Origin of the sequence: Enterococcus sp. E5-37 (assembly GCF_035726925.1) — a bacterium.
Taxonomy (GTDB): Bacteria; Bacillota; Bacilli; order Lactobacillales; family Enterococcaceae; genus Enterococcus_B; species Enterococcus_B faecium.
In genome coordinates this window covers 57,672-115,342 of the sequence record NZ_JAPMLG010000009.1, presented here as the reverse complement: position 1 = coordinate 115,342, position 57,671 = coordinate 57,672, and the positions used below count along the sequence as shown (strand labels likewise).

The window sequence follows — 57,671 nt, the reverse complement described above, 5'->3', positions numbered from 1 at the left end:
GACGCATTCTTTTTGATAATAGATTTGATTTGGATCTTTTGCGATATCGACATAAAGCGGACTCCAGCCAGCTGGATATTCTTCAATAAAATTACTTGCTGTCCAGCCAATATCTGATTTTACTTCGTCTCCCTCGATAAACATCGCTGGTAGCCCTGATGTATGTCCTACAAAGATACGAATTTTTGCTTTACCAGCTGGACAAGTCAGCCATTTTCCACATGGATGTTTTTGTCCATTAATTTCTACATACCCAACTCCTTGGATCGTCACTTTAAACATGGAAGGTTGATCAAGAAAGTAATATCTCTTAAACTTGACGTTCCGATGGCAATCATCCATGTACCAGTACGCTGGCCAGTCAAAACCTCGTTCTTCCCGTTGGAAATTTTGTAGCAGTCCATGGCGGATCTCAAAGTCTCCAGGATACCAAAGCCATCTATCTTTATGTTTTTCATTTGTCATTTTACACGACCTCCATCAAATTTATTTTGTTGTCAATTGTTCTTTTATTTCTTCATCTACTCTTATCACTGTCTTTCTATTCGTCCTGTGTACTACTAGAAGGCTAATAAGCGCGCTAATCAACAGCAAGATACTGCCATTGACGAAAACAGCAAGTGTTTTACTCCCAAGAGAAGCAAAAGAGAGAAAGAGCAAACCATATGGTGCAATGAAAGTACCTAAATTAGCGCCAACCAATAAGATTGAAGTATTGAAACTCTCCGCGTACTTGGGCGCTTGGATACTTACTTGGTTGAATAAGTAAGGAATGAATAACGAAAAAGAAATTCCTGTTAGGATCGCACCAAACCCAATCACATACAGGTTTATCACAGTGGCAATCAATACAAAGCCGATTCCCATCAGTAGTAAAGAAAGTGTAAGCATATAGCGATGTGCTTTTGTCTGAAGCCAGCCAAAACAAACTCCGGCAGCCATACTTGCCAATTGCATGATTGTTAAGATATTCGCTGCATTAGTTTCGTTTCCTAGAGAATAAGTCGTCAGGACTGTGGCTAATTTAATCGATACAGCATTATATACCACGATGACCAGCAAGAGAAAAATACCATAACTAATCATTTTAGGATTCGTTTTGATTACTTGTCTTGTTGGGGCTGTGCCATGTGATTGAAGTTCAGTTGTTTCAGGTGTAGGAACAAACAAAACAAACAAGACAAGAATAGGTAAGCTGATGGCGTAGACTAAAAAGGTATATTGCCAACCGAACTGTACTAGCTGTCCTGCAACAAATGTCATTAAAGCTGCACCAAATCCTTGAAATGCACTTTGAAAACCAATCATAGAGGCTCGTTCATCTCCGTGATAAAAGGCAGCAATCATGCTGACTGCCAAAGAATTGATCAATCCAAAGCCAATACCTAGTCCAGCTCTTGAAGCTAAGACAATACTGTAACTTTGTGAGAAGAGGGGGAGGATACCACAAATCGATGCAATCACTAATCCGATGATCACAGTTTGTTTTTGTCCGATTTTCCTAGCAATAAAACTACTAATCAAAACAAAAATAGTGACCATAAAAGAGGGAGCAGTCGTTAATAATTCAACAGCAGATAAAGAACGCGTGGCATAAGTAGCTGACATACTGGGAATTGCAGACGTGACTGCACCAGCAGAAGTCAAAATAAGAGAGACTGACAGCAGAGAAAATTTCATCATCTTTTTATTCATAAGCATGTTCCTTTCATTTTTGTAAGCGCTTATCAAGAAATATAGTATGAAGTGGTTATTCTCTCAATAGCGGAATCACAGGAAGTTCATGTCCCAACCATAGAAAGTCTTTATGAAACCAAAAATAGCTTTGCATATAATAGCAGTACAGCGTGAACTAATAAGCGAAAGAAACCACTTACAAAAAGGAGGGAGTCAATTGGAACTAGCTGAATTAGACATTTTTTTTGCGTAACGAAGAATCAATCGAAACTCTGCAGCGTGAACAAGGAATGAATATCAATGATTTAAACTTAGCTTACCATCTTCAGACACCGCCAAAAATCCACCGAGGGGATCTATTTCAACAGGGAAATATTCATATCAGTAAACACCGTCGATATGCGGAAGTTCCCGAGCATACACATGATTTTGTTGAAATCAATTATATGTATAGCGGTACATGTTTATAAATTATTAATGGAGAAAGGATAGAGATGGAAGAAAGTGACGTGGTGATCATTGATAAAGAAGCTACTCAAAGAATCGAATACACAGGGCAAGAGGATATTTTAATCAACATCTTATTAAAAGAAGAAACCTTATCTACAGAGATATTGAATCATTTGGCAAGCACAAATAATCTACTTTCTTCTTTTTTGATCAATGCATCAAAAGAAAAAGGGGAACATACACAATTCATTCATTTTCGCGGCGGAAAAACAAGTCGTTTGACGCATTTGATTGAAAATATGCTGTTGATTTATTTTGATACATACAGTCATAAGATCCGTTCGTTAAATCTCTATACATCACTATTACTGATCGAATTGACTCATTTATTAGAACAACAAAGCTTTTCATCAGCAGATGGATGCGCAGAAAATGAGATGCTTAGAGTATTAGATTATATCGATAAGCATTTTACTTCTTGTACGTTAAAAGAAACAGCAGCTCATTTTGGCTACAATCCGGTCTATCTTAGTAATAAATTGAAAATGTATTTTGATGCTTCCTTTCAAGAACTGGTTCTAAAGAAAAAATTCGACTTTGCGTTGGAACTGATTCAAGAAACGAGTTTTTCGTTGGAAGAAATCGCTAATCGTATCGGATATAAACAAACGACTTCTTTATTCAAATTATTCAAGAAGTATTCAACATGTACTCCCAATGAATGGAGAAATAAACATTAAGAAGATTGCAGCGAATTTTTTTGGATTTATTTTCAGTTCTAAACTTTTGGTTGTATTATCAGGGGATATAGGTGTAAACATTTGTCATTTATCTGTTATGCGTATTCAGGAATTCGTTTCCATCAAAAATTATAATAACAACTATTATAATTAACATGTTGATAAAATGAATAAACAAGACTATACTTTTCATGAAAGTAACAAATAGTTATGAAAAGGAGCTGTTTATTCATGAAAAAAACAAGTCGTAAAGTAGTAATCGTCGGTACAGGTTTTGTTGGAACAAGTATCGCTTATGCAATGATCAACCAAGGAATCTCTAATGAATTAGTATTGATCGATGTGAATCAAGAAAAAGCAGAAGGGGAAGCATTGGACCTTTTAGATGGTATGGCTTGGGGCGATGAAAATGTGGCTGTATGGTCAGGTGGCTATGAAGAATGTAAAGATGCTGATATCGTTGTTATCACAGCTGGTATCAACCAAAAACCTGGTCAATCTCGTTTAGATTTAGTTAAAACAAATGCGTCAATCATGCGCCAAATCGTAAAAGAAATCATGGGATCAGGATTCGACGGTATTATCGTTGTTGCTTCAAACCCAGTAGATATTTTGACATATATCGCTTGGAACGAATCTGGTCTGCCAACATCACGTGTTATCGGTACTGGAACAACATTGGATACAACTCGTTTCCGTAAAGAAATCGCATTGAAATTAAAAGTTGACCCACGCAGCGTCCACGGCTATATCTTAGGTGAACATGGTGATTCAGAAGTTGCTGCATGGTCACATACAACTGTCGGTGGTAAACCAGTGTTTGAAATTGTAGAAAAAGACCATCGTATTGCCCAAGATGAATTAGATGTGATTGCTGATAAAGTCCGTAATGCTGCTTATGAGATCATTGATCGTAAAAAAGCAACTTACTATGGTATTGGTATGAGTACTGCACGTATCGTAAAAGCTATCTTGAATAACGAACAAGCTGTATTGCCTGTATCTGCTTATTTAACTGGTGAATACGACGAAAAAGATATCTTTACAGGTGTGCCATCAATCGTTGACGAAAATGGTGTTCGTGAAGTTGTTGAATTATCAATCAACGAAGAAGAAAAAGCAATGTTCAGCAAATCAACAAGTGCTTTAAGAGAAGTATTGAACACTGTATTATAAGAAACAATGAATATGAACTAAAAATCCTAAAACTGCTTAACAGCTGAAATAGCTGTTAAGCAGTTTTTTATTGATATCTAATAGGTAAGCAAATAAACAGAATGGTTAAAATTAATCGGTCCGAAAATGTATCCGTACATATGAACATATGAAATTTAATCTGTTGATTACAATAAGCGAATCGTTATCAATGTTTATCTGTGGTTAATTAAAAAATCCTTCCGCAACGGCAAATACAATGATTCATATCTAATTCGTTCATATTTGATTAACTGAATAAAGAAACTGGTTTTTATCATTCAATTAAACGACAAAAAAAGTAAGAAAAACTGCAAAATTTTTTTATAATTTTGCATAAGCAGATTTTGATGGAAAAATGACGATTTTTGATAAAAAACCGTTCGAGAGAGGTTTATCATTTTTTAAATCTACTTTGTATAATATATATTATGTAAACTAAAATATATAAAAAACCAGTCCACTAGTTCTAAACCACTATTTCCTACTATCCACTCTTTTGTATTCCTTTTAAATCAATTATTTCAAAATTAATCCATTTATTGCGGTTTGTCGTAAATAATTGGTTATCTTGGACTTTAGCGAATCGAAATCCAATGAACTAGTGGTAATCATTATGATAAAATCAACAGCTTCTTGACGAGAAAAAGCAACTGGACAATTATTCAATTGAAGAAACAACAACATGGCAACAAGAGCAGTTCGTTTATTGCCATTATGAAAAGGATGTTTTTTAGCTAAATTAATTGCTAAAATCGCCGCTTTTTCATAGACTTCGGGATAGAGTTCTTGATTAAATACTGCTTGCGAAGGCTGTTTGACGGCCATATCTAATGCATTTGCATCTTTTACACCGATCATTTCGCCTGGCGAGTGACGTAAAATAACTTTCGCGTTGATTTTAATGATTTCTTTAGACGAAAGATACCTCATAAATCAACCAAATCTTTTAACGCGTCTTCATATTGATTCATGATCGAATCAACTAATGAATCAATATCAGGTTCTTCTTGTGCTTTGATCATTCGTACAGAACCATCAGATTGAAAAACATAACTGATTGCGTCACCTGTCTGCACACCCATAAATTCTTTTACTTCTGGTGGGATAGTTGTTACATCGCTATTGCCAGATTTTCTAATTTTATACTTTTTCATTTTTTTCATATTTCGCCACCCTCTATACCATTCTCATTCTATAGTAAGTACATTATATCCAAGTATATACTTTTAATCAATGTATATACTTTTATTTTGCTTTTTCTTACGAAAAAATGACAAAGAAAAAAAGTTTGTGACATGACTTTTGTCACAAACTCTCGTATTCTTAACCAAAATATTGATGAAATACTTGTGTAATAACTGGTAGAAAATAAATAATGATCATAGCCGCTACCACCATCAACAATTGTTTTCGCTGTTTCTTTCGCTTTAGCATGCTTGTCGTTTTATGAAAAAAATAAGTAGCGCTTTTAGCTCCTGCAGTCAAAGTCGATAAAATCAACGTTGGTGAATATGCTGTTTGATTGTGCGTCAATGACAACAACTTCGTCCCGTAATCAGGATACTTTAGAAATGCTTGGTACACAGCCACAATCGTAATTGCTCCCATAAGATAATTTAAAAATGAATGCACTTTTTTCAAATAAAAAAAACTCCTTGCTATCTATATAAAATCAGCCTACCCCAACATTTTTGCTTGATTGACTGATATTTTTTAGTTTTATTGGTATTTATATTCTTACTTTTCGGAATAAATATTCCGCTATTTCATTGTTTTCATTTACTCTACTTCGTTTTCATTATTTTTTCTTGATGTTTCTTTGTTTCCATCAACTGCTTTTGTTCCACTGTTTTCGATCCAAGGAAAAGAAAAACCGATTGTCATATCTTCTTTTAATACTAAAACTGCATCGAATTTCCCTTTTTTACCAGTAAAACCTTTGACAACTTTACTTGTCTTTCCTTTTGAAAGCAAATCTCTGAGATTCGTTTTAGTCAGCTTCTTTTTAGCTACTGTTGGCCACAATTTGAAGTCGCATTCCGGATTCAAGCATGTAGCGATTTTAGGATAAAGCATGACTATCCCCTTTTTACATTTTGGACATCTTCCTAATTGATCGTTTTTCTTCTCCATCGCTTTTATCTGTCGTGTCCCGCTAATCTCATCTGAAAAGTCTACCTTGTCGATTTGATTAGGAACTTCTGCTAATAAATGTAGGATGAATTTTTTGATATTCTCTAAAAAAACAGATGGTGTCCCCTCTTGTTTACCAATTTTTCTCAAGTACCCTTCCCAGCGCGCAGTCATTTCTGCGCTCGTCAGTAATGGTTCATTGGCTACTGCCTTACAAAGAGTGATTCCTTTTGGCGTAACAGTTATTTCGTTTTTATTGACTTCGATGTAATGCTTCTGCTTAAGATTTTCAATGATATTGGCTCGTGTAGCTTCTGTCCCTATTCCTTCTACTTCTTTGAGAATTTCTTGCGCTTCATCATTATCCAGCGTTTTTCCCGCAGTTTTCATTGCTGTGATCAACGTTCCTTCGGTATAGGGTTTTGGAGGTTGTGTTTCTTTCTCCATACTTTTCAGTTCTACTTCTGCTTCTTCATTTTCTACGATAGGAGGAAGAGTCTGAGCTTCTTTCTTTTTTGACTTAATGCGTAAGATTTCCTGCCAACCTTGCTGTAATGGGATCTTTCCGATGCTTTTTAACTTTAATTGCTGTACGCCCGTCATTACGGTCGTCTCTTCGTAGATATAATCTGCAGCAAACATAGCCACAGTAGTGCGCAAAACTTGCAAATAGATTGCTTGCTGTAATTTGGAAAGCTTCGCAAAGCGTGCAGGAGTCGGAATCGTCTTTGTCGGAATAATTGCATGATGTTCTTGAACTTTTTTCGCATCGACATACCGTTTCTTTGCTTTGATCTCAATTGTCTGTACTTCTTCTATTCCTAAAAATTTTTTATAATTTTGCAGATGTTTAACCAGATACTGATGCTCATTTTCTGTAATGTAAAAGGAATCCGTTCTTGGATAGCTTAGAAACTTGCTTTCGTACAATCCTTGAGCAGCATCAAGTGTAGCTTTGGCACTTGCTTTCATTAGCTGATTCATCTTTGTCTGCAAACTAGATAGCGAAAATAAACGTGGACTATGCAACCTCTTTTCCTTTTTCGTAACTTCAAGAATCCGTCCGTTTTGCTTACCTAAATGCGCTCCAAATTTTTCTATTTCCTTCGTTAACTCTTCTTGGGTTTTAAATGATTTTTTTGGTACGATTTTTCCAGAAAACTGCCCTTTGTTTGTCGTAATTAAACCTTCTCCTTCAAAGTACGTTTCTTTTTTGAAGTGTTTGATTTCTTCTTGCAGCTGATAAATCATATAGAGTGTCGGTGTTTGTACACGACCAAGAGAAAAACTGCCATCAATCCCTTTTCGTTGAAGTAGCAAGCTATATAATGGACTTCCATTCATTCCAATCAGCCAATCAGCGTTCTGCCTTGCTTGCGCTTCTTTATATTTTGGAAAATAGTTCTTCCCAGGTTGAAGATTCTTAAAACCATCATAGATTGCTTCTTTTTCAAGAGAATTGATCCATAAACGTAAATAGTTCTTTTCCTTAGAAAATGCGTTTGCTTGTCGAATAATCGACCACGCGATGGCTTCACCTTCTCGATCACCATCTGTTGCAATAATGATGGTATCAGCTGACTGTAACTCTCGTTTTACGATCGAAAATTGTGTACGTTTGTCCCTTGGAACTTCGTAACGGAAGGTTTCTGGGAAAATAGGCAAATTTTCTAACGACCATTTTGCCCAACGCTCTTCATAAGCTCCTGGAGCAACCATATCTACCAAATGTCCAAAACCATAAGTGATGGTTACTTCACCAGCAAACAAAGGATCGCTGATTTCATAATACCCTTCATGTCGCTTTCGCTGTTGGAAGGTTTCGGCATAGGCTTTTGCTTGTGAAGGTTTTTCAGCTAGTATCACCGTCTTCATCTTCTGACCTCCGTTACTTGATTTTTGCGGACTTCTCTATTATGGAACATATTTTCGCATCTGGCAATAAGAAAAAGATACCGTATAGTCGAAAAATAGGCACAAAAAACACCAGGCAAACAAACGATGTTCCGTTTGCTGCATGATGTTTCCAAAAAATATTCATTTTTAGCTGTCACTCTTGGTTGATCTGCCAGTTGATGCCAAATCGATCAGTTACCATCCCATACAATTGAGCCCACGGAACAACATCCAGCGGCATCTCAATCTTTCCGCCCTCAGCTAAGCTTTCAAATAGACGCTTCGTTTCTTCTTCATTTCTTGTCTGAATGACTAAAGAAACATTATTTCCAACAACCAATTCAGGACCGATTCCTTCTGGCGTATCTGCAAACATGACTAATGTATCATAAATGTTCAACTGTGCATTCGTGATTAGATTTTTTGCTTCTTCTGGCAAGTTCATTTGTTCTATTCCAGGCATTTCACCGTATGTGGTGATACCTGATGCTTCAGTCTCAAAAACTTTTTCATAAAAAGCGATGGCTTCACGCGACTCATTTTTGAAGTTCAGATAGATATCCAATGTAAACAGCTCCTCTCTTGGTTAAATCTACCATAAGAAAGCGCTTTTTACAAGTAGATCGTTGGATTGATTCATGCCAAAGACCTTGTCGCAACTTCTTTTTGATCTTTTTTATAATCATTTATTCAAAAAATCTGTAATAGCGGATTGATTCATTTGATTATCAATCTCAAGAATACTTCCAGCATAATCACTTTGCCCATAATTCCACGAACCGTCTACTGGCACACTTAACCGATCAATGCCACCAGCTCCCCGTGCAATCGAAAAGAGGTTTTTCGTCAAGAACCAAGCAGTGACATCTGTGGATGTATACCCTAAAGCTTTACCAGCTGCATAAGGTGCACAAATCAGATTCAATGGATTCTTCAACTGGCTAAAGATAGCGTTCATTACTTGCTGTTGGCGTCTGACACGGCCAAAGTCTCCTTGTTCATCCATTCGGAAACGTGCATATTGCAAAAGAATATGTCCATCCATCTTCTGGATCCCTTTTTTAATATCTACACCATCCAGATTCAGATCTTTTTCTGCATCGATCTTCACTCCATTCATGAATAAGGCATCGATTACTTTTTCAAACGATTTGAAATCGACTTTCGCATAGTATTGACAATTGATTCCAAAATTTTCTACTAAGGTTTGACGCACTAGATCGGCTCCTCCGTATGCATAAGCTGAATTGATCTTATTTTGTCCTACCCCTGGGATCGTAACGAAGCTGTCACGCATAAAAGAAATCAGTTTCGGCTTATGGGAAGGACCATCCAACTGTAAGACCATGATCGTATCGGCTCGCCCGGCATCTTCTCCGCGTGTATCACTCCCAAGGATCAAAATATTATGCGCACCATTTGTCGCTTTTTGCCCATGAAAGGTTTCTGAAGTCGCTGCCTCTAAGCTTGTGTCATGTTCAGCTATATATTTACCAATAAAAAATGAGATTCCTGAATAAAGGATCAAAACAAGCAAAATCGATAGAATGATTTTTTTCCACGATCGCTTTCTTCGAGGTTTCAACGGTTTGTTCTTCTTTTGCCGATTGAAAAATTTTTTATTTTTTTTTTGTTCTTCTGCTCTTGGTGCATTTCTATATATCTGTTGTTCGTGTTGGTTCAAATGTTCAAATGAGTGCTGCTCTCTTTCATAAATACGGGTAGCATCTTCCTCATTTTCCATACGCGTTCGTTTTCTTTCTCTTCTAGCAAAAATACTCCCCGTATCCCGCTTCAGAGGTTTCGCCTTCTTATGGATGTCCTTATAGCGATCCATCCGACTCATTGTGGTTCCTCCTCGTTTCTTACTGATAAATAAAGGATACGATAACCAATCGACAAAAGCCTATCATTTTTTGATAATTTAATAAAAAATAACGAAATAAATGCTTCGATACATAAAGGATTACTTTTCTTGAGACCGTTTATGCGAGAATAAAAAATCTTTATCTATTATCCTTCTTTAATCAAACAGCTTTTCAATCACATGGATCGGCATCTTTTCCTTTGTCCATAATTCAAACGCGATTGCTCCTTGGTAGATCAACATGCCAAGTCCATTGTATCCTTTTGCTCCTACTTTTTTTGCTTCTTTTAATAAACGTGTTTCTCTAGGTGCATAAATCAAATCAAAAACCGCTAGATTCTCATGCATCATGTTTATATCTAAGAGCGGTGACTGATTGATTTTCTTTCCCATCCCGATATCTGTTGCATTGACTAGAAGGCAGCTTTCTTTCAAGTCTTTTCTTAATTGATCCGTATCGGCAAAATCACAAACTTTTATCTCACAAGAAGTTTGATAGCTAAGTCGTTCAAATGTTTCTTTTACTTGAGCGAATGTTTGGTTGTTTCGTTTATAAACTACGATTTCCTTAGCGCCGTCTAACGCTGCTTGAACAGTGACTGCCTTTGCTGCCCCTCCAGCGCCCAGTAGAGTCATTTTTTTCTTTTTGATTGAAATCCCAGCTTCTTGCACGGATTGCATGAAGCCCGCACCATCGGTATTATAGCCAATCAAACGACCCTTTTCGTGCACGATCGTATTCACTGCTCCGATCAATTGTGCTTCCCGGCTTACCTCATCCAGATAAGGAATAACCGCTGTTTTATTTGGCATCGAAAGGTTTACACCTAACATATCAAAAGTTCGAATACTTTCGACTGCTTGCTTCAAATTCATTAAATTTACTTTGAAAGCTAGATACACCGCATCGATGTCGTTTGCTTCAAAAGCAGTATTGTGCATCAATGGAGATAAACTGTGAGAAGCTGGATCAGCAAAGAGCCCAGCTAATTTGGTTTGTCCAGAAATCATCTTATTCCTCCTTTGTTCTTACTTCAATAAAAAAGCCACTTAGCGTTTGATACGAAAAAGTACGAAACGTCTAGGTGGCAAAGTAGCAAATTCTTTTCTCTTCGTTCACTTGTTAGAGCAAAGAATATTCTATTTAATTGTTAAAAATCATTGACTACGTGATCCTACAAAACACCCAAATATGTTCAATTGTTTATTGTTTTAAGTATAGGATGAATTAAAGGAAGATGTCAATGAGTTTTCAAGTCCTTCTACTGAAAGGGATTTTTCTGTCGAAATCAATCCACTACTTCTTCAAAGAACTGCAAAAGGTCGCCCATTGTCAAATGTTGCTTTTCTTTTTCAGAAAGATCCTGAACGATTTTCCCTTTTTGGAGTACGATCAGACGATTTCCGTATTTCAAGGCGTCTTCCATTCGATGCGTGATCATAAGACAAGTCAATTTTTGTTCATTGATCCGCTGATTTGTTAATCGCATTAATGCTTTAGCTGTTTTAGGATCTAAAGCTGCAGTATGTTCATCTAATAATAGTAACTCAGGAGCTGTGATCGTCGCCATCAGCAAGCTTAATGCTTGGCGTTGACCACCAGATAATTCACCCGCTGGAGTATCCAAGTGTTGCTCTAGGCCATTACCGACTTCTTGACATAGTCTAAAAAAATCTTCTTTTTGATTTTTCAAGTTACGTAAACGGAATTTCCGCTTTTGTCCTCTTTTTTGTGCAAGTAGCAGATTTTCTGCTACAGTCATCCGGGGAGCCGTTCCCATCTTAGGATCTTGGAAAACCCGAGAAAGGAATCGTGCTCTTTTTTCTTCTGAATCTTTTGTGATCAGCTGATCTTTAAAAGAGATCGATCCTTGACTGAGTTGAAGCGTACCAGCGATCGTATTGAACAGTGTGCTTTTTCCAGCACCATTCCCGCCAAGGACAGTGATGAAGTCCCCTTCTCTGATTGTAAGGTTAATTTCATCCAATAGTACTTTCTCTTCATTCATTCCATTGTTTACGACTTTTCTGCCATTTTTGATTGTCAATATATCTGTCATTACTATGCCTCCTTCTCAAAACCCGTTTTTAAGTTCAGTGCTTTCTTCAATTGTGGGATCATCAGACAGATAGCTAAGATGATAGCGGAGAACAACTTCAGATAAGTCGTGTCAAACCCGAGTTTGATCACTACTAAGATTAATAACTGATAGATGATACTACCGACAACGATAGCAATCAATCTTTCTGCTAGCGTCAATTCTTGGAAGATCACTTCACCGATGATGATGGAAGCAAGACCGATGACGATCACGCCAATCCCTTTATTTACATCTGCATATCCGTCATTCTGGGCAATCAGCGCACCGGATAATGCAATGACACCGTTCGACAAAGTCAAACCTAAAATTTTCATACGATCGGTTTTTATCCCTAACGACCGAGCCATCGTTTCATTGTCTCCTGTCGCAATATAGCCTTGACCTAAATCTGTATTGAAGAAGAATAGCAGTACAGCAATCAAGATGCCCAAAGAGATGAAGCCAAGAAGGACTGTGTCAAAGTAATCAGGTAACCCAAAGCGATGGAAGCTGTCTTGTAGAATCGGATGATTCAATAAAGAAAGATTTGGTGTTCGCATCACAAACAAAATAACTGAGTTCAATCCTGACATCACTAAAATCCCTGCTAAAATAACCGGTATCTTTCCTTTTGTATAAAGTAACCCCGTAACGAGTCCTGCTATCATGCCAGCACCTACGCCTAATAATGTAGCTACAATCGGCGCTACCCCATGAGTAATAGCTGTCACACAGACAGCAGCACCTAATGGGAAGGACCCTTCTGTCGTCATATCAGGAAAGTCTAAGATCCGATAAGTCATGAAAATCCCTAATCCTAATATTGCCCAAAGCATGCCTTGTGAAATAGCTGATACGATCATTTGTCATCCTCCTTAGATGTTTCTTGCTGCGAGTCATCTGTAATGATTTTGGCTTTTTCCTTCATCGATTGGGGAACAATGATTCCTAAGCGATCAGCTTGAGATTGATTGATCACTGTATCCCCTTGATCAAATGTATAAACAGGCGTCGTTTCCGGTTTTTCTTTTCCACTCGCAAGTTCTGCTGCCATCTTACCGCTTTGAAGCCCTAATTGATATTGATTGATCCCGATTGTTGCTAGTCCACCTTGTTCCACCATTGTATCCACAGATGGAATGACGGGGATATTTGCTTTGTTTGCTTCTTTTACCACTGTTTGCATCGCATTGGCAATGGTATTATCTAATGGAACATAGATAAAATCGACTTGTCGGCTCATCACTTGAACCGTTTGTGCAATCTCATTAGTGGAAGGCACCGCATATTTTACTGATTCTAACCCTTCTTTTTTTGCAGCTTCTTCTGCTTGTGCTACTTGGTATTTTGAATTATCCTCTGAAGAAGCATACAAGATTCCGACTTTTTTTGCATTTGGCAACAAATCAGAAGCAAGCTTGATTTGTGAAGCAACAGGCGGCTGATCAGAAACACCTGTTACATTACCACCAGGTTTCTCTAAAGAAGCGACTAATCCAGCCCCCACAGGATCCGTTACAGCACCTAACACAACTGGGATCGATGAAGTCGTGTTTGCTAATGATTGAGCGGCAGGTGTTGCGATTCCAATCAAGACATCTGGATCAGATTGTACTAGCTGTTGACTCATTGTGGCTAGCTTGCTCTGATCGGCTTGTCCATTTTGAAATTTGATCTCAAGATTTTCTCCTTCTTTTAATCCTTCTTCTTTCAGACCATCTTTGATTCCTCGATAAATCTCATCTAATGCCGGATGGCTCACGTATTGCAGTACCCCAACAACTGTTGTTTTTTTTGTCTGGTTCGTCGAAGTACTTTCTTTTTCGCCTGAGGCTTTTCCATAAATAAATGCGCCTGCTAAATAAACTAAAATAATTACTACAACTGTTATTAATCGTTTGTTTTTCATTTTTTTCCTCCTGCAAAGTCAATCTTTTTATTTATTATAATTAGGCAAGTATCCAGTCTACAAAAAAAGACAATGGCCAAAGCGGTCATTGTCTTTACACAAAAAACCGCATAGATTCTAATCTATGCGGCAGTCAATGTTCATGTCTAGCATAGATACAAGCTTTAGAAATGCACTCTAAAAAGTTGTATCTATGGGAAAGTTTCACCATTAATACAACTTATCTACGCCAGCTGCGCCAATTTTTTTTGTTTTCTGCTGAAATACGTTTTGATAAGTTCATTACAGGTCACCCTTTCCTTAAGAATTGATTTAAGTCTAATCGAATTTTTGAATTTCGTCAACTATATTTTTTAATTTTTTATTTGTTATTTTGAAGATCAAACATCACTTGTTCTGATAATTAAAAATAGCGCTATATAGACTCACCGTTTCATCGCGCCAATGTCTCAATTAGCAATCTCGGAATTTTGGGAAGTTACTCCCGTTCTATCCAATTCTTCTTCTAATTGTTTGATATTGGCTAACGGAAGTCGATTCAGTTCAGGGATCAACTCCTTATCAAAATCAGTTATTCCTCCCTTACCCGCAGTTATCCGATTTGCTTCTTTTCCTCCATCAAAGAAAATAAATGTCACTTCATCCGTTCGTATGTTATATTTTTGTTCCAGTTCATGTACATCATAAACGATCGGATAATAAAAGATCGGTCGATTCAATTCTTCCATAAGCTCAGGATCATTAAAAACATCAAGCATGTCCTGATAGGTTTTCCCGTTCGGTTTGCTGAACATCACCGATATCGCCCGGCTTTGTCTGATTTTCTGATCAGCTTTGCTGTAATCAAAAGGTTTCAATTTGCTGGTTGGTATGGACGAATAAACGAGACTATTTACTTGCTCTTCTCGGATTTTTTCCGGCAATAAAAACATTGCAACTGTTAACAGCAATGATAAGATGAGCAGAAACACAAGACGTCGAAAATACTTACTTGGATTTTCTGCGAATGACACTGAGAAATGTTCATTCATTTCTTGTACTCTCGATTTAACTACTTCCCAAATAACAAACACCTTCTTTTCTACTTTTTCTCCTATTTTTTATTATACCTAAAAATTTGGATTTCAACGATAGAAACACTGTTTTTTATGTAATTAGTCCAAGATTTTTCTAGACTTTTGCTTTACTATTCGGCCAAATTGGTTTTTCTTCTTTTTTTCGTTATAATGAATATACTTATGAAAAGAAATGAGGAATGAACCATGTCCTTTGATGGTGTATTTACCCACGCGATGGTCAACGAATTGCGTGAAACGTTACTATCTGGCCGGATCTCGAAAATCCATCAGCCTTATGAAAATGAAATCGTGCTGGTGATTCGTTCACGCGGCAAAAACCATCGATTATTATTATCTGCGCACCCAAGTTATGCTCGTGTACAGATTACCCAAATCGATTATCAGAATCCTGATAATCCGCCTAACTTCGTGATGATGCTTCGAAAATATTTGGATGGCGCTATTTTAGAAGAAATCGAACAAATCGAAAATGATCGAGTGATCCATTTCCACTTTGCTAAACGAAACGAGTTGGGCGATCTACAAAATATCATATTGATCGTTGAATTAATGGGACGTCATAGTACGATCGTCTTAGTTAATCGAGAAACTGGAAAAATACTGGATGCGATCAAACATATTGGAAGCTCTCAAAACACTTATCGTTCTTTGCTTCCCGGTGTAGAATATGTTGCTCCGCCAAAACAAGAGGTCTTGAACCCGTTTAACTCCGAGAAAGAAAAAATCTTTCAGCGGCTTTCCCAAACTGAACTAGAGCCAAAGGCAATCCAACGTCAGTTTCAGGGAATCGGTTTCGATACCGCTCAAGAGCTGACCAAAAGATTACTGGAACGTCCTAATGAAAAGATGGTTGTATGGGACGAATTTTTCTCAGCCATCAGCCATCAGCCTATTCCTACTTTTTACGAAACGGAAAATAAAGATTTTTTCACACCGATTGCTTATCAGGTATTGTCCGAACAGGCATCTGCTGTAACAGCTTATCCAACACTCAGTCAATTATTAGATAGCTATTATCACGAAAAAGCAGAGAAAGATCGGGCAAAACAACAAGGCGGAGAACTGATTCGAAAAATCGAAAATGAACTAAAACGAAATAAAAATAAATTGAAAAAACGTGAACAAACACTCAAAGAATCCGAAAACGCTGAGAATTACCGTAGAGATGGCGAACTACTTACTACTTTTCTGACACAAGTACCACGCGGCGCAAAAGAAGTTGTTTTACCTAATTATTATGAAGAAGATCGGCCAATCAAAATAGCACTAGATCCGGCATTGACACCAAATCAAAATGCACAGAAATATTTCCATCGTTACCAAAAGCTGAAGAACGCTGTTAAGCTGATTGGCGAACAAATCCAAGAAGCCAAAGATGAAATCCAATATCTTGAATCTGTCTTATCTCAACTGGAAATTGCCGGCCCAATGGATATCGAAGCAATCAAAGAAGAATTGACTTCAGAAGGATACCTGAAAAAGAAGAACTTAAAAAAACAAAAACGTAAGAAACCATCTCAACCTGATCAATACTTTTCTTCTGATGGAACGCTCATTCTTGTTGGTAAAAACAATCTTCAAAATGACCAGCTGACAATGAAGACAGCTAAAAAAACCGACTATTGGCTTCATGCAAAAAATATACCCGGTTCGCACGTCATCATTAAAAGTGACAAGCCTTCAGATGAAACAATTACAGAAGCTGCCGAGTTAGCTGCCTATTTTTCAAAATACCGATACTCTGCCCAAGTGCCGGTTGATCTTGTACAGGTAAAGCATATCCGAAAACCAAATGGCGCCAAGCCTGGTTATGTTATTTATGAAAACCAAAAGACGATTATCGTGACACCAGAAGAAGAAAAAATTACAGCTATGAAACAAAACAGGTAATCAATGAGTGTTTCTAGAATCATATTTGCGTACTTTCCCACAACAGCAATTAGTTATAAATTGTTTGCTACAAAAAGAGGAGTTGTGACAAAATTCTGTCACAACCCCTCTTTTTTGATCAACGGTGTTCAATAAACAGCGTTCTCATCTGCTTTTCTTAGCTCTGCTGGTCCAGTAACCGAGTAAGCTCTTTGATAAATCTTTGAGCGATTTCACTGAGCGGACGTTTCGCCGAATAAATGATATAAAATTCATTTAGTTCGCCTTCTGCCAAAGGGATTAACCGCAAATGCTCGCGAATCCCTCCAATCACAATACCAGATCCTGAAGCGTAAGCATCAGTTTCAAGAACGATATTCATCAAAGTACCTCGATCACTCGTATAAATCACTGTTTCTTGATCTGGGATCTCGATAAGGTCTTCATAAAAATACGGGAAATTATTTCCATCCTGTGTAAAACGAACTTGAGGATAAGATAACAATTCTTCTTTGGTGATCTCTGCGTGTGTATCTAGCGGATGTCCTTGCCTTAAAAAAATATGCGTTTTGAATTTTCCAATGCTTCGGCCACTTAGCTCTCCTTGTTGTAAATATCTTCTGATACCAGCTTGATTATGCTCATTCATATAAATAATACCGATCTCACTGTGCTGCTCTTTGACTTCTTCGATCACTCTCGCCGTTGTCGTCTCCATGATCCGGAATTGTTTGATCTCGTCTTTGAATTCCTCGAGTAGCTGTGCGGTCAAAGGACCTAAGAAATCATAATGCTGGGCAGCGATCGAAAAATTGTCTCTCTTTTCACCCGTTAGATAGTGAGTTTCTAATGTATCAAGCTGGACCAATATTTTCTCGGCACGATTTAAGAAGTCTTGCCCTTCTTCTGTTAAATATGCCCCTCGATTCGTTCGAGTAAACAGCGTGATCCCTAACTCGGTTTCTAATTCTTTGATACCAGCTGAAAGACTTGGCTGGGAGACAAACATTTTCTTTGCCGCTTCTCTGAAACTACCATTGTTTGCTACAGCGACCACATATTTCATCTGCTGAATATTCATTGCTCAAACTCCTCGAAATAATAAATTTCTCTTCCATTTAAGGGTTGAATTGGTCGGTTGTTCGGTCGAGCATACTGACCATCGAAGGGGAGAAGAAACTCTTGGTTCAGTTTTCCTACATGATCCATTACAAACCATTGGATTGGCCCGCTAGTAGGCGGAGTTGTCAATGAGCCAATATAATGGAAATGGCTTTTCTGCTCCGGAAAGAACACATCCGGATTTACCCAATGCTCATGTTTTTCTAAGTTCCAACTTTCCCCATTTTCTTGATTATACAGCCAACCTTCCTGTTCCATTAGCTGGTACATGACACCCACGACTAGATTCTCTTTTTTGCTGTTCATATGAACAAAATGAAATTCAATATCTTCCTGTTTTCCGTTGATGATATGTTCAGAAGGTAAGTGGAAATGAATATCTGTCAAATAATAGCGTTCTTTCTTGAACTCTACATAACTGAGTTGGTCAAAAGGTACTAAATGAATCGTGTTTTTGAATTCCTTGTCAGTAAACCGTTGCTTTTGATAATGAAAGGAAAGCGTGTCTCCTTCTATTTTGGTTTCTTCCCCCTTGGTCAAATGAATAGGCGACTGCAATGGAAATTCCGCACCTCTCGCAAACCAATCACATAAACTCGCCCAATTTTCCGGACCTTTGTCTCCAGAATAGCCCCATTCGACATCCATATTCTTTTTCAACTATACTTCCTCCTGCATCTCATATCGTTTTTATCTTTCTTCTTTCTTCACAATCGTTGAGACGGTTTCTAAAAACGCCTCTTTTCCATAAAATTCCTGATTCAATAGTTCCGGAAATATCTCTTTAAAGAAATATTGAACAGAAGGCCGATGTTCAAAGCTTTTAATCGTAGTCACTGCCTCAATGAACATCTCCTTATAAACTTTTTCCGGGTTATTTTTGATGATTTCATCAAAAGATTCATAAAGAAGGTCAACCTTATCTGAAATGGCTAACAGTTCTCCTTCTACGGTTTCATCTTTTCCTTCAAACAACCGACGGCGATAAACTTCTTGGAACTCAGCTGGGATTTCTTGGTTGATGAATTCATCCGTCATCTTTTCTTCAACTGTTTGCAGCATCCCTCTTAATTCTTTGCTTGCGTATTTCACCGGCGTTTTGATATCACCAATAAATCGCTCTGTGTAGTCATGATTCAATGATTTTTCATAGAGCAGTTTCCAATCGATCGGTTGTCCATTCGCTTCTTCAATGTCTCCTAGAACTTGCGCAATAGATGCTACACGATACGAATGTGCTGCAACTGTATGTTCTGTATATTTAAAAAATCCAGGTGCTCTTGTGATCGTCTCTAAATTGTTCAATCCTAAAATAAATTCATTCAATCCCATAAAAGTTACCTCCCTTTGAGATTTCTTTTTCCGAATATCATATCATTAAATAACTGATATTCGCAACATTTCTGCTCTTTACCATTTTTGAAACAGCTCCCTTACCAAAAAATAGAGAAAATCTATATATAATAGAAAAAAGAGAATAGATTATTCTCTTCTGTCTTAGAAAAATGAATTTTAAAAAAATCAAAAACTGATCACGATAGAAGTTTCTTTTCATACCTGATGAAAAGATGCTTCTCGCAATCAGTTTTTGGATTTTTGCTATTTCAATTGATGATTCTGGAGACACAAATCGGATTTCTCTATCTTCATCAAGCGCGCTTAAATCTGCCAATTTTCAGGATCTTTTTTCCATTCTTTTAGCAGAGTTAATTCTTGCTCATCGATATAACGATCTTCTAAAGCTGCTTCAATCAATACAGAATAATTGGTCAATGTAATAAGAGGAATTTCAGCTTTTTCGAAATTTGCTTTTCCTTTTGGCAACTCATACGTAAAGATAGCCGCAACACCAAGGATATCCGCACCTTCTCTTTTTGCTGCTTCAGCTGCTTCCAAGACACTTCCGCCTGTAGAAATCAGATCCTCAATCACAACCATCTTCTGACCTTCAACTATACGTCCTTCGATTTGGTTACCTTTCCCATGATCTTTCGCCTTACTTCGAATATAGACCATTGGCAAATCCAGTATTTCCGCTACCCATGCGGCATGAGGGATTCCTGCTGTTGCAGTTCCAGCAATCACTTGTACTTCAGGGTAAGCTTCTTTGATTTTGCTTGCTAAGCCTTTTGCGATCTCTTTTCGGACTTTTGGATAGCTCATCGTGATTCGGTTATCACAGTAAATTGGGCTTTTGATTCCACTTGCCCATGTAAAAGGATTACTTGGATTTAAAAATACTGCTTCAATTTCTAATAAGTCTTTTGCGATACTTTGTTCAACATTCATTTTAGGTTAGCTCCATTCTGTTTGAATCGTTTGATATGCTTTATAAGGATTAGTTGACTGAGTGATTGGTCGACCTATAACGATAAAAGTTGAGCCGATCTCTTTTGCCTGAGAAGGTGTGACTACTCTTGTCTGATCTCCTGCGACTGTTCCTTCTGGTCTTATACCCGGAGTTAAGCAAACAAATTCGTCTCCTGCCATTTCTTTGATCGCTTCTACTTCCCAAGCAGAAGAAACCACACCATCTAATCCTGCTTTTTTGGCACAGCTAGCATAATGGATCACACTTTTTTCTAAAGAAACTTCGATTAGTTGATCGGCATGCATTTCTTCTTCACTTGTAGAAGTAAGCTGAGTGATAGCTAGAAGTAGCGGACGTTTTCCACCTTCTGGAGTCCCCTCTTCTAATCCTCGCATTGCCGCCTCCATCATACGAATACCGCCAGCGGCATGAACACAGGTGAGATCAACACCAAGCTTTGCCAATCCCCGCATTGCTTTTTCGACCGTATTCGGAATATCGTGAAGTTTCAGATCTAAAAATACATTATGACCAGCCTCTTTTAGATAACGTACGATTTCAGGTCCTTCTTGGTAGAACAATTCCATTCCGATTTTCACAAACAATTTTTCTTCTTTCGGGAAAAATCGAAGAAAGTCTTCTACCTCTTGCCTAGTTGAAAAATCTAATGCAATAATTGGTCGTTGGTCTAGTTGATTCATCGTTCACGTTCCTCTCTCACTTCTTTGATTAATCTTTCCAGTGACTCAATACCTAGTTCGCTCATTCGCACTGGGAGCTCTTTGATTAGTTTAGGACAGATATAGGGATCGGTGAAATTCGCAGTCCCTATAGCTACAGCGCTTGCTCCAGCCATAAACATCTCAAGAACATCGTCCACTGTCTGCACGCCACCCATCCCAATGATTGGAAGACTGGATATACTTGCCACTTGATGAATCAAACGGATAGCGACAGGCTTGATCGCTGGTCCGGATAGTCCACCTGTTTGATTGGCTAAAATCGGTTTTCTTGTCTTAAGGTCAATCCGCATACCAAGTAGTGTATTGATCATTGTAAATCCATCTGCCCCTCCAGCTTCGATTGCCTGAGCGATTGGAACGATGTCTGTCACATTTGGGGATAGTTTGACATAGACAGGAACAGAAGCAACTTTCTTTACTGCTTGTGTTAATTGAAAAGCAACATCTGGATCTGTTCCAAAAGCGATTCCGCCATGCTTGACATTTGGACAGGAAATATTCAGCTCGATTGCTTTCACATTTGGCGCTTCGCCGATTTTGCTACAAACTTCTACATAGTCTTCTTCACAAGCACCAGCAACATTTGCGATGATGGGTAACTCATTGTACTCCTCTAATTCTGGAAGAAGTTTATTCATAACAACGTCTAGACCAGGATTTTGTAAACCAATCGCATTCAACATGCCAGATGGTGTTTCCGCCACTCTCGGTGTGGGATTGCCAAAGCGAGCATTTGGAGTCGTTGCCTTGACCATGATCGAACCAAGCTGATTCAAATCATAGTATTTTCCGTATTCTTTGCCAAAACCGAAACAGCCGCTTGCCGGCATGATAGGATTTTTTAATTCTAGGCCAGGAAGTTTGACTGCTAAAGGATTCTCATTCATATAATTACCTCTCCTATTTTAAAAATCGGTCCTTCGTCACAAACTTTCACACTTTTTGTTCCTGTTTCATCTTCCGGCGTATGACAAACGCAAGCATAGCAAGCCCCTATCCCACATGCCATGCGGGATTCTAATGATAACTGGACATTTTGATGCGAAGAAAACAGCTGTTCCACTGTCTTCAATAACCCGTTTGAACCACATGCAAAAACAGCTGTAGGTTCCGTCTTCGTTCCTAACAATAAATTACCGACATTTCCGTGCATACCGTATGTTCCATCGTCAGTAGCGATTCTTGTTTCTCCTAGACGATTAAATTCTTTTTCATAATAAACGACTTCATGTGTGGCAAAACCTAAAAAATGCGTTGGCTTAATTCCTTTTTCGACTAACTGTTTTGATAACTCATATAGAGGAGGGACACCGATTCCTCCACCGATTATAAATACTTCGTCTCCTGTATGAAGATTGGACAAATCAAAACCATTGCCTAAAGGACCCATGACATCTAAATGGTCTCCGGCAGAAAGAGTAGAGAAGACTCTAGTCCCCTCACCTTCCACCCGATAAATGATACGGCAAGTATTTGTTTCGTGGTCGATATGATTCAAGCTAATCGGTCGGCGTAATAGCAAGTCTGCACGCGGCACGAGAATATGCAAGAACTGTCCTGGTTGCTGCATTTCTTTTACTAGATCACCTTTCAATGTCATTTCAAAAATCTTTGGTGCCAGCTGTTTTTGCTGAACGATTTCCATCATTTCTTGTTTCATCTGTCCCCTCCTGCAACGGTTTTTCGTCTTTTTGTCTTAACATGTGCTCGCCGTTAAATAGGGTTAGTTGAAAAAGCACGGGATTCCATCACTCGAACGATCGCATCTGCTGTGTCTAAAGAAGTAAACAATGGAATACCATGTTCAACTGCTTCTCTTCGGATGATGAAACCGTCTTTAGAAGCATTTCCCCGATCTTTATCAATCGTATTGACAACCACTTGTGTTTTACCATCTCTTATTAAGTCGACTACATTTTTTTCTGCTGCTTCCTCAGAAATTTTCGCTACTGTTTCAACGACCAGACCATTTTTTTCGAAATAAGCAGCTGTATGTTTCGTTCCTATCAGACTATAGCCAATTTCTGTAAAACGTTTAGCTAATTCTAGAGCTTCTTCTTTTGTTTCGTCCGCAATCGTAAATAATACGGCTCCATATTCAGGCAAGTGTAATCCAGAAGCTTCGAATGCCTTGTACAAAGCTTTGTCTAATTGTCTGTCAGATCCCATTACTTCTCCAGTCGATTTCATTTCAGGCCCTAAGTAAGTATCAACTTTCTGCAATTTCGTAAAAGAAAAGACAGGTGCTTTAACATGAACTTCTTTTGTTTCTGGATAAAGTCCGTTTTCATAACCAAGTGTCTTTAGTTTCTCTCCCAAAATAGCTTTCGTCGCAATTTGTGCCATTGGAATTCCTGTCACCTTACTTAAGAATGGAACAGTCCGACTTGCTCGAGGATTGACTTCGATCACATAAACCTCATTTTCATGGATGACAAACTGGATATTCATCATCCCGACACAATTCAAACCTAATGCTAAGCGGATCGTGTAATCTTCGATCGTTTTCTTGATCGATTCAGATAATGTTTGAGGTGGATACACAGCCATTGAATCCCCTGAATGGACACCAGCACGCTCAATATGCTCCATGATCCCTGGGATGAGTACTGTTTCACCGTCACAAATCGCATCCACTTCGCATTCACCGCCAAGCAAGTAACGGTCCACTAGTACTGGATGTTCTGGAGATGCTTTCACGGCATGTTCCATGTAATCTTCTAAATCTCTCTGATTTTCAACGATTTCCATCGCACGTCCGCCTAATACATAGCTTGGACGAACAAGAACTGGATAACCAATTCTCGAAGCGATAACCACGGCTTCTTCTTTACTTGTAGCAGTATCCCCTAAAGGTTGAGAAATATCCAACTCTTTCAGCGCTTGCTCGAATAAATCACGATTTTCCGCACGATCCAAGTCTTCGATCGTTGTCCCTAAGATTTTTACACCAGCAGCAGTCAAAGGTTCGGCTAAGTTGATTGCTGTCTGACCACCAAATTGAACGATTACTCCTATCGGCTGTTCTAGCTCGATCACATTCATCACATCTTCGAAGGTCAATGGCTCAAAATATAATTTATCCGAAATAGAAAAGTCAGTCGAAACTGTTTCAGGATTGCTGTTCATGATGATTGCTTCGTATCCTGCCTGCTGGATTGCTTTGACAGAATGCACAGTCGCATAGTCAAATTCAACCCCTTGTCCGATACGGATAGGACCAGATCCCAGTACTAGAACTGAGTGCTTTTCTGATCGTGAACTTTCATTTTCATATTCATAGGAACTATAAAAATAAGGTGTTTTTGATTCGAATTCCGCTGCACAAGTGTCAACCATCTTATATACAGGAATCAAATCATTTTCTTTTCTCATCTGGCGAACGGCTTCTTCGTTTATTTCCCACAGCTCCGCCACTTTTTTGTCTGTAAAACCGTTTTGTTTCGCTGTTTTCAATATCTTGTCATCCAACGGCTGCTGTTTCAACTGCTGTTCGATTTCTACGATATGCAACAGTTTATCTAAAAAGAATAAATCGATTTTTGTCAAATCCGCTAATTCTTCTATGGTGTACCCTCTTCTAATAGCTTCAGCTACATAAAACAGGCGATCATCTTGTGCTCGAACCACTTTTTGGATTAGGTCATCGTCCGTGATGTCTGCCAACTCAGGAAGTTCGATATGGTGTGTACCGATTTCTAAAGAACGCACAGCTTTCAATAAAGACTCTTCGATATTCCGACCGATAGCCATCACTTCACCAGTTGCTTTCATCTGCGTGCCTAAAAGCCGTTCTCCGTTTTCAAACTTATCAAACGGCCAGCGAGGAATTTTAGCTACAACATAATCTAATGAAGGTTCAAATTCTGCAAAAGTCGTTCCTGTAACAGGATTTTTCATTTCGTCTAATGTTAATCCAAGCGCTATTTTAGCAGCTAGCTTAGCGATCGGATAGCCAGTCGCCTTACTTGCTAACGCAGATGAACGAGAAACACGCGGATTGACTTCAATCACATAATAATTAAAACTATGTGGATCAAGAGCGAGTTGGACGTTACAGCCTCCCTCGATCTTAAGTGCTCGAATAATCGAAAGAGAAGCATCACGAAGCATTTGATATTCATGGTCAGACAATGTTTGACTAGGGGCAAATACGATAGAATCACCTGTATGGATACCCACTGGGTCAAAATTTTCCATATTGCAGACAACGATTGCATTATCAGCCGAATCTCTCATCACTTCATATTCAATTTCTTTAAAACCTGCAATACTTCTTTCAATCAAACATTGGGTAGCGGGGGAAAGACTTAATCCATTTTCTGATACGATACGTAATTCTTCTTCATTTTCACACATACCTCCACCAGTTCCGCCTAAAGTAAAGGCTGGACGAACGATGACAGGATAGCCGATTTTATTTGCAAAATCTACAGCTTCTTCTACTGTATTGACGATTTCAGACTCGGGGATTGGCTGATTCAATTCTTTCATCAACTGTTTGAATAGATCACGATCTTCTGCTTGATCGATCGCAGAAAGCTTTGTTCCTAGAAGTTCTATGTTCAATTCTTCTAAAATACCTGATGCTGCCAGCTCCATTGCCATATTGAGGCCTGTCTGTCCGCCTAAAGTTGGAAGGAGAGCATCTGGACGCTCTTTTCGAAGAATCCTTGATACAAATTCAAGTGTAATTGGTTCGATATATACTTGATCTGCCACTTCTTTATCCGTCATGATCGTCGCAGGATTAGAATTTACTAAAACCACTTCATATCCTTCTTCTTTTAAGGCAAGGCAGGCTTGTGTTCCTGCGTAGTCAAATTCTGCGGCTTGACCAATGATGATCGGACCAGATCCAATCACCATAATTTTCTTGATATCTGTACGTTTCGGCATCTGTTTACTGCTCCTTTCCTGCGTCCATCATTTCCATAAATTCATCAAATAAATGCAGTGCATCATGCGGACCAGGGGCAGCATCTGGATGAAACTGCACACTGAAAGCGGGATAATCTCTGTGTTTGACTCCTTCTACTGTTCCGTCATTTACTTCTACATGAGTTACGATGAGTTTTTCTGGATCAATCGTGGCTTCATCGACTGCATAGCCATGATTTTGAGAAGTAAAATCAATTCTTCCGGTCGCTACTTCTCGTACCGGGTGATTTAATCCTCGATGTCCGAATTTCATTTTATAGGTATCTGCACCGTTGGCTAAAGCAAATAACTGGTGACCGAGACAAATACCAAAAATCGGTACTTTTCCTTGGATTTTTTTGATCATTTCGATTGCTTCTGGCACATCTTTTGGATCACCAGGTCCATTCGTCAGCATGACTCCGTCTGGTGATAGCGCTAAAATCGTCTCGGCATCTGTGTTATAGGGGAGTACTGTGAGGTTACAGTTTCTTTTACTCAATTCTCGTAAAATACTATGTTTCAAGCCGAAGTCAATGACGATGACTTTCCGACCTGTTCCTGGACTTGGATAAGGTTTGTTAGTTGAGACTTGCTGCACTTGATTGGTTGCTAGAACGGTTGCTTTCAGCTGATCAAATGCATGTTCGAAGGAATCTCCAGCATCAACGATACTAGCTTTCATCGTTCCGACTTCACGGATTTTGCGAGTAAGGGCGCGCGTATCGATACCTGATATTCCAGGAATTCCTTTTTGTTTCAAAAATGAATCTAGCGTCATTTGGTTTCGCCAGTTTGAAGCTACACGTGCATGTTCTTTTACTACTACTCCTTTGCATGTTGGAGAAATCGATTCATAATCATCTCTATTTACCCCATAATTACCCACCATAGGATAGGTAAATGTAATGATTTGACCGTTAAAACTTTGATCAGTGATAGTTTCTTGATAACCAGTCATACTTGTTGTAAAAACGATTTCTCCGAAGACACTAGCATCTGCACCAAAAGCCTTTCCTTCGAAAACTGTTCCATCTTCTAATATAAGCAAACGTTCCATACTTTTATTCTCCCTTCTGCCACACAAGTTTTCCGTTGACAAAAGTCATTTGTGTTTCGCCTTTTACTTTCCAGCCGATAAAAGGTGTATTCTCCCCTTTTGATAAAAAGTCTTCTTTATCGATCGTGCAAGTTTGTGTAATATCAAAAACTGCTACATCAGCGGGGGCACCAACCGTTAGCGTTCCTGCATTCAAACCAAAAATCTCAGCCGGTTTAACTGCCAACCAATTGATCACTTGTTCCAACGTGAATCGACCAGTTTCTACAAAATGAGTATAGATCAGTTGAAACGCTGTTTCGCTTCCTACGATACCAAATGGTGATTTCATGAAACTTTGGCTTTTTTCTTCTAATCCATGGGGGGCATGGTCTGTAGCGATGCAATCGATCGTACCGTCAAGCAAGCCTTCGATCAAAGCTTCTCTGTCCTCCCGTCCTCTTAGCGGCGGGTTCATTTTCCAAAAACCGAAATCTTCGGGAATATCTTCGTCGATCAAAATAAGATGATGGGGTGAAACTTCTGCTGTTACGTGGATTCCTGCTTTTTTTGCGTCTCTGATTACACGGACACTTTCTTTAGTAGAAACATGGCAAACATGGTAATGAACACCAGTTGCTTCAGCTAGCAACAGATCTCTAGCAATTTGAGAAGACTCGGTTACGCTTAAGATCCCGGGAAGACCAAGTTCTTCTGCCTTCTTGCCAGCGTGCATAACGCCGCCAAATAATAAAGATTCATCTTCTGTATGGGCTACTAGTGCTTTATTGTTTTTTGCAGCTTCTTTCATAGCCAGGTACATCGTCCCAGCTGTTTGGACACCTACACCGTCATTTGTGAAAGCAAAAGCACCTTCTTCAATCAGTGCTTCTTGATCAACTAATTTCTCACTTCGCAGATTTTCTGTGATTGGCGCATACTGCAATACCTTCACAACTGCATCTTTTCTAATGATGTCATATACTTGTCTCAGCTTTTCTGCCGTATCAGGCACAGGATTTAAATTCGGCATCGCGCATACAGTAGTGAAACCGCCACGAGCAGCTGAGCGAGTTCCAGCTTCGATCGTCTCCTTGTATGTAAATCCTGGCTCTCTCAAATGAACATGGACGTCCACTAAACCAGGTGTGATCAATTGTCCCTTTGCATCAAACACTTCATCAAATTCGGCTTCTGAGAATCCTGTACCGATTGCTTTGATTCGCCCATCTTCTATCCAAATTTCTGCTGGTGTCGTCATATTTTTTCGTGTATTGATCTGACCGTTTTTAATGAGTGTTTTCATTTTTTCATCCTCCTATAATTACGCTTTTCCATTTAGCACTGCTTCTAAGATTGCCATTCTGACGAATACTCCATTGCTCATTTGCTGAACGATCCGCGACTGTAATCCTTCCACTAATGAATCAGCTAATTCTACATCGCGGTTAACTGGTGCTGGGTGCATAATGATTGCATGTTTTTGCAACTTCTTCGCACGCTCAACTGTTAACCCATGTTCCTGATGGTAGCCTTCTTTTGAGAAACTTTCTTTTCCATCATGGCGTTCGTGTTGCACCCGAAGCATCATCATGACATCAACTTGATCTAGTAGTTCATCCAATGGCATATAATGTCCGTACACTTCGAATTCATCGTCGTACCATTCTCTAGGACCTGAGAAGAATACTTGTGCGCCTAGACGTTTTAACATCTGCATATTGGATTTAGCTACGCGAGAGTGAGTGATATCACCTACGATGGCAACTTTCAGTCCTTCAAAATGTCCAAATTCTTCATAAATGGTCATCAAATCAAGCAAGCATTGGGTTGGATGCTGTCCGCTTCCGTCTCCTCCATTGATAATCGAACACTGGATTGTTTTACTTTGTATCAGTTCGTCATAATAGTTCTCATCTCCATGACGGATAACCGCTACGTCTACGCCTAATGCTGACATCGTCAGTACTGTATCGTATAGTGTTTCCCCTTTTTGGACAGAGCTTGTGCTTGCTTCAAATTCAATCACTTCTAGCCCTAGTTTTTTCTCCGCTACATCGAAGCTTTTATGTGTGCGAGTACTATTTTCGAAAAAGAGGTTTGTAGCAAAGTACTGGCGCTTTTGCGGAGTCCAATTAGCACCTTGCTTGAATTCCTGCCCTCTGCGGATCAAGCCCATAACTTCTTGATCAGTAAGTGCCTCAACGGTCAATAAATGCTTTAAGCTGATACGTTCTGATTTGATGATCATAATGTTTCCTCCTTAGTTTTCTTCGCTTCGTGAAGTTTCTGGTAAGATAAGATTTAAAATGATGCCAAGTACAGTTGCTAATGCCATTGCCGACAATGTAAATGTGCCTACTTCAAAGACGAGTCCGCCAATTCCTACTACTAAGATAACTGAAGCAATCAACAGATTTTTCTTTTTATCAAAATCGATTTTGTTCTCGATTAAAATCTTCATTCCACTTGCCGCAATTACTCCAAATAAGATAAAACTGATTCCTGAGATGACTGGTCCAGGGATACTTAAAATCAAAGCGCTTAATTTTCCTACGAATCCTAAAATGACTGCAAATACTGCAGCTCCACCGATCACAAACACGCTATGGACACGTGTGATAGCCAGAACACCAATGTTTTCACCGTAACTTGTTACAGGAGGACCTCCGACAAAGGCTGCCACGATTTGTGCTAACCCATCACCTGTCAACGTCTTATGAAGACCCGGTTCTTCAAAGAAATTACGTTTAGTTAGTTTATTCAATACCATAAGATGGCCGATATGCTCTGTCATCGTCACAAAAGCGATGGGTGCCATTGTTGTGATTGCTCCAAGATATAGCTTTGGTTCATATTGTACAAAGGGAATCTCAAAGTTAGGAACAGCAAACCAGGCAGCGTCTACGATTGGCTTAGTATCCACGATTCCAAACAGCAAAGCCACAATGTATCCGCTAATGATACCTAGTAAAATCGGAATCAATCCGAGAAAACCTCTTAGCCACATGTTGAAAAAAATGGTCAATCCTAATGTGATCAGTGCTACGGCAATATACTTGAAATCATATGTGCCTTGATTATACATAGCATTTGTTGCTGCATTTGCCGCAAGTCCCAACCCGATAACCATGATGACTGGACCGACGACGATTGGAGGCAAGATTTTATCCAGCCATGCTGAACCGATCTTTTTGATGATCAGCGCAACAATCAAATAGACTAATCCAGTTGTGACTGCTCCTTGTGCAATCGCTGGATAACCATCCGTTTTCATCAAAAGCTGCATCGCTGCAATGAAAGCGAAGCTGCTTCCTAAGTACGCAGGTATCTTTCCTTTAGTAGTAAATAAGTACACCAATGTACCTAGTCCTGAACTGACTAGCGCGATACCTGGATCGATACCTACTAAGATGGGGACTAACACGGTTGCTCCGAACATCGTGAACAAGTGTTGTAAACTTAATCCTACCCAATGTCCTGGGGTTGGGCGATCGTGGATATCTAACACCACGTCATCATTATGAAATCTTTTTTTCTCCGACATGTTTCTCTCTCCTCTAATCTTCCTCTTTCAAAATCATGATGCGATCTTGTCCATCAAGCTCTTGCATCTCTACTAAAATCTCTTCCGCCCGAGATGTTGGAATGTTCTTCCCAACATAATCTGCACGGATTGGCAATTCTCGATGCCCACGATCCACCAGGACTGCTAATGAAATTTTTCTTGGTCTGCCAAAATCCATTACTGCATCCATTGCTGCGCGAATCGTTCGTCCTGTATACAAAACATCATCAATTAAGATAACTTCTTTTCCTTCTAAGGAAACTGGGATGTCAGAAGAATGAAGTTCTGGTTCTTCAGGGCTTTCTTTTTTGTCATCTCGGTATAAAGTGATATCCAGTTCTCCTACAGGAATCTCGATATCTTCTAGCTGCTTCAGGCGTTCAGCGATTCTTGATGCAATGTAGATTCCACGTGTTTTGATACCTACTAATACAATATCTTGGATGCTATGATTTCTCTCGATAATCTCGTAAGTAATTCGAGTCAATGCTCGCTTCATCGTTACCTGATCTACTACTTCTTTTGCTTGCATATTCATTCCCCCTACTTTTTTGCATAAAAAAACTCCTGCCCTAAGAGGACAGGAGGAATGTTTAGACTGAGCGTATACTGATACACTGATAGCTATACTATGTCAATGAGCAATCTACTTATGGCGCACCATACGTATCCTTGCTCCCACCCTTCTTAGCCTCACGGGACTAAACTTAAAGGAATTCTATTAAGTTTTATGCTTTCGTTGTTAATTACTATACCGTTATCTAAATTAAAATGCAATGTTTTTTCTTAATTTTTCTAAAGTTTTTTCAAAAACTTCTGGAAGAGGTGCTTCAAAGATCATCTTTTCGTTTGTAGTCGGGTGCGTAAAACCCAACATTTGCGCATGGAGAAACTGACCATTGCCTTTCAAAGTTTTCTTTGGTCCGTATACTGGATCTCCAGCTAACGGATAACCGATATACTTCATATGCACACGGATCTGGTGTGTTCTTCCGGTTTCTAGTTTTAATTCAACCAGAGTAAATCCTTCGAAACGTTCCAATACAGTAAAATGTGTGACAGCCGGCTTCCCATCTTCTCTTATCGCCTGCATTTTCCGGTTTTCCTTCGAACGGCCGATTGGCGCATTGATGGTTCCTTTTTCGTGAGGAATCTCTCCATGGACTAAAGCAACATATTTGCGCAAAGAGGTCTTATCTTTTAATTGCTGAGCTAATGATTCGTGTGCCTGGTCATTTTTGGCAACCATTAGCAGTCCAGAAGTATCTTTGTCGATTCGGTGAACAATACCTGGACGAATAACGCCGTTGATCGTAGAAAGATCCTTGATATGGTACATCAGCGCATTGACCATTGTGCCATGCGTATGACCTGCTGAAGGATGAACGACCATTCCTTGAGATTTGTTTATCACCGCTACATCTTCATCTTCGTAAACGATCGTCAACGGGATATTTTCTGGGACCACATCTAATGTTTCTGGTTCGGGGATCAAGACAGTAATCTCGTCTCCTTGTTTTACTTTGTAATTTGCTTTGACTGGCTGTCCATTGACAGAAACCGCTCCATTTTTCAGCCACAGCTGAATTTGCGAACGACTGTAATCGGTGAATAAATTAGTCAATACTTTATCGATCCTACCAGATTCATGGTGAATCGTCGTTTTAAGTTCTGTCATTTTTTTCTTTGATCCTTTTCATCTAAAATAATATAAATTAATATACAAATCACTCCACATACAAGTGTCACATCTGCTACGTTAAAAATCGGAAAGCTCATAAAATCTGTCTGGAACATATCTACTACATAGCCAAGTCGGAGACGATCAATAAAGTTGCCAATCGCACCAGCTAAAATCAGGCTCAATCCAATCATGAACCAGCGATTACCTTTTTCACGATTTTTAATTATCAATGTGAGAATCACAACGACTGCAATGAGTGTCACTATAGTAAAGAACCACATCTTCCCTTCTAGCATACTCCATGCGGCTCCAGTGTTTCGAATATGATTCAGTGACAAAATACCTGGTATAAGATTTTTCGTCTCTCCAAGCGCTAGATTATCAGTGATCCACCATTTGACCAACTGATCCACTCCTACTAGCAAAGCGCTGAATATCCAATAAATAATTAACAAAAAATCAATCCTTTTCTATTTGTTTATAAATATCACGAGGTCGTACGATCCCGAGCAGATTACCATCGGGATTCCCATCTTTAGTGATAAGTACGGCTTCCAAAGTCCCTTGCTCACGAAACATCGCTTCAACCTCGTAAATATGTGTTTTAGCTGGAACAAAATGATAATTTGTGTACTTTCCGTTTTGGATGATCAAATCCAACGCTCGTTTATTTGTTAAATCAACCGGACCTTTTTGGCTTTCTTTTGCTAGCCAAAACCCGATATTACGTAAAGTAATCAATGCTACAAATTTTCCTTTATTGTATAACGGAAATTGTGAATACCTTTTTTCTGCTACTATCTTTAACAGTTCAAGTAACGGAAGATCTTGTTCAAAACCTGTTACACGTTTTGCAAATCGAGGCAGCACGGTTTCAGGCTGAATCAGTTCTTGTTCGATCAGCTGGATTCGCTTGACTGTCCAATCATTTGGCTCTGCAATGACAAAATCGACTGCGATCCGATCATGGACGATCGCATTCCTTAACTGAGCAAGCTGTAAAAGATCATCTTCGTATTTTCTGATCATCAATTGTTTTCTTTGAGCTAGGCGTCTGACAAGTTCGGTAAATCCCATATTTCGTGCATTTCCCATCTCGTCTCTCATCCATTTTTCGATTCGATTGAAACTGATTAAAAAAAGATCAGAGTTTGCCATAATTTTCCTCCTTGATCAAATATGCCCGGTTTTTTATATAGAAAAAGAACGCAAACAACACAATAACTGCAAAAAAACTGAAAAATAAATTTTGTAGAAAAACTGCCCCCAACCCAGTTGCTAGAAATAAGAACGGATAGATTTGAAGAATCAAGTAATTCATTGTGATCACATAAGCAGGCTTTGCTTCTTTCACTGTATAAACGGGGCTTTTTAGCCAATAAAAGGTGACCTGCATCGTAAAGGGCACTTCCAGATCAAGCGTTATCTTTTGTTCATAATTGAGAACACTGCGTTTTTCATTGTTGATTCTTAGCTGAATCGAGCTACCCATACCGTAAAAACCGGTTTTTCTTATAAATGTCGTTTTCATCATACCCTCCTATTATGCTTTAGTATAGCTCAAAATACAATAAAGAAAAAGAATGATCCTAGTGTAAACAAAATTAATTCCCTATCGTCTAAAAAAAGAAGCTGTAGTCAAAATACAGCTCCTTCGATGTTTAATGAAAGTTATTTAACATATGGTAGTTTGTGATCAAGATTAAAACAACCCCAACACTTCTCCGTCATTTGTCACGTCCATATTCAATGCAGCAGGTTTTTTAGGCAAACCAGGCATCGTCATAACATCTCCAGTCAAGGCTACTAAAAATCCTGCCCCTAATTTTGGGATGATTTCGCGGATCGTGATGGTGAAATCTTCCGGTGCACCTAACAGTGAAGGATCATCAGAAAATGAATACTGTGTTTTTGCCATACAAATCGGCAGTTTGTCCCATCCATTCTTCGTAAACTCTTCTATTTGTTTTTGCGCTTTTTTGCTGAAAACAACACCATTTCCTCCGTAAATTTTCTTGACGATTGTTTCTGTCTTTTCTTGTATCGTTTCTTCTAGGCGGTATAATGGCTTGTAATTAGCTTCTTTTCTATCAATCAATCGTACTACAGCTTTTGCTAAATCAACGCCGCCTTCTGCTCCATCTGCCCATACACTCGCTCTCTTGGCAATAATCCCCTGATTTTCACACAAGTGCTCCAACAGTGTGAGTTCATTGTCTGTATCTGTTACGAATTCATTGATTGCGACGATCACAGGTAGCTGATATTGTTCCATATTACGTATATGGCGCTTTAAATTTGCAAAACCTACTTTCAAAGCATCAAGATTCTCATTTTTAAGTTCATCTTTTTTCATTCCGCCATGCATTTTCAATGCACGGACAGTGGCGACAATCACCACAGCATCCGGCGCTTTTTTCAAGTTAGGTACTTTGATATCTAAAAATTTCTCTCCGCCAAGATCTGCACCAAATCCTGCCTCTGTGACAACGTAATCTGCTAATCTCAATGCTGTCTTGGTAGCTAAAATACTATTGCAGCCATGAGCGATATTGGCAAACGGTCCCCCGTGGACAAAAGCTGGTGTTCCGTAAATTGTTTGTACAAGATTCGGCTTGATTGCATCTTTCAGCAGTAATGCCAGAGCGCCTTCTGCTTTCAAGTCTCCAGCAGTCACAGGCTGACGGTCAAATGTATAGCCGACAACGATCCTTGCAAGACGAGCCTTTAAATCTTCAAGGTCTGCCGCAAGACACAAAATAGCCATGATTTCGCTGGCAACTGTGATATCAAACCCATCTTCTCTTGGGACACCTTGGATTGGACCACCCAAACCAACGATTACTTTACGCAGTTCGCGATCATTTAGATCAACTACCCTTTTCCAAATCACTCGGCGGGCATCGATGTTCAATTCATTTCCTTGATGAATATGATTATCTAAAAGAGCAGATAATGCATTATTAGCTGTTGTGATAGCATGCATGTCACCAGTAAAATGCAAGTTGATATCTTCCATAGGTAATACCTGTGCGTATCCTCCGCCTGCAGCGCCACCTTTAATCCCCATCACAGGACCAAGTGACGGTTCTCGCAATGCAATAACAGATTTTTTATTGATTTTATTTAGGGCATCTCCTAACCCCACAGTGATCGTTGACTTTCCTTCGCCAGCTGGTGTTGGATTGATGGAAGTAACTAAGATCAAATGCCCATCAGCGTTGTTTTTCGAGCGATTGATTCCAGAAAAATTGATTTTCGCTTTATATTTCCCATACAGTTCTAAGTCGTCTTCCTTAAGATCTAATTTTCCAGCCACTTCAATAATCGGTTCTAGCTCTGTTTCTTGTGAAATTTGCAGATCACTCTTCATTTAATTACCCCTTTTCACGAACTTTATCTGAAAAAACATTCCATTTGTTAAGATATGCCAATTATACCTTTTTTTATTCAGAAAAAAAACATAAAATTACAGGTTTTTAATTTATTTGACGTACTTATAAATACTCTTTATAATGAAGGCTATGATCAGACTTTAGAAAGGTCGTGAGTGCTTTGACCACAGGAATTGTAAAATGGTTTGACAACAAAAAAGGATACGGCTTTATCAGTTATGATGACACAGAAGAAATTTTTGTACATTTTACTGCGATTGAAGAAGAGGGATTCAAAACTTTGGAAGAAAATCAAGTGGTCGAATTTGAGATCATCGAAGGGAATCGAGGAACACAAGCTGCCCATGTCAAGAAGGGCAACGTTCAGACTACCGACACTAGTATGCATGAATAGATAAACAAATAGAGTGAGACGCTAAACGGGATGAACCGTACGTCTCACTCTTTTCTTTTCCTGTAAAAATTCGTTTTTTTAGGTTCCGATTTTTAAAATTAGCTTTTTCTTTTTTTCGTATAAGGATAAGGAATTGATTCTGATTTGGGTCCGTTTTTTTCAAAATGATCAAAAAGGACTACTTGATCTTTTTTTCGCATCATGAAAACAGATGGGGCTTTCTCATCTTGCAACATCATTTGCACCCCAGTATTAGTTGGCGTCAAAGATCGAATCTGTCCGACAGATATTTCTCGGTCTTTCCAAAAAGCAGCGTAACGTATAATCACAGAGTTTGATTTTAAAATAAAAGAACGCCGCAAACCTAGAAATAGAAAAACAAGAAAAATACCTAAAACAAAATTGCTTTTCCAATAAGGACCTGTGTTTTCTAAAGAAAGAATCAGACTAAAAAACAGAATGATCAAGGTCAATGACCAATAGATGATCGTATGTGCCAGTTCAGGCTGCCATCGAATATTTTTTTTCATTCTCTAACCTCTCACCGATTCAGTAATGATATAATCTTACCATAACATTAGTTTGAACAAAAAGGAGAATCTCTTTTTATGTTAAAAGTATACATTGATGCCTCTACAAAAGGCAACCCTGGTCCTAGCGGAGGCGGAATCTTGATTGTCTATCAAGGTAAACAAGAACAGCTATCTATCCCGCTTTCTGTAGGGACAAACCATCAAGCAGAATTCGAAGTCTTTTTAAAAACTTTAGAATTTCTAAAGAAAAACGACTTACAGAATGAAACGATTTTCTGTTTTTCAGACAGCAAAACACTAGTTTCTACGGTCGACAAAAACGCAACGAAAAACGAGCTCTTCCTTCCCTACCTTCAAAGAATCCAAGAACTTCTATCCGAATTTTCTTTATTGATCCTGCAATGGTTGCCCGAAAACAAAAATAAAGGAGCAGATAATCTTGCACGTCAGGCTCTCCAAAAACAATTAAAAGAAAAAAAGACTCTTTAAATTAAAAACTTTAAAGAGTCTTTTTATAGTTTCTTATTTAATATAAAAGATAATTGCGATCAAACGTAATTTCCAATTGGTAATCTCCGATTTTTTCTTCTATTTGACTACGTAAGATTCTTTCTAGTTCTGTATCATCAAACTGGAATTTCTCAGGGACCACTACATCAAATTGCAGCGTTTTTCCTTGATGAATTACTCTAAAATCATGAATATTAAGCCCTGTACCTGTTTCAAGAAGAATTTGCTTTAACTGCCGCAAGATATTATAGTATTTTTCGTTATCAACAGGCATTGGATCCAAGTGACAGACAAGTTCCACATCCAAAGACTTTTTAAAGTCTTTTTCTATCAGATCAATGATCTTATGGGCCACATTCAAATTCATTGATTCATCTACTTCGATGTGGACTGATGCAAAGCGTTTATTGGGTCCATAGTTATGCACCAATAAATCATGATAGCCAAGTATATCATCGCAAGCATTTAAATGCTCTTCCATTTCTTCAATCTCTGCTGGCGTTGGGCGACTTCCTAATAGTTCGTATACAAAATTTCGAAGCATCGTCAATCCACTATAAAGGATATATAATGCTAAAGCAAAACCTATATATCCATCGATACGCCATCCAGTTACCCATTCGATTGCTGCTGAAAGCAATACAGCCAGTGTAGTAAAGACATCATTATAACTATCTGTTGCTGTAGCTCTCAATGTTTCAGAATCAATGGATTGCGCAATAACCCGATACATTTTTCCTTGTGCAAATTTCAAAAAGATGGAAATGATTAGGACAAAAAAGACGATGGGTGTTAAAGAGACATTTTCTGGATGGATGATTTTTTCAGCAGAAGACTCTAAAAATTGAAATCCTACATAAGTAATGATGATCGAAACAAATAACCCACTGATATATTCGAAGCGTTCGTGTCCATAAGGATGTTCCTGATCTGCTGGCTTTGCAGCAATTTTAAATCCGATCAAAGTCAATATGGATGAAGCAGTATCTGATAGACTGTTCACTGCATCAGCCATAATGGAGACACTTCCTGAAAAAAGCCCGATCATTAGCTTAGAGACAAACAAGATCAGATTCGTAACCAATCCTAAGATACCCGCTAGTACTCCTTTTTTTGTCCGCTGTTGCGGTATTTGTTTCTTTTTTTCTTCTTGTTTCTTAACCAAATTTTTTACCCCTTCTAGTTTGCTTGTTGCTCAGGTAAAAAGATGGAGAGGACGATTGTTTTCCTCTCCTCTCTTCCTTTTTCTATCTATCGTGCGTCCTATTACTATTAAAAGATGGTCATTATTCTGGTTTCAACGGTGTTGCTGCAAATAACGCTTTTGCTAGTAATGGTGTTATGATTCCCGCACCTATTGCTTCTGGTATCCCATTGATTGCTGCAACCCCTGCTAAGGTTTTAAATAAAAGAGCAGAATCTACACCATAGGCATCTGCCGTTGCACCTGTATAAAATAATCCCATGAATCCTAACACTAAGACTGTATTGACCAATGAACCCAGTACCCCTGCAAAGGCTGAGCTGATCGTTATTGATTTATTTTTTTGATAAATCCAGTGGAAAACCAAGCCTGCTACTAAGCCAACAAGTACTCTGGGAACTACCGAGATAATCGGATTCGTGAACACTAATGTATCAAATGGCGTTGTTGGCATGGCATAGGCACGAACAATTGTAGCGATTCCCCAAAACAAGCCAATCACCATGCCATCTTTTGGGCCTAATACTACTGCAGCAATAATTACTGTGATATGGATAATTGTTAAACTAATGAATCCTAATGGAATAAACCCCAGCCAAGGAACCATCGCTTGTACGATGATGATTGCTAACAAGATCGCACGTAAGACTAGTCGAAAGGTCTTATTTCTACTATTCATTTTTTCACCCCTTTTTATTTATACTAATCGTAAAAATTTCTGTCACTTTCGTCAACTAAAGACCATCCGAATCCGACCATTTGATTAGATGCGCCAGCCAATTGAAAAAAGTATGAGGGCAAGACTTGTTTGTCTTCGCCCCCATAATCATGTTTCGTTCAATGTTTGAACTTTTGTTTTTCTGTCAAACGTAAACGCCCTATTGTTGCGCAACCCATTCTTTCGCAGCTTTAAGTGCATCTGGAATACCAGCAGGATTTTTCCCGCCAGCTTGTGCCATGTCTGGACGTCCACCACCGCCACCGCCTACTTTCGGTGCGATTGCTTTAATCAAGTCGCCAGCTTTTAGTCCAGCTTCATTTGATTCTTTCGTCATTGCCGCTAGCAGACTGACTTTTCCTTCTTGTTCGTTTGCTAAAACAAGAATATCTGAAATATTTTTTTGTTTCCATTGGTCAGCTAATTGACGCAGCTGATTCATATCTTTCACTTTTACTTGTGCTGCAATGATTGTTTTTCCATTGATCGTTTCTGGATCTTTGAATACATCACCAGCTTGTTGATTCGCTAACTTGCTAGCTAATTGTTCATTTTCCTTTTGTAGCTCTCTTACTTGCTGTTGCAATTGTTCCGCTTTTGAAACAACTTCCTTCAATTGAGGTGATTTAACAATTGTTGCTACTTGTTTTAGTTGTTTTTCTTCTTCTTCAAGTAGTTCGTACGCTTCTTTACTTGTTACAGCCTCGATTCGTCGCACGCCTGCACCAATTCCTGATTCAGAAACGATTTTGAAGATTCCGATGTTTTCTGTATTTGCTACATGTGTGCCTCCGCACAGTTCGATTGACCAGCCGCCAATATTTACTACTCGAACGTCATGTCCATATTTTTCACCAAACAAAGCCATTGCACCCATGTTTTTGGCTGTATCGATATCTGTTTCAATTGTTTCAACTGGGATAGCTTCCCAGATTTTTTCGTTGACGATTCTTTCCATTTCAGCTAATTCATCTGAAGTGATTTGACCAAAGTGGGTAAAGTCGAATCGTAAATGTCCAGGAGCGACTAAAGAACCAGCTTGATTTGCATGCTCGCCAAGTACTTCTTTCAATGCCTTGTGCAGTAGATGGGTTGCTGTATGGTTTTTGATGATCCGATTGCGCATCGATTGATCAATCAATAGATGATAGGTTTGTCCTTCACTCATTGGTGCTTTTACTTCTACGGTGTGCATAAATTGACCATTAGGCGCTTTTTGAACATCTGTAACAACTGCTACGATTTCGCCTACTTCATTCATGATCCATCCTTGATCCGCTACTTGCCCACCCATTTCTGCATAGAAAGGTGTTTGATCAAAGATCATTTGAGCTTCACCTTCTGCGACTTCATTCAAAAGAGACTCACCTTTAACGATGACCAATAATTGACTATCTGATTCTTGTTCTGTGTATCCAATGAATTTACTTTCTACTTTGATATCTGTCAATAAAGCAGATTGTACCCCCATTGATTTTTCAGTACTGCGGGCAGAGCGAGCACGTTCGCGTTGTGCATCCATTTCTTTTTCAAAACCAGCATGATCAACTTTCAGTCCTTCATCTTCTGCCACCTCTTCCGTTAATTCTACTGGGAAGCCATATGTGTCGTATAGTTTGAAGATGTCTTTTCCTGCTAGAGTCGTCCCGTTTTCGTTTTTTACTTCTTGGATCACTTGATTTAAGATTTCCAAACCTTCATTGATTGTTTCATTGAAACGTTCTTCTTCTGTACGGATAACTTTTTCAATAAATTCTTTTTGTTGAAGTACTTCAGGATAATAACTTACCATGATTTCCCCAACAACAGGGACTAAACGATATAAGAATGCTTGTTCAATACCTAATTTTTTCCCATGCATGACAGCACGACGAAGCAAACGGCGTAAGACATACCCTCTCCCTTCATTCGATGGCAATGCACCGTCGCCAATAGCAAATGAAAGGGCGCGAATATGATCTGCGATTACTTTGTAAGAAATATCTGTTACTGGGTTTTCACCATATTTTACTTGTTTGCTTAGCTTTTCTACGGCGTGGATAATAGGCATAAACAAGTCTGTCTCAAAGTTCGTTGGCGCATCTTGAACGATTGAGACCATGCGTTCCAATCCCATCCCCGTATCAATGTTTTTATGAGGAAGTGGTTCAAATGTGTTATCAGGCTTATGGTTGAATTCTGAAAATACTAAGTTCCAGATTTCTAAATAACGTTCATTTTCTCCTCCTGGATAGTTTTCAGGATCGTCTTCTGCTAAATCGTTATAAGCTTCTCCACGGTCATAGAAAATTTCCGTATCCGGACCACATGGGCCTGCACCGATATCCCAGAAGTTGTCTTCTACATCAATAATGTGATCTAACGGCAGGCCAACTTCTTCATGCCAGATGCGTTTTGCTTCTGTATCTTTTGGATAAACTGTTACATAAAGTTTTTCTGGAGCGAATGCCATCCATTTTGGATCAGTCAAAAATTCCCATGCCCAGTGGATGGCTTCATTTTTGAAATAGTCGCCAATCGAAAAATTACCCAGCATCTCAAACATCGTATGGTGACGTGCTGTTTTACCGACATTTTCGATATCATTTGTTCGAATAGATTTTTGGGCATTTGTGATTCTTGGATTTTCTGGCACAACTGAACCATCAAAATATTTTTTCAATGTTGCAACACCAGAGTTGATCCACAATAAGGTTGGATCGTTCACGGGGATCAAAGACGCACTAGGTTCAATCGTATGTCCTTTAGATTGGAAGAAATCAAGAAACATTTGTCGAACTTGTGCACTACTTAATTGTTTCATGTCATTACCTGCTTTCTATAAATTAAATACAAAAAAACACCATCACAGCCAAGGACGAAAACTCGCGGTACCACCTTGATTGCAATGATGTGTAATCATTACCTCTTAAACTCGATAACGCTGAGCTGCGTCGGTATTTCTACCAAAATAGAAAAAGGGAGCAATTTGATTAGTGACTATTCTTTTTTCAGCCAAGAAAGAATTTTCTGTGAGTCTTAAAAAAACAAATCATATCCTTTTCGTACTTAATTAGTATACGCATTCTATTGATCACTGTCAATATCTCAATTTTTATTTTCATTTCCTTTTGGTCATACTCCACGATTTTTGGTACGATAAGAATAAAGGAATCAATACATCTCTGCTATTCATGACAAGGAGGAATATGATGAAAAAAATAGTTGGAGCGGATGAATGGATACGCGCAGCTAGCTGCTTTTTGAGATATCAAGTTTTTGTATTAGAACAAGGGATTCCTGCAGAACTAGAATTCGACGGAAAAGATATCCCGCAACAAACCTATTATCTATTTCTTGATCAAAAAAGACCAGTAGCTACTTTGCGTTATGAAAAGAAAACACCTACTTGCTTCAAGCCGGAACGATTTTGCGTAGCAAAAGAATACCGAGGAAAAGGGTTAGGCGGTCAGTTGCTTGAAGCTGCTGAAAAACGGGCGGTTTCAGAAGGTTGTCAGACTAGTTATGTAGTAGCTGAAATGACGGCTGTAGATTTTTATGAAAAACAAGGGTATCATACTTGCACAGAACCTTTTATTGAAGACGAAGTACTTTGTATCGGAATGGAAAAAAGTCTAGCTTAAAAACAAGAGGCTGTGACACGCCTTTTGTCACAACCTCTTGTTTTTTATTTATGCGAATTTTTCTTATTTTTACGAGCAGTACGACTTTGCTGTCTGCGTTCGATTTTGCGTTCTTTTTTATTTTTTTCTGCAATTGCCCAATCGATTTTTTTCTTATAACCAGGCTTGATCTTTTTCTTTTTCTTCTTCACAAGACCAATCAGCGTGGGATCTAATACATCTTTTGATTTTTCTCGTTTGGCACGTCTATTACGATCGTATGTTTTGACGATTTCCCCATTTTTGATTTCTTTTGGTTCAAATGAGACGCCCAATTTTTCTATCGCATCAATGGCTTGCTCATCATTTGGCGAATATAACGTAATGGCCGTTCCTTTTAAGCCATTACGTCCAGTACGTCCGACACGATGGATAAAGAAGTCTAGATCTTCTGGAATTTCTGCATTGATAACATGAGAGACACCTTCGATATCGATCCCTCTAGCAGCTAAATCAGTCGCTACAACATATTGATACTCCAGATTCTGTACTTGTCGCATCACTCGCTTTCTCTCTCTTGGTGTGATGTCTCCATGAATCTTTGCTACTTTCAAGCCTTGGTTTTTCAAGTAATCGGCAATTTCATCCACATGCTGTTTTGTATTGGCAAATACGATTGCTAAATAAGGATGACCAATTGTCAGCAGTTGATAAATCATTTGATTCTCATCTTTACCTTTTGTTGAAATCAGCCAATTTTCAATGTCTTCAGAAATAACTGCTTTTGGTTTGATTTCTTCAATGATTGGATTTTCCATGTATTTTCGCAAGAATGGACGAAGTTTTTCTGGAATAGTGGCAGAAAAAACTAAAAACTGCAGCTTTTCTGGTAATCGACTTGCAATTTGGTCTACTTCATTTAAAAAACCCATATCCAATGTCATATCCGCTTCATCGACAACAAATGCAAATGCGGTGTGAATCTTCAGCGCTTGTTCATTTATCATGTCTAATATTCTACCAGGCGTGCCTACTACAACCTGTGGCTGTTGGTGATGCAGACGATTTAATTGACGCTGTTTGTCTGTACCGCCGACAAAATTCGAGACACGGATCTCCGGTGTAGAAAATTTAGCGATTTGTGTAGCTGCTTCATAGATCTGTGCAGCTAGTTCCCTACTTGGAGCTGTAATAACAACTTGTACTTCCTCTTTTTCTGCATTGATTTTTTCAAACAAAGGCAACAAAAACGTATGTGTTTTTCCTGTACCAGTTTGAGATTGCCCAATGATATTTTTTCCTTTTGCAATTAAAGGAATCAAACGTTCCTGGACCTCTGTGGGCTGTTTGAAGCCCTTTGCGGTTAACGCTTCATTGATAAACGGTTTGAAGCGGAATATATCAAAATTATTCATTCGTGCACCTCTTCTCTTTAAATTATCACGACTTTGGCATTATAACACAGACAAAGCGTTTTTGCTCAGCTAATTTCGAGAATCATCATCCTTTGTTTGGCCAATCGTGCTAACAGTATATGTGTGACTAGCTTTTTCATAAAACAGAATCCGTTTTTTTCTCAAAAATGATAGCAAGATATTTAAAATAAAAATACCTTGCAGTAACAAGACACCGAGAGAAATGAATACTGCACTCATCTGCAACACCGTATTCGTTGTCGAATTCATGATTTGCTGAAGCAACTGCCCCAACCAGCTTAAACCATAAAAAAGAAAGTACAGATACCCGTAGCGGATCATCAATGCTTTTAAAGAAATTCGTTCGCGGTCTTCTTCCACCAAACGGATACGCACAATTTTTTTGCCAAGTGTCCATCCATTGGTTATAAACGGTACAATCATAAAGTATACCCCTACTTCTAATAAAAGCCACCAGATATGAGAAGTAACTGTCCCTGAATCGAACGCAAGTTTAAAGAAAATCGCCGCTACCAAATTAATAAGAGATAAAAATGTCCAGTCGATCAAATAAGCGACCAAGCGTCGAGTCAATGAGACAGTCTTTCCTTTTTCATAAGAAAGTTCATCCATTCGTCTTCTTGTAGGAAGCATAAATGTAAATAACGGCGTAACGACAAAACCAATGATTCCACCCAATGTATTTGTCACTAAATCATTCACATCAAATAAGCGGTATGGTCTTGGGTAGATAAAATAAAGTCCACTTAACTGTGTTAGCTCAAAAAATAGTGATAGACAGAAACTAGCAATCATCGTTTTCATAAAAGAAAGCCGGAAATAATATCTTAAATAAATGCCAAATGGTATGAGTAATAAAACATTAAAAGCTGGTTCCAAAAATACACTCTGCTTCATTGCCGGCAGATAGGTACTAGGTTCAGACAATACCAATACCGTGTTGTCTCTGAAATGTTGCCATGAAGCAAACAAATGCAGCTCCATCTTTGGCCCTGTCATTTGGGCAACCGTCTCCTTTGCCGGAAGTGGTAAGATCACCAAAAAATACGCACACAATAAATAAAAAACGAAAGAATACAAAATAACTGCCCTTGTTACTAGAAATGTTCCATACTTTCGATATTCATAAATAAAAAAACAGATGAGATCGCTAAGGCTAAAAATGGAAAAACAATCAGCGCAAAACGAATCGGTTCGATATAACTTGCCATATGACTCCTCCTTGATTCTTTGTATCTCTCTTATCTTAGCAGTCCTTTGCTGTTTCAAGCAAGTAACGAGGCTATTATTTCTCATTTCTTTCAAAGTAAAGTAAGATAAACACAAAGGGGGTGTCGAGATGCTGAATATGTACTTTGTTTTTGGCGTACCTATTTTTTTACTGTTCCTTTATGCTACGATCGCTTATGTAAGAAAAAGAACTACAATTCATTATTTAGGATTTATTCTCCTGATTATTTCGGGTTTCATGCTAGTCTTCAATCTTCAGACTTGGCAGCAAGCACTTCTTGAAATGGATAAAATTTCTCCACAAGCTTTGTCTAAAGTGCTTGGCTACCCTGTCTATCTGATTTGGCTTCCCATTTTCATTTCTGGTTGCTTGGTTTTATTAAATATTTATCGCGGCGTACACCGAATAGTTCAGTTACGCAAATCAAAGTAAAAGGCAGAAATCGGTTGAGCCCGATTTCTGTCTTTTACTTTGCTATTTCATCGTAGACAAAACGACATTTACGTGATCAAAATTAACGAGTACTTTTGACATTTCTTCCACGTACTCCTCATTTAAATAAAATATTTTGTTTGGCAGAGAAGTGCAGTTCTAATAAAATTCGAATGTTTTAGCTATCTACGTTTTAAATAGAGATAAATCGGGATACCAGCAAGTGTCAATACTATCCCCATCGAAGCTAAAAAGGTCTGAGTGATAAGCGTGCTTGATACGATAAAAGTCCCTCCAATGATTGCTACTAGTGGAATAAACGGATACATTGGAACTTTGTATGGTCGAAACAAATCAGGTTCTTTTTTACGAAGAAGAATGACACCAACAAAGACCATTGTATAAAAAATCCAAATGACAAAGATCAGCATATCCGTTAGTGTATCAAAACCACCGACCATCATCATGCCAATAGCGATGACTAGCTCTAAGATACCTGCGGCTACAGGAACTTTAGTTTTATCATGAAGTTTAGCAAAGAGCTTGCTAAAAGGCAGGTTGTTTTCTTTTGCCATAACATAAGGGAGACGCATTCCAGTAAGGGTATAGCCATTGATGGTTCCATAAATAGAAATCAAGATACCAACTGTGACCAGTCTTCCACCGAAGCCGCCAAAAATCATTTTTGCAACGTCACTTGCCGCATTGCTGTTTCCTGCGACTCCGTCGATAGATGCGGTTCTTAAGAACACCGCATTTACTAATAAATAAACGATCATGATTCCGATGATTCCTAAAGAAATTGCTTTTGGCAAATCTTTCGCCGGCTTTTTCAATTCTCCCGAAATATTTCCTACGTGTATCCAACCGTCGTATGCGAACATCGTTGCTAGCAAGCCAGCTCCCAAAGCAGAGAAAAATGAAAGGTTTTCTCCTGCTTGGATCGGAAACAGTTGGAAGTCTACTCCTTCTTGTCGGAACAAACCGAAAATAACAATCACAAACAAAGGGATAAGCTTGCAGACAAGCGTAATCGACTGAAAAGCCCCTCCAGCTTTAGAACCTAAAAAATTAATCAGCAGGATCGATACAGCAGCTGTAACAGCTACGGGAACAATCATTGACTGGGAAAGACCAAATAGATTGACGAGCTGCTGTATTTCCGTAAATCCGTTCGATATATTTAATCATCCCTCCTGTTTCTGGAATAGCAGCTGCCAGTTCAGCTCCTGTTAGTCCTGCACAGACAGAAATCATACCACCGAGAAACCAAGAAAACATATGCAAACTGGCGGATCCTGTAACTTCTGCTACGCTTGCGGCTTTAAAAAATACCCCTGCACCGATCACTGTGCCCATAACAGTCGATAAAGCAGTAAAAAATCCCATCGTACGTTTTAATTCATTTTCTATTTTTACTTCTTTTACTGGCGTGGCTTGATATTCTTCCATCCCTTGTCCCCTTTCATACCATAGCCAATCCCAAAAGTATAAAAAACTTTTTGGATGTGGTTCTTGTTTTATACCGTCTCTACCAATTTTTCTTTCAGTTTTTCCAACATATCCTTTGTCATCGCATCTAAGTCGTATTTCGGCGAAAAGCCCCATTCCTCTTGCGCACAAGAAACATCTAGTGAATTTGGCCAAGATTCTGCTATTGACTGACGTACAGGATCCACATAATAATCCATTTCAAAATCTGGTATGATTTTTTGAATAGATGCTTTGATCTCTTCCGGGTCAAAAGACATCGCCGATATATTGAAGGCATTTCGATGAACCAATCGATCAGGATCTGCATTCATGAGTTTTATAATGGCATCGATCGCATCTGGCATATACATCATATCCATTGATGTACCTTGATCAATGAAACTAGTGTACTTTCCTTCTTTGATTGCTGAATAATAAATATCGACTGCGTAGTCTGTCGTACCGCCTCCTGGCAAGGTTGCATAAGAAATCAATCCAGGGAAACGGACACCACGAGTATCTACGCCATATTTCACATAATAATAATCACATAGTAGTTCTCCAGCTACCTTCGTTACCCCATACATGGTTGTAGGACGCTGAAGAGTATCTTGTGGGGTATGATCTTTTGGAGTATTTGGACCAAACGCGCCGATTGAACTTGGCGTAAAAAATTTCAGCTGGAATTCTCTAGCGACTTCCAATGCATTGACCAGCCCAGTCACGTTCAAATCCCAGGCTAATTGTGGTTTTGCTTCTGCAACAGCTGACAAAAGAGCAGCCAAATGAATCAATGTGTCCACTTGATATTGTTCTGCTATGCTGCGCATTTTTTCGTAATCCATTACATCTAGGATCTCAAAGATATCGTTTTTCTCAATGACTTCAGGCATGCGTATATCTGTCGCAATAACATTTTCACTACCTAGTTCTTGACGCAACCGTGCTATCAACTCTGAACCAATTTGTCCTAAACATCCTGTCACCAGTACTTTTTTCATAATGAACCTCCCCTGATCATGTTTACTACTAACTTCAGATGATTAACAATATATGCGTGAACATGTTCTCTAATTTTAAATAGACGAAAAAACTAAATTTAGTTAAATAATTTCCATTTCTTTTCCTATTTTTTGATAAACTGCTACTGCTTCATCAAGCATTTCCCTCGTATGTTCTGCAGTCGGCATATTTCTGATCCTGCCTGTCCCAAGAGGCACAGTTGGATAAACGATTGGTTTAGCATAAATCCCATGTTCGATCAGCTTCTTAGAGAAAGTCTGAGTCACTTTTTCATCTCCCAAAATGACTGGAGTAATAGGTGTTTCAGACATACCGATGTTATAGCCTACTTTTTTCAATTCTTCTTTAAAATAATTAGCATTTTCCCAAACTTTTTCGACAAGTTCCGGATGTTCTTGCATCAAAGTAATCGAAGCCAATGCAGCTGCAGCTGCACCTGGAGTTAGCGAGGTAGAAAATAGGAATGGCCGACTTCTAGCTTTCAACCAGTCGATTAGTGTTTTCGATCCAGCTACATAACCCCCAACAACACCTATAGCTTTCGATAACGTGCCCATTTGCATATCGATTTTGTCGCTTAATCCAAAATGCTTGACGGTTCCTGCACCTTTTCCAGTTACGCCTGAGCCGTGCGCATCATCAACGTAGGTGATCAGTCCATATTTTTCAACAATCGGAATAATTTCCGGCAATCGTGCAATGTCTCCATCCATGGAGAAAACACCATCTGTGATATACATGATTTTTTTATATTTCTTACTTTCTATCGCTTCCTTTGCTTTTTTCTCAAGGTCTTTCATATCTTGATGTTTAATTCGGATGATTTTTGCTCCGGATAAGCGGCAACCGTCAATAATAGATGCATGGTTTAATTCATCCGATAAGATAGCATCTTCTTTTGTCATTACTGCAGAGATAGCGCCCATATTGCAGTTGAATCCAGATTGAAAGGCGATTGCTGCTTCTGTCCCTTTGAATTCTGCGATTTTTTCTTCTAATTGCTGATGGATTTTCAGCGAACCATTGATCGTTCGGACTGCTCCTGCTCCTACACCATAAGTTTCGGTTGCTTCAATACATGCTTTTTTCAATTCTTCGCGATTGGCAAATCCAAGATAATTGTTGGATGCTAGATTGATCATCTTTTTTCCGTCTACGATGATACAAGCACCATTTTCACTTTCTAGTATGTCGATCGTATTGTATAACCCCTTTTCTTTCAGTTGATCCAATTCTTTCTCTAAATACATTGTTAGTTCTTTGGAAGACATTGTCTCCACCTCCATATTCATCTGTCTTGCAGAACATACCAAACATATATCGTGTCATTCATCTACAAAGCAAGTATGCCATATTTTTGATAACGCTTACACTGAATATGAGAATTATTTAACCACATTTTTTATTTACAGTATCTTTTTACTTTCAAATGACTTATATGGTATGAACAATTACCTTTTAGATAATGATCTATTTTACTTTATCTGGGCAGATAAATACAACACAACCATTGATAGAAGCCCTTTCGTCAAAAACAATTGTATTCTGAATATTTAATTTATTTATTGCATAGACCAATAAAAATACATAAAACTTCCATCTTCATTTATCAGCAATTTTTAATTTTACTCTCTGAATATTTCTTAAAAGTTTTACTTGTTGAATTCGAAAAAAGGACTGTGACAAAAGTCTTGTCACAGTCCCTTCTTCCGAATAAACGGTGTTCTCCTGCCAATTCCGAATCACAAGTCACAATATTCATCAAACATGAGAAGCTATTTTTTGAAATTGTTCCTTGTGACTCGGAGCTGAACGGCAGGCTCACGACCTCTTGGTAAACAGTGTTCCAGAAGTAACTTTTACGGAAAATGATCCGAAATATCTTGGAGCTGACCACTTCTGTCACAACCTCCATCATTTTTTGTTATTTTTGATCCAATTGTCTGGAGTAAAATTTTCATCGTCAATAGACCATTCCAGAAAAAATTCTTCTAAGAATTCACGCATGAAGGTTTCTCTTCGTTTGGCTTCTTCATATCCGTAATCAGTATTCATTTTATCAGACAGCAAGAACAGTTTTTCATAAAAATGATTGATCACTGTCGTGCCTTTTCGGTAATTTTCTTTGTCCTTGAATGTTTGCGGATACAGTTCAGGATCAAAAATCGGGTGCCCATGTCCACCGCCGAAATAAGCAGTACGCAAAATGCCGATTGCTCCTAACGCTTCGATACGATCAGCGTCTTGAACGATCTTACCTTCCAGAGATAGTTCGGCCGCTTCAGAGAGATTTTTAGAAAAGGACATATTTTCGATAATGGAAAAAATCATCGAGATCTGTTCCTCTACTATTGGCAAAGAGCGAAGGAATACACGAAGCTGTTGCTTTGCTTCTTTCTCATTTTTAACGACTTTATCATCAATTGTATCATGTAGGTAAGCTGCTGCAAGCGTCACAAAGCGGTCTGCCTGCGGTTCTGTCTCCAAAATTTTTTCAGCTAACTTGACAACTCTTTTGGTATGATCGCTCCCGTGTCCTGTTTGATCATGCGCTAATTGGTCCATACTATAATCAGCGATCACTTGTAATTTATCCATTCAGTCCACTTCTTTCTTAAGTAAATAGCTGAAAACATCTATAGATTAGATGAATTTCAGCTATCTTTGTAAATTGTATTTTATTTTACCTGATATACATTAAAATACAGGTCTTTCATATAGTCGATCAGGTATTGCGGATTAAGCGGTTCATGTGTTGCATCCATGATTAATTGATTTGGTTTTCTAGATGCACCATATTGATGGATATGCTCTGACATCCAGTTTTTGATTGGAGAGTAATCGTCTGACGCTAGAACATTTTCCACATCTATTTCTTGTTGCAAAGAATGAAGTAATTGCGCAGCATACATATACCCTAATGCATAAGATGGAAAATAACCAAAACTTGCTCCTGACCAGTGAACGTCTTGTAAGATCCCTTCCACATCATTTGTTGGTCTTATTCCTAGATACTCTTCATACTTTTGATTCCATATTTCAGGTAGTTTAGCAATATCCACACCTTCATTGAAAATCATTTTTTCGATTTCATAACGAATGATGATATGGAGAGGGTAAGTCAAACTGTCTGCCTCGATACGAACCAAACTTGGTTTTGTATGGTTTAATGAACGATAAAATTTGTCAAAAGGAATATCATCGAATGTTCCTTCTGCACATTCTTGAAAGAAAGGATATTGCTTTTTCCAGAAGCTGCGACTACTTCCAATAATGATCTCGTTAAACAACGATTGTGATTCATGGATACCCATTGATGTACCTTCATAAACCGGTGTATAAGCATATTTATCATCGATGTCTTGTTCATACATACCATGACCAGCCTCGTGGATCACTCCAAAAACAGCCATTTTGAAATCTGTTTCGTCCCATCGTGTCGTGATTCGTGCATCATTCGGATTAATTCCAGTCATAAATGGGTGGACAGTGTCATCTAAACGACCACGGCTAAAATCATAACCAAGTTGTTCGATTACTTTCACTACAAATCTCTTCTGTTGCTTTTTCGTCATTCTCCGATTTAAAAAGTCTGTTTCAGGTTCAGTCCCTTTTTCTTGGAGCGTACGGCGGATCGAAAGAATTCCTTCTTTAAGCTGATCAAATACCTTATCAAGGATTTCGACAGTCATCCCGGGTTCGTATTGATTCAGCAAAACATCATAATTCGTCTTTTCATCTTTTCTCCAGTAAGGTATCAACTGTTTTGTTAATTCAATATTTTGATTCAATGCTTGTTGAAAATCAGAAAATTGTTGTGTTTCTCTAGCTTTTTGCCATTGTCCGTGTGCTGAAGAAACGGCAGCTGTATATTTTCTCATAAGATCTTCCGGTACGCGATGTTCCAAATCATACTCTTCTTTTACTTTAGCAAAAACGGCAGTTCCAACTTCCGACAATTCTTCCGGATGTTCAGAAAAATAGCGAATGGCTTCTTTGATTTTTGGACCGATTTTTTTTGAAAAATAAATGCTGTAAAGATAGCTGTCTACTTCACTTCGGTATGCACTAGCTTTTTCAGGCATACCTGTTTGTGTATCCCACTCGAGGATCCATAAAGCTTGTTGTAGAAGGTCGATTTCTTTTACTTCTTGTAAAAACTCTTTTTCTTTCATTCCTATTCCTCCAAACATCCAATTGAATGAATCAATTAGTAAGATTATTTGTCTTTCTATTTTTTTCTAGGCGGTCGAGTTCCCCAATACTGGAATAGATCCGTACGCAATGCACCATTATACAATTTTCTTTTTTTGGTTGCTTTTTGTCCGTAAAATTCCTCAAACGCTAAGTCGCTAGTCAAGATATATTTACTCCATGTTTTTAATGGACGGAACACATCGCCCATTTCTTTATATAATTTTCGAACGGTTTCTTCTTCTCCTAGACGTTCTCCGTAAGGCGGGTTAGCCACGATGACCCCGTATTCTTTATCCGTTTTGAAGTCTTTGACTGCTTGTTGCTTAAAGGTAATCGAAGAGCCTAATCCGATTTCTTCTGCATTGGCTTTGGCAATTTCAATCATCCGTCCATTGATATCTGAACCAGTAATATCTAATTCAATATCATAATCTGCTTTTTCTTCGGCTGCTGATCGAACATTTTCCATGATTTCTTGACTGAACCAATCCCAAGATTCGCAAGCAAACTCACGATTGAATCCTGGTGCGATATTATGGCCTATTAAGGCTGCTTCAATACAAAGCGTACCTGAACCACATACAGGATCATAAAATGGACGGTCTTTTCGCCAATTTGTCAGCATAATAAGTGCTGCTGCCATGTTTTCTTTCAATGGTGCTCCACCTTTTTCTAAGCGATAACCACGTTTGAATAAACTTGGTCCTGTCGTATCCAGAGTTACCATCACATGGTCTTTCAGCAAAGCTACTTCCAACTGAAAATGTGCGCCAGTTTCCGTCAGTGGTACAGAAGCTGGACGGTGATAATAGGTACGGAGACGTTCAACGATTGCTTTTTTTGTGATCGCTTGGCAATCAGGTGTGCTATATAGTTTCGACTTGATCGATTTTCCAGCTACAGGAAAAGCTGCATCTAGTGGAAGAAAATCTTCCCAAGGCAATGCTTTTACGCTTTCAAACAATTCATCAAACGTATACGCATCGAATTCCCCAACCACGATTTTTACTCGATCTGCTGTACGTAACCATAAATTAGCTGTAGCGATCGTTTCCATTGTTCCTTCAAAACGTGCACGTCCGTTCTCAACTTGGCATTCGATTCCAAGATCTCTTAATTCTTTACCAACCAGTGCTTCTAGCCCGCTTGCCGCAGTTGCGACGAGGTTGAACTTCCTGTTTTTTTCCATACACAATCTCCTTATTTATAAAAAAAGGAGGTGGGACATCAGTCCTACCCCACACTTTTACTCAAATTCCGAATAACCGGTGATACAAAAGTTTGTTTTGTAATAAGAACGACTCATCTGAAGTATTGAAAAATAGCTTTCGAATGTTTTTCTTGTTTCTTATAACGCATTACTTTTGTCACGACCTAATTCCCTGATGTTTGCGGTTTTCTATAAGCCATGTTCTGTACTTTGCTTTTCCAGGGAGAAAAAACAAAGCGGTAACCATCTATCTGCAGTTATACTGCCTTTTTGTCCTGTTCTTCTTCCAGACAAAAAGCGCCCCTACCATTGTTTGGGTTGCTCGCTCGAGGGGTTTACCGCGTTCCACCGGATGAGTTTCCCCAGCCGCTTCGTCACTGTGGCACTTTCAAGGATACTTAAGCATAGCCGAAGCCTTAGCTTGTTTTCCTGCCGTTACTCCAAAGAGTACCTTAGCTTATGGTTTCGCTAAGCACGAACACTACAGGCATCACAGCCTGTGCGAGCATGGACTTTCCTCAGCCTGATCAAGTCAGACCGCGATTACCCGAAAACCGCAAATTCATTAATCAAAAATTAAAATTGACGTGTTTTTTCATTATCATCTAAGCTTGTGTCTGCATTTGTGTAGTTATTTGGATTAGGTTGTGCTGGTTTGACTGCACTTGCTTGTTGATCAAGCTTTTTACCAAATACTTCACGTTCAAGATTTGACAAGCGTTTTAAGATATCAAAATTGGTCACTGCTGCGCTCTTTGGTGCCTCTGTTTGTTGCACGCGTGTTTGAGCTGCTCCTTGAGTTTTAGATAATTGAGCTACTTTTGCACTCAATCGATCGTTTTCTTCTTGTAAAGCAAGGAGTTCTTTGCTGTAAGTTTCATAATCTTTGATGATATTGTCTAAGAATTCATCAACTTCAACGGGATCATAGCCGCGCATTTTTGTTTTGAATTCTTGTTGTAAAATGTCTTTAGGACTATAAACCAAATTCGCCATATTTACACCTCTAGTTTTCATTTACGTAATAACATTTCTACCTTTTTCATTGTATAGGAAAAAAGTTGATAAATCAAACACAATATCGATTATTCACTAAAATTTTGAAGATCGTCCATACTGATCAGCCGAATTTCGTAGGGATGATCTGCTTGGTAATTCTGTGCATCTTCAAAAAAATACTTCGTTTTTCCAGGGAATTCTTCATCATAGATCAGCAAACAGCCCACTGTATGTTCAAGTATAAAACGAGTATGATTCTTTAACTGACTAGGTGATTGATAGGGTTGATGGCTAACAGCTTCGACATAATCTGCTAATTGTTCTGCTAATTGTTTTTTTTCTTGGTTCCCTTCATTCCAGTTATTACCAAAATCAGAAAAAGGATACAAAATACCAAGAGATAGTTCCGGATATTCTTCTTTCAATTCCGCTACTATTTGCACAGCCCATAGTTCGACGCCTAGATTTCCACTAACGAGTACCCATTCCAGCCCTTCTTCTGCTAACTGACGGAGTTCTTTTTTTAAAACATTTTTAACAACTTGGATTTTAGGATCATTTTCTTTAAAAACACCGAGTTCGAAACTTCGATACCCGGACACATAGATTACTTTTGACTTATCCATCTCAGATTCCTTTTCTTTCTATCCGCTTTTTTGCTATAATGTGGCCTAGGAGTGTGATTAAAGATGGTATTGCGCTATCCAAATGGCCAACCTTATTATAAGAATGCCTCTCCCGTCGAAAAAATTCAAGAAAAAAGAAATCAGATCACTGAATTCGGCAATCGGGGGATGCGCTTTGAAGAAGCAATCAATGAAAGTAATAAATATTATCTTTCCCGCGGGTTGGCGGTTATCCATAAAAAGCCTACCCCTATCCAAATCGTGAAAGTAGACTATCCTAAGAGAAGTGCTGCTGTGATCAAGGAAGCCTACTTTACCCAAGCCTCAACTACAGACTATAATGGCGTCTATCGAGGCTTTTACTTGGACTTTGAAGCAAAAGAAACCAAGAACAAAACATCTTTTCCCTTTAAAAACTTCCATGCCCATCAAATCGAACATATGAAAGCATGCCTCGAACAAAATGGGGTCTGCTTTGTCTTGTTATGGTTTTCGTCTTTGAAGCGCTGTTTTTATTTGAATAGTGTTCATTTGATTGCTTACTGGGACGCCCAAAAGGAAAAAGGACGCAAATCACTACCTTTATCTTTGATCGAAGAACTAGGAATAGAGATCAAAACTGGTATTTCTCCGCGGATTCCTTATTTGGACGCGGTTGACTTCTATTTATCAACATTATCTATTGAAGGAGAAAGCAAGAATGGCAAATGAACAAACTAGAAGCTCTAGACGACAGAAACAGCCTACTCCTAAAAAGAGCGTGAAGAAGAATTCTGGCAAAGGTTCTGGAAAGTCCTCTGGAACACATAAAAAAGGATTATTTATCAAGATCCTTTTAGGAATACTCTCATTTTTCTGTATCCTCTTTTTAGCAGGTGTAGGACTTTTCTGGTATTACGCAAAAGATGCGCCCGAATTGACGGATAAAAAATTAGACGCTACCGTATCTTCCAAACTATATACACAAGATGGCGAACTATTCGAAGATTTAGGCGCAGAAAAGCGTGAAAAAATTTCTGCGAATGAATTACCGAAAACATTAGAAGATGCGATCGTGTCGGTAGAAGATCGCCGTTTTTATAAACACATCGGGGTTGACCCTATTCGGATCATCGGTTCTGCCCTCTCTAACTTTACCTCTGGCGGACTGCAAGGCGGAAGTACTTTGACACAGCAATTGATCAAACTTTCCTTCTTCTCCACTAGTGCAGAGGATCAGACCCTGAAACGCAAGGCCCAAGAAGCGTGGATGGCTGTAAGATTGGAACAAAAAAAATCGAAACAAGAGATCTTGACCTACTACGTAAATAAAGTGTATATGTCAAACGGCTTGTACGGGATGGAGACAGCTTCTGAGATATACTTTGGCAAGAAATTATCAGAACTTTCTTTACCGCAAACAGCATTGCTTGCTGGGATGCCTCAAGCCCCTTCCGCCTATGATCCTTATGTTTATCCAGATCAGGCGAAGAAAAGACGAGATACTGTTTTGTATACGATGCTTCAAAACGAAAAAATCTCTCAAACAGAGTATGATCAAGCTGTCAATGTACCGGTAACGGATGGTCTGCAAGAACTAACTCAATCCGATGACAATACTAAGATCGTCGATAATTACGTCAAAGAAGTCATCAATGAAGTACAAGAAAAAACAGATAAGAATGTCTACACAGACGGTTTAGAGATTTATACGAATTTGGATCTGGACGCCCAAAAGAAACTATATGATATCGTCAACACGGATCAGTATGTCTCTTACCCAGACGACGAGATGCAAGTTGCCTCCACCCTTATCGACACCAATACCGGGAAAGTAAAAGCCCAGATTGGCGGACGTCACATCGCAGAAGACGTAACTTTAGGAAACAACTTAGCAGTGAATACTTCCCGTGATTTTGGTTCTACGATGAAACCTGTCACAGATTACGGACCAGCTTTTGAATATTTGAAATATTCTACTGGAAAAACTATTACTGACGCACCGTATAACTATGAAGGGACTTCGACTCCTGTAGGAAACTGGGATAATCAATATATGGGCACCATTACTTTACGCCAAGCACTTTACTTATCCCGTAATGTTCCAGCAGTCAAATTATTCAATGAAGTCGGTTCAGATAAAGTGGCTTCTTTCTTAAAAAATCTTGGGATCGAATACAGTACGATCCATCAATCGAATGCGATCTCTAGTAATACGGAAGAACAAGATGGGACAAAATACGGAGCTTCTTCCTTAAAAATGGCAGCAGCCTATGCGGCTTTCGCCAATGGAGGGACTTATTACAAACCTCAATATGTTAATAAAATCGTCTTCCAAGACGGAACAGAAGAAACTTATGAGCCAGATGGAAAAACAGCCATGTCTCCAGAAACAGCTTATATGATCACAGACATTTTAAAAGA

The 57,671-nt window shown here is 38.7% G+C and carries 52 protein-coding genes, 1 other RNA gene and 3 pseudogenes (2 of these 56 cut by a window edge); 9 read left to right on the top strand and 47 right to left on the bottom strand.

Annotation, left to right across the window (positions count from 1 at the left end; genetic code table 11):
- Both OS138_RS09125 and OS138_RS09120 read right to left on the bottom strand, forming a co-directional pair.
- On the bottom strand, nt 1-465 hold the beginning of the coding sequence (locus tag OS138_RS09125; RefSeq protein ID WP_002286037.1) for an alpha-L-rhamnosidase. It extends 1,551 nt beyond the left edge of the window; the window shows 465 of its 2,016 coding nt (coding positions 1-465); its start codon is at nt 463-465; the stop codon falls past the left edge of the window.
- 21 nt (nt 466-486) lie between these two features.
- On the bottom strand, nt 487-1,701 hold the full coding sequence (locus OS138_RS09120; protein ID WP_002320890.1) for an MFS transporter: 1,215 nt from the start codon (nt 1,699-1,701) through the stop codon (nt 487-489).
- Between the two features lie 221 nt (nt 1,702-1,922).
- Here OS138_RS09120 and OS138_RS09115 point away from each other — a divergent pair.
- Nucleotides 1,923-2,867: pseudogene (locus tag OS138_RS09115) on the top strand (AraC family transcriptional regulator).
- A 231-nt stretch (nt 2,868-3,098) separates the two neighbouring features.
- A complete protein-coding gene (locus OS138_RS09110; protein WP_002289717.1) occupies nt 3,099-4,043 on the top strand; it encodes an L-lactate dehydrogenase in 945 nt (314 codons plus the stop codon).
- Between the two features lie 537 nt (nt 4,044-4,580).
- Here OS138_RS09110 and OS138_RS09105 read toward each other — a convergent pair.
- From OS138_RS09105 to OS138_RS09055, 11 genes are all read right to left on the bottom strand, one after another.
- Nucleotides 4,581-4,994, bottom strand: a complete 414-nt coding sequence (locus tag OS138_RS09105) for a type II toxin-antitoxin system death-on-curing family toxin (RefSeq protein WP_044145020.1) — start codon at nt 4,992-4,994, stop codon at nt 4,581-4,583.
- The gene (locus OS138_RS09100) at nt 4,991-5,227 is read right to left on the bottom strand and encodes an AbrB/MazE/SpoVT family DNA-binding domain-containing protein (protein ID WP_002289715.1); all 237 of its coding nucleotides are present in this window, start codon (nt 5,225-5,227) and stop codon (nt 4,991-4,993) included. Before OS138_RS09100 ends, OS138_RS09105 begins: the two co-directional genes overlap by 4 nt.
- 160 nt (nt 5,228-5,387) lie before the next feature.
- Nucleotides 5,388-5,672, bottom strand: a complete 285-nt coding sequence (locus tag OS138_RS09095) for a hypothetical protein (protein WP_002317704.1) — start codon at nt 5,670-5,672, stop codon at nt 5,388-5,390.
- Between the two features lie 171 nt (nt 5,673-5,843).
- Nucleotides 5,844-8,072: a type IA DNA topoisomerase gene (gene topB, locus OS138_RS09090; protein ID WP_044145021.1), complete on the bottom strand. Its 2,229-nt coding sequence runs from the start codon at nt 8,070-8,072 to the stop codon at nt 5,844-5,846.
- A gap of 175 nt (nt 8,073-8,247) precedes the next feature.
- Nucleotides 8,248-8,658 carry a VOC family protein gene (locus OS138_RS09085; RefSeq protein WP_044145022.1) on the bottom strand — a complete coding sequence of 137 codons (411 nt, stop codon included), beginning with the start codon at nt 8,656-8,658 and terminating at the stop codon, nt 8,248-8,250.
- 117 nt (nt 8,659-8,775) lie between these two features.
- Nucleotides 8,776-9,939 carry an LCP family protein gene (locus OS138_RS09080; protein WP_325070028.1) on the bottom strand — a complete coding sequence of 388 codons (1,164 nt, stop codon included), beginning with the start codon at nt 9,937-9,939 and terminating at the stop codon, nt 8,776-8,778.
- Nucleotides 9,940-10,116: 177 nt separating this feature from the next.
- The gene (gene aroE / locus OS138_RS09075; protein WP_044145024.1) at nt 10,117-10,971 is read right to left on the bottom strand and encodes a shikimate dehydrogenase; all 855 of its coding nucleotides are present in this window, start codon (nt 10,969-10,971) and stop codon (nt 10,117-10,119) included.
- 278 nt (nt 10,972-11,249) lie between these two features.
- A complete protein-coding gene (locus OS138_RS09070; protein WP_044145025.1) occupies nt 11,250-12,020 on the bottom strand; it encodes an ABC transporter ATP-binding protein in 771 nt (256 codons plus the stop codon).
- 2 nt (nt 12,021-12,022) lie between these two features.
- A complete protein-coding gene (locus OS138_RS09065; RefSeq protein WP_002289631.1) occupies nt 12,023-12,904 on the bottom strand; it encodes an ABC transporter permease in 882 nt (293 codons plus the stop codon).
- Nucleotides 12,901-13,950 carry a tryptophan ABC transporter substrate-binding protein gene (trpX, locus tag OS138_RS09060; RefSeq protein WP_002299729.1) on the bottom strand — a complete coding sequence of 350 codons (1,050 nt, stop codon included), beginning with the start codon at nt 13,948-13,950 and terminating at the stop codon, nt 12,901-12,903. The genes OS138_RS09065 and trpX overlap by 4 nt, the downstream gene beginning before the upstream one ends.
- Before the next feature lie 449 nt (nt 13,951-14,399).
- Entirely contained in the window at nt 14,400-15,023 is a 624-nt protein-coding gene (locus tag OS138_RS09055; RefSeq protein ID WP_002299728.1) for a hypothetical protein, read from the bottom strand.
- A 189-nt stretch (nt 15,024-15,212) separates the two neighbouring features.
- On the opposite strand from OS138_RS09055, the gene efbA reads away from it, so the two are divergent.
- A complete protein-coding gene (efbA, locus tag OS138_RS09050; protein WP_044145027.1) occupies nt 15,213-16,919 on the top strand; it encodes a fibronectin-binding protein EfbA in 1,707 nt (568 codons plus the stop codon).
- Nucleotides 16,920-17,076: 157 nt separating this feature from the next.
- Here the strand turns inward: efbA and OS138_RS09045 are convergent, their stop codons facing one another.
- The 19 genes from OS138_RS09045 to OS138_RS08955 form a co-directional block, all read right to left on the bottom strand.
- Nucleotides 17,077-17,979 carry a LysR family transcriptional regulator gene (locus OS138_RS09045; protein ID WP_044145028.1) on the bottom strand — a complete coding sequence of 301 codons (903 nt, stop codon included), beginning with the start codon at nt 17,977-17,979 and terminating at the stop codon, nt 17,077-17,079.
- Nucleotides 17,976-18,668, bottom strand: a complete 693-nt coding sequence (locus OS138_RS09040; RefSeq protein ID WP_172436436.1) for a carbonic anhydrase family protein — start codon at nt 18,666-18,668, stop codon at nt 17,976-17,978. Before OS138_RS09040 ends, OS138_RS09045 begins: the two co-directional genes overlap by 4 nt.
- 42 nt (nt 18,669-18,710) lie before the next feature.
- Nucleotides 18,711-19,352: a YfbR-like 5'-deoxynucleotidase gene (locus OS138_RS09035; RefSeq protein WP_044145029.1), complete on the bottom strand. Its 642-nt coding sequence runs from the start codon at nt 19,350-19,352 to the stop codon at nt 18,711-18,713.
- 37 nt (nt 19,353-19,389) lie between these two features.
- Nucleotides 19,390-19,692 carry a hypothetical protein gene (locus OS138_RS09030; RefSeq protein WP_325070026.1) on the bottom strand — a complete coding sequence of 101 codons (303 nt, stop codon included), beginning with the start codon at nt 19,690-19,692 and terminating at the stop codon, nt 19,390-19,392.
- Entirely contained in the window at nt 19,680-20,309 is a 630-nt protein-coding gene (pyrE, locus tag OS138_RS09025; protein WP_044145032.1) for an orotate phosphoribosyltransferase, read from the bottom strand. The genes OS138_RS09030 and pyrE overlap by 13 nt, the downstream gene beginning before the upstream one ends.
- A gap of 6 nt (nt 20,310-20,315) precedes the next feature.
- The gene (gene pyrF / locus OS138_RS09020; protein ID WP_002299720.1) at nt 20,316-21,032 is read right to left on the bottom strand and encodes an orotidine-5'-phosphate decarboxylase; all 717 of its coding nucleotides are present in this window, start codon (nt 21,030-21,032) and stop codon (nt 20,316-20,318) included.
- The gene (locus OS138_RS09015; protein ID WP_002372435.1) at nt 21,029-21,961 is read right to left on the bottom strand and encodes a dihydroorotate dehydrogenase; all 933 of its coding nucleotides are present in this window, start codon (nt 21,959-21,961) and stop codon (nt 21,029-21,031) included. The genes pyrF and OS138_RS09015 overlap by 4 nt, the downstream gene beginning before the upstream one ends.
- Nucleotides 21,958-22,734, bottom strand: a complete 777-nt coding sequence (locus OS138_RS09010; protein WP_002288879.1) for a dihydroorotate dehydrogenase electron transfer subunit — start codon at nt 22,732-22,734, stop codon at nt 21,958-21,960. Before OS138_RS09010 ends, OS138_RS09015 begins: the two co-directional genes overlap by 4 nt.
- Nucleotides 22,735-22,787: 53 nt before the next feature.
- Nucleotides 22,788-25,973, bottom strand: coding sequence for a carbamoyl-phosphate synthase large subunit (gene carB, locus OS138_RS09005; RefSeq protein ID WP_325070024.1), 3,186 nt, complete (start codon nt 25,971-25,973; stop codon nt 22,788-22,790).
- A 4-nt stretch (nt 25,974-25,977) separates the two neighbouring features.
- A complete protein-coding gene (locus OS138_RS09000) occupies nt 25,978-27,054 on the bottom strand; it encodes a carbamoyl phosphate synthase small subunit (protein WP_002288877.1) in 1,077 nt (358 codons plus the stop codon).
- A gap of 4 nt (nt 27,055-27,058) precedes the next feature.
- Nucleotides 27,059-28,339, bottom strand: coding sequence for a dihydroorotase (locus OS138_RS08995; RefSeq protein WP_002288875.1), 1,281 nt, complete (start codon nt 28,337-28,339; stop codon nt 27,059-27,061).
- 18 nt (nt 28,340-28,357) lie between these two features.
- A complete protein-coding gene (locus OS138_RS08990) occupies nt 28,358-29,284 on the bottom strand; it encodes an aspartate carbamoyltransferase catalytic subunit (protein ID WP_002288872.1) in 927 nt (308 codons plus the stop codon).
- A gap of 12 nt (nt 29,285-29,296) precedes the next feature.
- Nucleotides 29,297-30,580, bottom strand: coding sequence for a solute carrier family 23 protein (locus OS138_RS08985; RefSeq protein WP_044145036.1), 1,284 nt, complete (start codon nt 30,578-30,580; stop codon nt 29,297-29,299).
- Nucleotides 30,581-30,593: 13 nt separating this feature from the next.
- Nucleotides 30,594-31,133, bottom strand: a complete 540-nt coding sequence (gene pyrR / locus OS138_RS08980) for a bifunctional pyr operon transcriptional regulator/uracil phosphoribosyltransferase PyrR (RefSeq protein ID WP_044145038.1) — start codon at nt 31,131-31,133, stop codon at nt 30,594-30,596.
- 234 nt (nt 31,134-31,367) lie between these two features.
- Nucleotides 31,368-32,279 carry an RluA family pseudouridine synthase gene (locus tag OS138_RS08975; protein WP_044145039.1) on the bottom strand — a complete coding sequence of 304 codons (912 nt, stop codon included), beginning with the start codon at nt 32,277-32,279 and terminating at the stop codon, nt 31,368-31,370.
- Complete coding sequence (lspA, locus tag OS138_RS08970; RefSeq protein WP_325070023.1) at nt 32,276-32,740, bottom strand: signal peptidase II; 465 nt, start codon at nt 32,738-32,740, stop codon at nt 32,276-32,278. Before lspA ends, OS138_RS08975 begins: the two co-directional genes overlap by 4 nt.
- 4 nt (nt 32,741-32,744) lie before the next feature.
- Nucleotides 32,745-33,443: a CBS domain-containing protein gene (locus OS138_RS08965; RefSeq protein WP_002295857.1), complete on the bottom strand. Its 699-nt coding sequence runs from the start codon at nt 33,441-33,443 to the stop codon at nt 32,745-32,747.
- A complete protein-coding gene (locus OS138_RS08960) occupies nt 33,430-33,816 on the bottom strand; it encodes a hypothetical protein (protein ID WP_087625797.1) in 387 nt (128 codons plus the stop codon). Before OS138_RS08960 ends, OS138_RS08965 begins: the two co-directional genes overlap by 14 nt.
- A 171-nt stretch (nt 33,817-33,987) precedes the next feature.
- Nucleotides 33,988-35,658, bottom strand: a complete 1,671-nt coding sequence (locus OS138_RS08955) for a formate--tetrahydrofolate ligase (RefSeq protein ID WP_325070022.1) — start codon at nt 35,656-35,658, stop codon at nt 33,988-33,990.
- Nucleotides 35,659-35,840: 182 nt separating this feature from the next.
- Here OS138_RS08955 and OS138_RS08950 point away from each other — a divergent pair, with 182 nt between their 5' ends.
- Nucleotides 35,841-36,074 (top strand): cold-shock protein, encoded by a 234-nt coding sequence (locus OS138_RS08950; protein ID WP_002303804.1) that lies wholly within the window; start codon nt 35,841-35,843, stop codon nt 36,072-36,074.
- A gap of 98 nt (nt 36,075-36,172) precedes the next feature.
- On the opposite strand, the gene OS138_RS08945 is transcribed toward OS138_RS08950, so the two are convergent.
- Complete coding sequence (locus OS138_RS08945) at nt 36,173-36,604, bottom strand: EbsA family protein (protein WP_002295850.1); 432 nt, start codon at nt 36,602-36,604, stop codon at nt 36,173-36,175.
- Between the two features lie 78 nt (nt 36,605-36,682).
- On the opposite strand from OS138_RS08945, the gene OS138_RS08940 reads away from it, so the two are divergent.
- Nucleotides 36,683-37,096 carry a ribonuclease HI family protein gene (locus OS138_RS08940; protein WP_044145043.1) on the top strand — a complete coding sequence of 138 codons (414 nt, stop codon included), beginning with the start codon at nt 36,683-36,685 and terminating at the stop codon, nt 37,094-37,096.
- 37 nt (nt 37,097-37,133) lie between these two features.
- Here the strand turns inward: OS138_RS08940 and OS138_RS08935 are convergent, their stop codons facing one another.
- The 3 genes from OS138_RS08935 to alaS form a co-directional block, all read right to left on the bottom strand.
- A complete protein-coding gene (locus tag OS138_RS08935; RefSeq protein WP_325070021.1) occupies nt 37,134-38,282 on the bottom strand; it encodes a cation diffusion facilitator family transporter in 1,149 nt (382 codons plus the stop codon).
- A 121-nt stretch (nt 38,283-38,403) separates the two neighbouring features.
- The gene (locus OS138_RS08930) at nt 38,404-39,000 is read right to left on the bottom strand and encodes an ECF transporter S component (protein ID WP_002295844.1); all 597 of its coding nucleotides are present in this window, start codon (nt 38,998-39,000) and stop codon (nt 38,404-38,406) included.
- A 199-nt stretch (nt 39,001-39,199) separates the two neighbouring features.
- Nucleotides 39,200-41,842 carry an alanine--tRNA ligase gene (gene alaS / locus OS138_RS08925; protein ID WP_325070020.1) on the bottom strand — a complete coding sequence of 881 codons (2,643 nt, stop codon included), beginning with the start codon at nt 41,840-41,842 and terminating at the stop codon, nt 39,200-39,202.
- Nucleotides 41,843-42,230: 388 nt separating this feature from the next.
- Between alaS and OS138_RS08920 the strand changes: the two genes are divergently transcribed.
- Nucleotides 42,231-42,662 (top strand): GNAT family N-acetyltransferase, encoded by a 432-nt coding sequence (locus OS138_RS08920; protein WP_002295842.1) that lies wholly within the window; start codon nt 42,231-42,233, stop codon nt 42,660-42,662.
- 44 nt (nt 42,663-42,706) lie between these two features.
- Here OS138_RS08920 and OS138_RS08915 read toward each other — a convergent pair whose 3' ends face one another.
- Nucleotides 42,707-44,056 carry a DEAD/DEAH box helicase gene (locus OS138_RS08915; RefSeq protein ID WP_325070019.1) on the bottom strand — a complete coding sequence of 450 codons (1,350 nt, stop codon included), beginning with the start codon at nt 44,054-44,056 and terminating at the stop codon, nt 42,707-42,709.
- Between the two features lie 69 nt (nt 44,057-44,125).
- Nucleotides 44,126-45,288, bottom strand: a pseudogene (locus OS138_RS08910) (VanZ family protein).
- Between the two features lie 128 nt (nt 45,289-45,416).
- Here OS138_RS08910 and OS138_RS08905 point away from each other — a divergent pair.
- Nucleotides 45,417-45,740, top strand: a complete 324-nt coding sequence (locus OS138_RS08905) for a hypothetical protein (RefSeq protein ID WP_325070018.1) — start codon at nt 45,417-45,419, stop codon at nt 45,738-45,740.
- Between the two features lie 182 nt (nt 45,741-45,922).
- Here the strand turns inward: OS138_RS08905 and OS138_RS08900 are convergent.
- From OS138_RS08900 to OS138_RS08860, 9 genes and pseudogenes are all read right to left on the bottom strand, one after another.
- A pseudogene (locus OS138_RS08900) lies at nt 45,923-47,099 on the bottom strand (APC family permease).
- A 161-nt stretch (nt 47,100-47,260) separates the two neighbouring features.
- Complete coding sequence (locus tag OS138_RS08895) at nt 47,261-48,214, bottom strand: L-threonine 3-dehydrogenase (protein WP_325070017.1); 954 nt, start codon at nt 48,212-48,214, stop codon at nt 47,261-47,263.
- A gap of 102 nt (nt 48,215-48,316) precedes the next feature.
- The gene (locus OS138_RS08890) at nt 48,317-49,507 is read right to left on the bottom strand and encodes a glycine C-acetyltransferase (protein ID WP_002289186.1); all 1,191 of its coding nucleotides are present in this window, start codon (nt 49,505-49,507) and stop codon (nt 48,317-48,319) included.
- Nucleotides 49,508-50,150: 643 nt separating this feature from the next.
- Nucleotides 50,151-50,834, bottom strand: a complete 684-nt coding sequence (locus tag OS138_RS08885) for an HD domain-containing protein (RefSeq protein WP_087625788.1) — start codon at nt 50,832-50,834, stop codon at nt 50,151-50,153.
- An 80-nt stretch (nt 50,835-50,914) separates the two neighbouring features.
- Entirely contained in the window at nt 50,915-52,411 is a 1,497-nt protein-coding gene (locus tag OS138_RS08880; RefSeq protein ID WP_325070016.1) for a carboxypeptidase M32, read from the bottom strand.
- Nucleotides 52,412-52,467: 56 nt separating this feature from the next.
- Entirely contained in the window at nt 52,468-53,622 is a 1,155-nt protein-coding gene (locus OS138_RS08875; protein WP_325070015.1) for a THUMP domain-containing class I SAM-dependent RNA methyltransferase, read from the bottom strand.
- A 208-nt stretch (nt 53,623-53,830) separates the two neighbouring features.
- Nucleotides 53,831-54,198: RNase P RNA component class B (gene rnpB, locus OS138_RS08870), an RNA gene on the bottom strand.
- 21 nt (nt 54,199-54,219) lie between these two features.
- On the bottom strand, nt 54,220-54,639 hold the full coding sequence (gene gpsB, locus OS138_RS08865; protein ID WP_002295835.1) for a cell division regulator GpsB: 420 nt from the start codon (nt 54,637-54,639) through the stop codon (nt 54,220-54,222).
- A gap of 89 nt (nt 54,640-54,728) precedes the next feature.
- Nucleotides 54,729-55,268, bottom strand: coding sequence for a DUF1273 domain-containing protein (locus OS138_RS08860; RefSeq protein ID WP_002295832.1), 540 nt, complete (start codon nt 55,266-55,268; stop codon nt 54,729-54,731).
- A 63-nt stretch (nt 55,269-55,331) separates the two neighbouring features.
- On the opposite strand from OS138_RS08860, the gene recU reads away from it, so the two are divergent.
- A complete protein-coding gene (recU, locus tag OS138_RS08855; RefSeq protein ID WP_002289604.1) occupies nt 55,332-55,979 on the top strand; it encodes a Holliday junction resolvase RecU in 648 nt (215 codons plus the stop codon).
- Nucleotides 55,969-57,671: the 5' portion of a PBP1A family penicillin-binding protein gene (locus OS138_RS08850; RefSeq protein ID WP_325070014.1), read on the top strand. It continues 679 nt past the right edge of the window; 1,703 of the gene's 2,382 nt are visible here — the first part of the coding sequence; its start codon is at nt 55,969-55,971; the stop codon falls past the right edge of the window. Before recU ends, OS138_RS08850 begins: the two co-directional genes overlap by 11 nt.

Excerpts from the sequence above, each read along its gene's own strand:
- OS138_RS08945 (WP_002295850.1), bottom strand. The coding sequence starts at position 36,604 with ATGAAAAAAAATATTCGATGGCAGCCTGAACTGGCACATACGATCATC.
- OS138_RS09080 (WP_325070028.1), bottom strand. The coding sequence starts at position 9,939 with ATGAGTCGGATGGATCGCTATAAGGACATCCATAAGAAGGCGAAACCT.
- OS138_RS08975 (WP_044145039.1), bottom strand. The coding sequence starts at position 32,279 with ATGACAGAACTTAAAACGACGATTCACCATGAATCTGGTAGGATCGAT.
- recU (WP_002289604.1), top strand. The coding sequence starts at position 55,332 with ATGGTATTGCGCTATCCAAATGGCCAACCTTATTATAAGAATGCCTCT.
- OS138_RS09105 (WP_044145020.1), bottom strand. The coding sequence starts at position 4,994 with ATGAGGTATCTTTCGTCTAAAGAAATCATTAAAATCAACGCGAAAGTT.
- aroE (WP_044145024.1), bottom strand. The coding sequence starts at position 10,971 with ATGATTTCTGGACAAACCAAATTAGCTGGGCTCTTTGCTGATCCAGCT.
- carB (WP_325070024.1), bottom strand. The coding sequence starts at position 25,973 with ATGCCGAAACGTACAGATATCAAGAAAATTATGGTGATTGGATCTGGT.
- OS138_RS09120 (WP_002320890.1), bottom strand. The coding sequence starts at position 1,701 with ATGCTTATGAATAAAAAGATGATGAAATTTTCTCTGCTGTCAGTCTCT.
- OS138_RS08880 (WP_325070016.1), bottom strand. The coding sequence starts at position 52,411 with ATGAAAGAAAAAGAGTTTTTACAAGAAGTAAAAGAAATCGACCTTCTA.
- OS138_RS09070 (WP_044145025.1), bottom strand. The coding sequence starts at position 12,020 with ATGACAGATATATTGACAATCAAAAATGGCAGAAAAGTCGTAAACAAT.
- pyrE (WP_044145032.1), bottom strand. The coding sequence starts at position 20,309 with ATGAATGTTGAACAAAGTATCGCAAAAGACTTATTAGAAATTGAAGCA.
- OS138_RS09010 (WP_002288879.1), bottom strand. The coding sequence starts at position 22,734 with ATGAAACAAGAAATGATGGAAATCGTTCAGCAAAAACAGCTGGCACCA.
- OS138_RS09110 (WP_002289717.1), top strand. The coding sequence starts at position 3,099 with ATGAAAAAAACAAGTCGTAAAGTAGTAATCGTCGGTACAGGTTTTGTT.
- OS138_RS09015 (WP_002372435.1), bottom strand. The coding sequence starts at position 21,961 with ATGAATGAGAATCCTTTAGCAGTCAAACTTCCTGGCCTAGAATTAAAA.
- OS138_RS08985 (WP_044145036.1), bottom strand. The coding sequence starts at position 30,580 with ATGTCGGAGAAAAAAAGATTTCATAATGATGACGTGGTGTTAGATATC.
- pyrF (WP_002299720.1), bottom strand. The coding sequence starts at position 21,032 with ATGAATCAACTAGACCAACGACCAATTATTGCATTAGATTTTTCAACT.
- OS138_RS08955 (WP_325070022.1), bottom strand. The coding sequence starts at position 35,658 with ATGAAGAGTGATCTGCAAATTTCACAAGAAACAGAGCTAGAACCGATT.
- trpX (WP_002299729.1), bottom strand. The coding sequence starts at position 13,950 with ATGAAAAACAAACGATTAATAACAGTTGTAGTAATTATTTTAGTTTAT.
- OS138_RS08885 (WP_087625788.1), bottom strand. The coding sequence starts at position 50,834 with ATGGATAAATTACAAGTGATCGCTGATTATAGTATGGACCAATTAGCG.
- OS138_RS08990 (WP_002288872.1), bottom strand. The coding sequence starts at position 29,284 with ATGATCATCAAATCAGAACGTATCAGCTTAAAGCATTTATTGACCGTT.
- OS138_RS09100 (WP_002289715.1), bottom strand. The coding sequence starts at position 5,227 with ATGAAAAAAATGAAAAAGTATAAAATTAGAAAATCTGGCAATAGCGAT.
- efbA (WP_044145027.1), top strand. The coding sequence starts at position 15,213 with ATGTCCTTTGATGGTGTATTTACCCACGCGATGGTCAACGAATTGCGT.
- OS138_RS09095 (WP_002317704.1), bottom strand. The coding sequence starts at position 5,672 with ATGGGAGCAATTACGATTGTGGCTGTGTACCAAGCATTTCTAAAGTAT.
- OS138_RS08960 (WP_087625797.1), bottom strand. The coding sequence starts at position 33,816 with ATGAAAACGACATTTATAAGAAAAACCGGTTTTTACGGTATGGGTAGC.
- topB (WP_044145021.1), bottom strand. The coding sequence starts at position 8,072 with ATGAAGACGGTGATACTAGCTGAAAAACCTTCACAAGCAAAAGCCTAT.
- OS138_RS08940 (WP_044145043.1), top strand. The coding sequence starts at position 36,683 with ATGTTAAAAGTATACATTGATGCCTCTACAAAAGGCAACCCTGGTCCT.
- OS138_RS09045 (WP_044145028.1), bottom strand. The coding sequence starts at position 17,979 with ATGAATATTCAGCAGATGAAATATGTGGTCGCTGTAGCAAACAATGGT.
- pyrR (WP_044145038.1), bottom strand. The coding sequence starts at position 31,133 with ATGCAAGCAAAAGAAGTAGTAGATCAGGTAACGATGAAGCGAGCATTG.
- OS138_RS08965 (WP_002295857.1), bottom strand. The coding sequence starts at position 33,443 with ATGGCAAACTCTGATCTTTTTTTAATCAGTTTCAATCGAATCGAAAAA.
- OS138_RS08995 (WP_002288875.1), bottom strand. The coding sequence starts at position 28,339 with ATGAAAACACTCATTAAAAACGGTCAGATCAATACACGAAAAAATATG.
- OS138_RS09000 (WP_002288877.1), bottom strand. The coding sequence starts at position 27,054 with ATGGAACGTTTGCTTATATTAGAAGATGGAACAGTTTTCGAAGGAAAG.
- OS138_RS08875 (WP_325070015.1), bottom strand. The coding sequence starts at position 53,622 with ATGGAAAAAAACAGGAAGTTCAACCTCGTCGCAACTGCGGCAAGCGGG.
- OS138_RS08915 (WP_325070019.1), bottom strand. The coding sequence starts at position 44,056 with ATGAATAATTTTGATATATTCCGCTTCAAACCGTTTATCAATGAAGCG.
- OS138_RS09040 (WP_172436436.1), bottom strand. The coding sequence starts at position 18,668 with ATGGATGTCGAATGGGGCTATTCTGGAGACAAAGGTCCGGAAAATTGG.
- OS138_RS08890 (WP_002289186.1), bottom strand. The coding sequence starts at position 49,507 with ATGTCTTCCAAAGAACTAACAATGTATTTAGAGAAAGAATTGGATCAA.
- OS138_RS08905 (WP_325070018.1), top strand. The coding sequence starts at position 45,417 with ATGCTGAATATGTACTTTGTTTTTGGCGTACCTATTTTTTTACTGTTC.
- gpsB (WP_002295835.1), bottom strand. The coding sequence starts at position 54,639 with ATGGCGAATTTGGTTTATAGTCCTAAAGACATTTTACAACAAGAATTC.
- OS138_RS09035 (WP_044145029.1), bottom strand. The coding sequence starts at position 19,352 with ATGGGATTGAATGAATTTATTTTAGGATTGAACAATTTAGAGACGATC.
- OS138_RS08930 (WP_002295844.1), bottom strand. The coding sequence starts at position 39,000 with ATGAATAGTAGAAATAAGACCTTTCGACTAGTCTTACGTGCGATCTTG.
- OS138_RS08920 (WP_002295842.1), top strand. The coding sequence starts at position 42,231 with ATGAAAAAAATAGTTGGAGCGGATGAATGGATACGCGCAGCTAGCTGC.
- OS138_RS09065 (WP_002289631.1), bottom strand. The coding sequence starts at position 12,904 with ATGATCGTATCAGCTATTTCACAAGGCATGCTTTGGGCAATATTAGGA.
- OS138_RS08860 (WP_002295832.1), bottom strand. The coding sequence starts at position 55,268 with ATGGATAAGTCAAAAGTAATCTATGTGTCCGGGTATCGAAGTTTCGAA.
- alaS (WP_325070020.1), bottom strand. The coding sequence starts at position 41,842 with ATGAAACAATTAAGTAGTGCACAAGTTCGACAAATGTTTCTTGATTTC.
- OS138_RS08895 (WP_325070017.1), bottom strand. The coding sequence starts at position 48,214 with ATGAAAAAAGTACTGGTGACAGGATGTTTAGGACAAATTGGTTCAGAG.